General features: G+C 62.0%; 44 protein-coding genes and 2 pseudogenes (1 of these 46 only partly in view). 18 read left to right on the top strand and 28 right to left on the bottom strand.

Annotated elements, in window-relative coordinates; translation table 11 throughout:
- A partial coding sequence (locus AC4ELH_RS28585; RefSeq protein ID WP_498888164.1) for a class I SAM-dependent methyltransferase occupies positions 1-689 on the top strand: 689 nt, incomplete at its 5' end.
- Positions 690-1,169: 480 nt separating this feature from the next.
- Here AC4ELH_RS28585 and AC4ELH_RS28580 read toward each other — a convergent pair.
- The 4 genes from AC4ELH_RS28580 to AC4ELH_RS28565 all read right to left on the bottom strand — a co-directional run bounded on the left by AC4ELH_RS28580 (position 1,170) and on the right by AC4ELH_RS28565 (position 4,700).
- Positions 1,170-1,577 carry a carboxymuconolactone decarboxylase family protein gene (locus tag AC4ELH_RS28580; protein WP_498888175.1) on the bottom strand — a complete coding sequence of 136 codons (408 nt, stop codon included), beginning with the start codon at positions 1,575-1,577 and terminating at the stop codon, positions 1,170-1,172.
- A 78-nt stretch (positions 1,578-1,655) separates the two neighbouring features.
- Entirely contained in the window at positions 1,656-2,378 is a 723-nt protein-coding gene (locus AC4ELH_RS28575) for an MBL fold metallo-hydrolase (RefSeq protein ID WP_498888163.1), read from the bottom strand.
- Positions 2,379-2,406: 28 nt separating this feature from the next.
- Positions 2,407-3,360 carry a fumarylacetoacetate hydrolase family protein gene (locus tag AC4ELH_RS28570; RefSeq protein ID WP_498888161.1) on the bottom strand — a complete coding sequence of 318 codons (954 nt, stop codon included), beginning with the start codon at positions 3,358-3,360 and terminating at the stop codon, positions 2,407-2,409.
- Entirely contained in the window at positions 3,357-4,700 is a 1,344-nt protein-coding gene (locus AC4ELH_RS28565; protein WP_498888159.1) for an alpha/beta hydrolase family protein, read from the bottom strand. The genes AC4ELH_RS28570 and AC4ELH_RS28565 overlap by 4 nt, the downstream gene beginning before the upstream one ends.
- Positions 4,701-4,798: 98 nt before the next feature.
- On the opposite strand from AC4ELH_RS28565, the gene AC4ELH_RS28560 reads away from it, so the two are divergent.
- Positions 4,799-5,416, top strand: coding sequence for a TetR/AcrR family transcriptional regulator (locus AC4ELH_RS28560; RefSeq protein WP_498888157.1), 618 nt, complete (start codon positions 4,799-4,801; stop codon positions 5,414-5,416).
- Positions 5,416-5,895 carry a hypothetical protein gene (locus AC4ELH_RS28555; RefSeq protein WP_498888155.1) on the top strand — a complete coding sequence of 160 codons (480 nt, stop codon included), beginning with the start codon at positions 5,416-5,418 and terminating at the stop codon, positions 5,893-5,895. The genes AC4ELH_RS28560 and AC4ELH_RS28555 overlap by 1 nt, the downstream gene beginning before the upstream one ends.
- Before the next feature lie 669 nt (positions 5,896-6,564).
- Here AC4ELH_RS28555 and AC4ELH_RS28550 read toward each other — a convergent pair.
- Positions 6,565-7,119, bottom strand: coding sequence for a hypothetical protein (locus AC4ELH_RS28550; RefSeq protein WP_498888153.1), 555 nt, complete (start codon positions 7,117-7,119; stop codon positions 6,565-6,567).
- Between the two features lie 608 nt (positions 7,120-7,727).
- On the opposite strand from AC4ELH_RS28550, the gene AC4ELH_RS28545 reads away from it, so the two are divergent.
- On the top strand, positions 7,728-10,712 hold the full coding sequence (locus AC4ELH_RS28545) for a protein kinase domain-containing protein (RefSeq protein WP_498888151.1): 2,985 nt from the start codon (positions 7,728-7,730) through the stop codon (positions 10,710-10,712).
- 395 nt (positions 10,713-11,107) lie between these two features.
- On the opposite strand, the gene AC4ELH_RS28540 is transcribed toward AC4ELH_RS28545, so the two are convergent.
- The 8 genes and pseudogenes from AC4ELH_RS28540 to AC4ELH_RS28505 all read right to left on the bottom strand — a co-directional run bounded on the left by AC4ELH_RS28540 (position 11,108) and on the right by AC4ELH_RS28505 (position 17,756).
- Positions 11,108-11,851: a hypothetical protein gene (locus AC4ELH_RS28540; protein ID WP_498888149.1), complete on the bottom strand. Its 744-nt coding sequence runs from the start codon at positions 11,849-11,851 to the stop codon at positions 11,108-11,110.
- Between the two features lie 371 nt (positions 11,852-12,222).
- Entirely contained in the window at positions 12,223-12,618 is a 396-nt protein-coding gene (locus AC4ELH_RS28535) for a hypothetical protein (RefSeq protein WP_498888147.1), read from the bottom strand.
- A 39-nt stretch (positions 12,619-12,657) separates the two neighbouring features.
- Positions 12,658-13,731, bottom strand: coding sequence for an ABC transporter ATP-binding protein (locus AC4ELH_RS28530; RefSeq protein WP_498888145.1), 1,074 nt, complete (start codon positions 13,729-13,731; stop codon positions 12,658-12,660).
- 316 nt (positions 13,732-14,047) lie between these two features.
- Positions 14,048-14,872 carry an alpha/beta hydrolase-fold protein gene (locus tag AC4ELH_RS28525; protein WP_498888143.1) on the bottom strand — a complete coding sequence of 275 codons (825 nt, stop codon included), beginning with the start codon at positions 14,870-14,872 and terminating at the stop codon, positions 14,048-14,050.
- A gap of 124 nt (positions 14,873-14,996) precedes the next feature.
- Positions 14,997-15,113, bottom strand: a pseudogene (locus AC4ELH_RS28520) (CAP domain-containing protein); the annotation flags it as partial.
- Positions 15,114-15,189: 76 nt separating this feature from the next.
- Positions 15,190-15,996, bottom strand: coding sequence for a DUF4386 family protein (locus tag AC4ELH_RS28515; RefSeq protein ID WP_498888141.1), 807 nt, complete (start codon positions 15,994-15,996; stop codon positions 15,190-15,192).
- A gap of 59 nt (positions 15,997-16,055) precedes the next feature.
- Positions 16,056-17,099 (bottom strand): LLM class F420-dependent oxidoreductase, encoded by a 1,044-nt coding sequence (locus AC4ELH_RS28510; RefSeq protein ID WP_498888139.1) that lies wholly within the window; start codon positions 17,097-17,099, stop codon positions 16,056-16,058.
- 81 nt (positions 17,100-17,180) lie between these two features.
- Positions 17,181-17,756 carry a TetR/AcrR family transcriptional regulator gene (locus tag AC4ELH_RS28505; protein ID WP_498888138.1) on the bottom strand — a complete coding sequence of 192 codons (576 nt, stop codon included), beginning with the start codon at positions 17,754-17,756 and terminating at the stop codon, positions 17,181-17,183.
- A gap of 30 nt (positions 17,757-17,786) precedes the next feature.
- On the opposite strand from AC4ELH_RS28505, the gene AC4ELH_RS28500 reads away from it, so the two are divergent.
- Positions 17,787-18,971, top strand: a complete 1,185-nt coding sequence (locus AC4ELH_RS28500) for a phosphotransferase family protein (RefSeq protein WP_498888136.1) — start codon at positions 17,787-17,789, stop codon at positions 18,969-18,971.
- Between the two features lie 7 nt (positions 18,972-18,978).
- On the opposite strand, the gene AC4ELH_RS28495 is transcribed toward AC4ELH_RS28500, so the two are convergent.
- Positions 18,979-19,641: a TetR/AcrR family transcriptional regulator gene (locus AC4ELH_RS28495; protein ID WP_498888134.1), complete on the bottom strand. Its 663-nt coding sequence runs from the start codon at positions 19,639-19,641 to the stop codon at positions 18,979-18,981.
- Between the two features lie 263 nt (positions 19,642-19,904).
- Between AC4ELH_RS28495 and AC4ELH_RS28490 the strand changes: the two genes are divergently transcribed.
- The 3 genes and pseudogenes from AC4ELH_RS28490 (at position 19,905) to AC4ELH_RS28480 (ending at position 21,886) form a co-directional block, all read left to right on the top strand.
- Positions 19,905-20,336 carry a DUF732 domain-containing protein gene (locus AC4ELH_RS28490; RefSeq protein ID WP_498888173.1) on the top strand — a complete coding sequence of 144 codons (432 nt, stop codon included), beginning with the start codon at positions 19,905-19,907 and terminating at the stop codon, positions 20,334-20,336.
- A 94-nt stretch (positions 20,337-20,430) separates the two neighbouring features.
- Positions 20,431-20,865, top strand: a pseudogene (locus tag AC4ELH_RS28485) (CAP domain-containing protein); the annotation flags it as partial.
- A gap of 214 nt (positions 20,866-21,079) precedes the next feature.
- Positions 21,080-21,886 (top strand): maleylpyruvate isomerase family mycothiol-dependent enzyme, encoded by an 807-nt coding sequence (locus AC4ELH_RS28480; RefSeq protein WP_498888132.1) that lies wholly within the window; start codon positions 21,080-21,082, stop codon positions 21,884-21,886.
- A 69-nt stretch (positions 21,887-21,955) separates the two neighbouring features.
- Here the strand turns inward: AC4ELH_RS28480 and AC4ELH_RS28475 are convergent, their stop codons facing one another.
- Positions 21,956-23,482 (bottom strand): GMC family oxidoreductase, encoded by a 1,527-nt coding sequence (locus tag AC4ELH_RS28475; protein WP_498888130.1) that lies wholly within the window; start codon positions 23,480-23,482, stop codon positions 21,956-21,958.
- Positions 23,483-23,566: 84 nt separating this feature from the next.
- On the bottom strand, positions 23,567-24,424 hold the full coding sequence (locus AC4ELH_RS28470; RefSeq protein WP_498888128.1) for a PaaI family thioesterase: 858 nt from the start codon (positions 24,422-24,424) through the stop codon (positions 23,567-23,569).
- Between the two features lie 308 nt (positions 24,425-24,732).
- Between AC4ELH_RS28470 and AC4ELH_RS28465 the strand changes: the two genes are divergently transcribed.
- The gene (locus tag AC4ELH_RS28465; protein WP_498888126.1) at positions 24,733-25,233 is read left to right on the top strand and encodes a pyridoxamine 5'-phosphate oxidase family protein; all 501 of its coding nucleotides are present in this window, start codon (positions 24,733-24,735) and stop codon (positions 25,231-25,233) included.
- Positions 25,234-25,243: 10 nt separating this feature from the next.
- On the opposite strand, the gene AC4ELH_RS28460 is transcribed toward AC4ELH_RS28465, so the two are convergent.
- From AC4ELH_RS28460 to AC4ELH_RS28450, 3 genes are read right to left on the bottom strand one after another with little or no spacing between them, the layout of a single operon-like run.
- Positions 25,244-26,554, bottom strand: a complete 1,311-nt coding sequence (locus AC4ELH_RS28460; RefSeq protein ID WP_498888124.1) for a protoporphyrinogen/coproporphyrinogen oxidase — start codon at positions 26,552-26,554, stop codon at positions 25,244-25,246.
- Between the two features lie 25 nt (positions 26,555-26,579).
- The gene (locus AC4ELH_RS28455; protein WP_498888122.1) at positions 26,580-26,852 is read right to left on the bottom strand and encodes a cytochrome C oxidase subunit IV family protein; all 273 of its coding nucleotides are present in this window, start codon (positions 26,850-26,852) and stop codon (positions 26,580-26,582) included.
- Positions 26,849-27,457: a cytochrome c oxidase subunit 3 gene (locus AC4ELH_RS28450; protein WP_498888120.1), complete on the bottom strand. Its 609-nt coding sequence runs from the start codon at positions 27,455-27,457 to the stop codon at positions 26,849-26,851. Before AC4ELH_RS28450 ends, AC4ELH_RS28455 begins: the two co-directional genes overlap by 4 nt.
- A 158-nt stretch (positions 27,458-27,615) precedes the next feature.
- Between AC4ELH_RS28450 and AC4ELH_RS28445 the strand changes: the two genes are divergently transcribed.
- The 6 genes from AC4ELH_RS28445 (at position 27,616) to AC4ELH_RS28420 (ending at position 34,775) form a co-directional block, all read left to right on the top strand.
- Positions 27,616-28,770, top strand: a complete 1,155-nt coding sequence (locus AC4ELH_RS28445) for an acyl-CoA dehydrogenase family protein (RefSeq protein WP_498888118.1) — start codon at positions 27,616-27,618, stop codon at positions 28,768-28,770.
- A 5-nt stretch (positions 28,771-28,775) separates the two neighbouring features.
- Entirely contained in the window at positions 28,776-30,194 is a 1,419-nt protein-coding gene (locus tag AC4ELH_RS28440) for a phosphotransferase (RefSeq protein WP_498888116.1), read from the top strand.
- A gap of 55 nt (positions 30,195-30,249) precedes the next feature.
- The gene (locus AC4ELH_RS28435) at positions 30,250-30,900 is read left to right on the top strand and encodes a TetR/AcrR family transcriptional regulator (RefSeq protein ID WP_498888114.1); all 651 of its coding nucleotides are present in this window, start codon (positions 30,250-30,252) and stop codon (positions 30,898-30,900) included.
- A gap of 77 nt (positions 30,901-30,977) precedes the next feature.
- Positions 30,978-32,129: an acetyl-CoA C-acetyltransferase gene (locus AC4ELH_RS28430; protein ID WP_498888112.1), complete on the top strand. Its 1,152-nt coding sequence runs from the start codon at positions 30,978-30,980 to the stop codon at positions 32,127-32,129.
- Between the two features lies 1 nt (position 32,130).
- Positions 32,131-33,282: an acyl-CoA dehydrogenase family protein gene (locus tag AC4ELH_RS28425; RefSeq protein WP_498888110.1), complete on the top strand. Its 1,152-nt coding sequence runs from the start codon at positions 32,131-32,133 to the stop codon at positions 33,280-33,282.
- A 176-nt stretch (positions 33,283-33,458) separates the two neighbouring features.
- Complete coding sequence (locus AC4ELH_RS28420; protein WP_498888108.1) at positions 33,459-34,775, top strand: cytochrome P450; 1,317 nt, start codon at positions 33,459-33,461, stop codon at positions 34,773-34,775.
- Between the two features lie 82 nt (positions 34,776-34,857).
- On the opposite strand, the gene AC4ELH_RS28415 is transcribed toward AC4ELH_RS28420, so the two are convergent.
- The 9 genes from AC4ELH_RS28415 to AC4ELH_RS28375 all read right to left on the bottom strand — a co-directional run bounded on the left by AC4ELH_RS28415 (position 34,858) and on the right by AC4ELH_RS28375 (position 44,122).
- Complete coding sequence (locus tag AC4ELH_RS28415; protein WP_498888106.1) at positions 34,858-36,036, bottom strand: acetyl-CoA hydrolase/transferase C-terminal domain-containing protein; 1,179 nt, start codon at positions 36,034-36,036, stop codon at positions 34,858-34,860.
- Positions 36,037-36,053: 17 nt separating this feature from the next.
- Positions 36,054-37,646: an FAD-dependent oxidoreductase gene (locus tag AC4ELH_RS28410; RefSeq protein ID WP_498888104.1), complete on the bottom strand. Its 1,593-nt coding sequence runs from the start codon at positions 37,644-37,646 to the stop codon at positions 36,054-36,056.
- A gap of 56 nt (positions 37,647-37,702) precedes the next feature.
- Positions 37,703-37,888, bottom strand: coding sequence for a ferredoxin (locus tag AC4ELH_RS28405; protein WP_498888102.1), 186 nt, complete (start codon positions 37,886-37,888; stop codon positions 37,703-37,705).
- Complete coding sequence (locus AC4ELH_RS28400; RefSeq protein ID WP_498888100.1) at positions 37,888-39,288, bottom strand: aldehyde dehydrogenase family protein; 1,401 nt, start codon at positions 39,286-39,288, stop codon at positions 37,888-37,890. The genes AC4ELH_RS28405 and AC4ELH_RS28400 overlap by 1 nt, the downstream gene beginning before the upstream one ends.
- Before the next feature lie 9 nt (positions 39,289-39,297).
- Positions 39,298-40,089: a coniferyl-alcohol dehydrogenase gene (locus AC4ELH_RS28395; protein ID WP_498888098.1), complete on the bottom strand. Its 792-nt coding sequence runs from the start codon at positions 40,087-40,089 to the stop codon at positions 39,298-39,300.
- Between the two features lie 13 nt (positions 40,090-40,102).
- Complete coding sequence (locus AC4ELH_RS28390; protein WP_498888096.1) at positions 40,103-41,362, bottom strand: cytochrome P450; 1,260 nt, start codon at positions 41,360-41,362, stop codon at positions 40,103-40,105.
- Positions 41,362-42,897: an acyl-CoA synthetase gene (locus AC4ELH_RS28385; protein WP_498888094.1), complete on the bottom strand. Its 1,536-nt coding sequence runs from the start codon at positions 42,895-42,897 to the stop codon at positions 41,362-41,364. Before AC4ELH_RS28385 ends, AC4ELH_RS28390 begins: the two co-directional genes overlap by 1 nt.
- Positions 42,898-42,899: 2 nt before the next feature.
- Positions 42,900-43,304, bottom strand: a complete 405-nt coding sequence (locus tag AC4ELH_RS28380) for an SCP2 sterol-binding domain-containing protein (protein WP_498888092.1) — start codon at positions 43,302-43,304, stop codon at positions 42,900-42,902.
- Between the two features lie 263 nt (positions 43,305-43,567).
- On the bottom strand, positions 43,568-44,122 hold the full coding sequence (locus tag AC4ELH_RS28375) for a hypothetical protein (RefSeq protein WP_498888090.1): 555 nt from the start codon (positions 44,120-44,122) through the stop codon (positions 43,568-43,570).
- A gap of 545 nt (positions 44,123-44,667) precedes the next feature.
- Here AC4ELH_RS28375 and AC4ELH_RS28370 point away from each other — a divergent pair.
- The 3 genes in view from AC4ELH_RS28370 to AC4ELH_RS28360 are tightly spaced (at most 14 nt apart) and all read left to right on the top strand, a layout consistent with a single transcriptional unit that may run on beyond the window.
- The gene (locus AC4ELH_RS28370; RefSeq protein WP_498888088.1) at positions 44,668-46,041 is read left to right on the top strand and encodes a flavin-containing monooxygenase; all 1,374 of its coding nucleotides are present in this window, start codon (positions 44,668-44,670) and stop codon (positions 46,039-46,041) included.
- A gap of 4 nt (positions 46,042-46,045) precedes the next feature.
- On the top strand, positions 46,046-46,657 hold the full coding sequence (locus AC4ELH_RS28365; RefSeq protein ID WP_498888086.1) for a TetR/AcrR family transcriptional regulator: 612 nt from the start codon (positions 46,046-46,048) through the stop codon (positions 46,655-46,657).
- A gap of 14 nt (positions 46,658-46,671) precedes the next feature.
- Positions 46,672-46,776, top strand: partial view of an alpha/beta hydrolase gene (locus tag AC4ELH_RS28360; protein ID WP_498888084.1) — the beginning only. It continues 810 nt past the right edge of the window; the window shows 105 of its 915 coding nt (coding positions 1-105); the start codon lies at positions 46,672-46,674; its stop codon lies off the right edge, out of view.

Raw genomic sequence — 46,776 nt, 5'->3', positions numbered from 1 at the left:
CCTACAGTGGGCCACGACCCACCAACCCCAAGTCGCATAGCGACTGGACCACCAAACGGGTCCCCCTCAAGATGGTGCCCGCCCTGGCCGACATTCACCGCCTGGTCGGCGTCCTCATCGAGGAACGCGCTCCGTCTGACGCGAGGCTGCTGGTGCTGGGGGCCGGCGGAGGACTGGAGACGAAGGCACTCGCGGAGACTCACCCAGGGTGGACCTTCGATGCGGTCGACCCATCGGCTGCGATGCTGGATCTCGCGGTACAGACCCTCGGATCAAACGCGTCGCGGGTGACGATGCACAACGGATACATCGACGACGCACCGCTTGGACTCTTCGACGCCGCAACCAGTCTGCTGACACTGCACTTCCTTACACCCGACGAACGACTGCGTACAGCGACCGAGGTACGACGCCGGCTGATGCCCGGGGCCCCGTTCGTCGTGATGCATCTCAGCATTGCGCACCGCGACGAGGCTGAACGACAGACCTGGATAGACCGGCATGTGGCATACCTCGTCGCAACGGGCATCGATCCCGCGGATGCGCAGAAGGCTCGTGTTGCAATCGAATCCGGCGTCCCCGTCGTGTCACCAGAGGAAGACCGCACCATCCTCGAGGAGGCCGGCTTCACCAACGTCGCAGACTTCTTCCTGGCGTTCAACTTCCGGGGATGGGTCGGCTACGCGTAAGTCCACCCGGAGATCTAGCTAGCTTCATCTAGCTTTCCGGCCGGCTGTCAGTGTGATCGACCAGGGTGTGAACCCGGCTTTCCGCGATGCGCATGGTTTCGCGAAAGTTGGCTGGGTCTCGCTCCACCAGCATCAACAACTCCTCAGCTAGACGCTGTTGCATTCGCCCCCAGAACCCAAGATGGAATTGCCAGCGGAGAACTGAAAACGACAACCGAGCGGGGTGTAGGTTGCCATTGTGGACGGCGGACGACAGCTCTCCTACCTGTGACTTTGCCAAAGTGGCCACGGAGCTGGCGGGCGCATCTTTGCCATTCCGATTGCGGATCCGAGAACGGGACGGTTGTCCACGAACTGGGAGCCGGTTCGACTAGATCGCCGTACCCGACCGCACATGCGTGGATGCTCGATCGCTGTCTAGCGGAGTAGACCGATCGAACAGAGTCGTGGTCGATACCCAACAGGAAGCCTCGCCAGTGGTCAGAGTTTGTCGAACTCTTCCTGGGCTACGCGCATGGCGGCCAATGCAGCTGGCGCGCCGCAGTATCCGCTGGTGTGGATGATCGATTCGGTGATCTCTGCGCGAGTGAGTCCGTTGTTGAGAGAGCCGCGCACGTGGCCGCGAAGCTCATCGTGCGCTCGCAGTGCTGTGAGGATTCCCAGGTTGAGCAGGCTGCGGTCGCGGCGATCCAGGCCTGGGCGGTTCCAGATCCCGTCCCACACATGCTCGGTGATGAAGTGTTGAAGCTGTTCGGATTCGCTACCTGAAGTGCGGGTTAGTGCCTGGGTGACGAAATCGGTGCCCATCACTTCCTGACGAGTGCGCAGGCCGCTGGTGTAGGCCGGAGTTTTCATAGGTTCGGAGTTCGAGGGTTCGTTGTTAGTCATTGGCTGCCTGTCTGTCGCCGGAAAGGGGTATCCGTATCGTTCGTCGGCCACGATGCACATCACGGCGTGCCGGCCAGTTCAGGGGTGGTCGATGATGGGCAGCGGCGTGGACTCGTTGTGGACGATAGGTGCGCCGTGACCGGGAACCAGGGTATAGGCAGGTTGGCCGGCGAGCTGTTGTGCGCTGAGCCGGGACAGTGCTTCGTCGTGATTGAAGAACGATGGCAGCAGTTGCGGGCCGTCGTCGTCCAACAGGGGGTGCCCGGTGACGAGGGCGTCACCGGAGAACAGAACTTTCTCCGAAGGCATGAAATAGGCGGTGTGACCGGAGGTGTGTCCCGGCGACGGCACGGCGATCAGTCGACCCGGCAGTTGGGCAAGCACCTCGGCCGCGGCGGCAGTCGCTGTGGGCACTGTTGTCTTGATTCCCCCTCGCGCGGCTCTGATCGTTTGAGTGACCCACCTTCGACCACGCCGACTTCCGAGCTGTTTGAGCATCTCGCCAGGCGTAATTTGTTGTAGGTATTCGCGTTTGGCGTGCCGAACTTCTTCGGATCCGGTGTAGACCGGCATCCCGATGCGCTCGACGAGCGTGAGGATCGCGCCAATGTGGTCGAGGTGAGCGTGGGTCAACAGCACGGCGGCCACCTCATCGAGGTGGTGTCCGATTTGACGAATCGAGTCGAGCAGATTGTGGGTGTCGGCCGGATACCCGGCGTCGACGATGGTGACCGCGGATCCGTTGCTGATCAGTGCCCAGTTCACGTTTGTGCCGGCGACCACGTAAACGGAGTCCGACACCTGATCTATCCTCACCGAGATATCACCTCTAGCCTTGGATTCGGTGTTCGATGACACCGATCGCATCGATTTCCAGCCGCAGTTCGTCACCCGGCGCCAGCCATCGGCCCAGTTCCATCCCGCTGCCACCGGGCAGTGTGCCCGTGCTCAGCAGCTCGCCTGGAAAGAGCTGTTCGTCGCGCGATGCGTGGGCGACGGCCTCGGCCATGGAATACCGCATACCTGCAGTTGTGGTGCGCGAGACCGCTTTCCCGTTGATGGTCACGCTGGCGGCCAACCCGTCTAGACGGGCCGCAAGTGCTGAGCCGGCGACTGCGGTAGCCGACATCGAGCTGATGAAGTGCTTGGCTTTCTGCGGGCCGAAACCGGAACGCATTTCGGCCAGTTGCACGTCCCGCGCGGAGAAATCATTGACGACGACGACTGCGGCGATGGCGGCTGCAGCCTGCTCGACGGTGGCGTCGCGCAGTGGGGTTCCGAGCACGACACCGAGCTCGAGCTCGAAATCGAGGGCGCGACTATAGGACGGCGTGCGAATGGGCACTCCCGACGGTACAAACGTCAACGCGTTGGACATGTAGTAGATCGGCTCGCGATACCAGAGCGCCTTGGGCCGAAACGAGGGAAACGTTCGGCGAGTGACGGTTTCGTAGAGCCGAGCCACCCTATAGCCGCTCGGCACGAACCGCTTCGCCAGGCCACGGGCCGCATCAACGGCATGCTTCTCGTACACCATGAAATCGCGGAACGACGCCGGACAGACAGGCAGTACGGTGGCTCCGTCGGCGAGGCCCAACTGTTCATAGCGGGCGATCTCGAACGCCGGCGTGAACGCCGTCGGAGGCGTGCGCAGATCGTCGACCCCGATGGCGTCCTCGACAGCCAACCAGCCTGCCTCGCTCGAGATTTGGGTGTCAATGCGGTGGTTGGCGGCGTTTAGGACGCGCCGCATCCGTGGCAAGCCCTCGATCTCCTCGGTCACCGGACCGACTCCGCGATCGGAGCGCTCAAATGGTCGCGCCGAAATCTCGCCGCCAACTGCGTCCAATGCTCGGCGTTGCCCATGGCGCAGTGATCATCACCGGCATACAGCGCCAGCAATGCATTGGGCGCTTCGGCGGCGATGTCGATCGAGTCCTGCGTATCGGCCAAGGTGTCGCGGGCTCCGTTGATCACCAACAGCGGGGCGGAAATCTTGCTGCACAGGTCGGTCAGTGCGAAATCTGCCAACTTGCGCGACAAGTCGAGCGGGCTCGTGGCACCGAGAGTGTTGAGGAGGGTCCATACCAGGATTTCCGGCATGCCGACGGAGTTGAGCGTGCCGAAACTCCGGTCCGCGAGGGGCCCGTTGGACACCACCGCCTTCAACCGGTCGTCGACGGCGGCCATTCGGGTCGACCAGTACCCGCCGAAACTCGCGCCGAACATGCCGAGCCGGTCGGTGTCGACGCGGGGCTCAGCGACCAGGTAGTCGACGACTTTGGTGTATGCGGTTTGGGCGCCTTCCACCGTCAGTGGCGCGCTATAGCCATAGGTGCCCGGCATCTCCATGACGAACAGGCCCAGATTCCCGTCTCGCTGGGCCAGCATCGGGAACAGCACCTCGGCGATGCTGCCCTCCAGTCCGTTGGTGACCAGCACCGTTGGCACGTGGGTTGCGTCTTGGGGCAGCAGCAAGTACCCGCGGACCACGTCATCGCCACCGGAGGGGATTTCCACCACATCCACTGTCCACCCCATGGCCGGGGCGAGTGCGGTCATCAGAACCTCGGTCAGCCGATCCATTCGCTTGTAGGCGCAGAGCCGGCGCGGACTGAATCCTGGCCAAGCAGCGGCGAATTCGTAGACCAGCGCCTTGATCAACGCGTCCAGGGCCTCGGCGGCATCGGCGGATTCCGGGTGCTGGCTGCTGAACTTGACCACCGCGTCCGGATCGGCCACGGCTCCCCGATCGGCCAGGATCGTCACCGCAGGGCCCAACAACTCGCCGAGCACGGCGACGTCGACATCGCCCTGAGGGTCAGCGAGTTGTTCAGCGGACGGGCCGCCCAGGCGCTGGAGCGCCTTATCCGCCCGCGCCAATTGGTCATCGGCGAAGCCCTGCCAGTGCGACGCCCACTGTGCATCCTCGAATGTTCGACATGCGCACAGCTGGTTGCGGAACTGCGCATCGGTGAAACCGCCCAAATGCGTGAATCGATCCACAAATAGTTTGGGCAGAAATTCCGCCACTCCCAGCCGTCGCGCCGCCCAACCTGTGGTGTGCGTCAGCGCGCATGCCGTGACGGCCACCCGCTTCGCAGCTTGCAGCACCGATGCCATGACCAGCCTCCTCAGCGGACACAGTTGCAGAATGTTCTGCGTTAAAAATAGAGGGCAAGGCTGGGTAAAAGCAAGAAACTCTGCTTTAGTATGGGCGCATGGTCGAAGTCGCTGATCCCCCACCGTCTCGATCGCGGCCCGGCGGCCGCGCCGCCCGCGTGAAACAGGCAGTCCACCAAGCGGTGATCGACGCGGTGAGCGAGCACGGTGCCGACAAGGTCAGCATTCCCGACGTGAGCCGGCGTGCCGGCGTCCGCGACAGCTCCATCTACAGACGCTGGGGAACCCGGGAGAATCTGGTCCTTGACGCCCTACTGACTTCCAGCGCACGGGAACTGCCGATCCCCGACACCGGGTCGCTGCACACAGATCTGACCGCGTTCGGCTCCGCACTCGGTGAATACCTGGACACCCCGCTGGGCCGCGGCCTGGTGCGATCACTGTCTGCGGTCAGCGATTCCGACGACGTGGCAGCTGCCCGAGAAGCGTTCTGGGAACGGCGCTATCAGATGACCTTGCCGATGATCACGCGTGCGATCACCCGTGGCGAACTTCCGGGTGACGTCGATGCCCGGCAGGTGATCGAACTGCTCATCGCACCTATCCACTTCCGAAGCGCCCTCACCCGCCATCCGGTCGATGCGACCTACGTCTCCGAACTGGTAGGACGGGTCATTCAGGCAGCCCAGAAGCCCCACTCTGCCGTGAATCCCTGATGGCCAGGAATCACAGAACGCGGCCTTCCCGCGAAGCATCGGAACACAGGGAAACCTTCTCGGACTGGGTTGGGACCATCGGGCTGCAGCAAGACATTCGCCTTGGCCCAAGGCTCGAATCCGACCTCGGCTTGGACCGAGGGGACTGGTTCATCGTCGCGATAAACGTTGACCTGTCCTGCGTGAAAGGGACTCCTGACCGAATCACGATCGACGCAGTCGATCTCAGCGCATTTCATGACCACGCCGGATCTGGAAGCTTCTTCGACATCCTCGCACTGGCCGACGCTCGCGGAGCATTGCCCGTCACGCGCATCGAACTTTCCAACGAAAAAGCCCGGAACATCTTGCGCTACATGACCAAAGGCTGGATTCAGCTTCACATGTCCGGGCTCGACGCCTCCATCAAAGTCGTGGCGCACCGAACGCAGCCTGGCACCGATGCGGAATCCTGTGCACTACAACATATTCAGCATTGACGACGTCGTCGTGTCGTAGAGAGAGTGTAGGTTCTCAAACTGCGAGGCGGATGGCGAAGCGTCTACCTGCAGGTCTGCGGAGTTCTCATCAAAATGGCGGAATGGAGTTTCTCGTTTTCGTGGCGGATCCTAGAACCGTACGGTCGTGCCAGGAATTCGCCGGACAGATTAGGGTTGAATCCTCGCCGCGGTGAGTGTTGCAGCATCGAACTGAAAGGCTCCCCCTGATGCAAGCGTCAGTTGGCCGCAGCATGGCGCGCGAGTGGCCATCCTTCGATCTTGAAGATCATCGGCGGCGGTGTCGTCGGCGCCTCGCTCGCGTACGCGTTGTCCTGGTGGCGTGAGCGGAGACGAATCGGGCGCCCCAGCGGGAGGCCATCCGCCGCTGACAGACCGGTCAAACTGATAAGTTCCGGTGACGCCCTGGGAGGCCGGCATGACTTGCCCTCTGGTGCAGCCTATTTCAAGGATCCACGGTGCCGATAACCATGACGGATATGTCGTTGAACATCGGCTGGCGCGCAACCACGCAAGGCGTGCTTCGGGACAGCGCTGGGGCCGTCGCATTCAATTCGTCACCACGACCAGCTACATACTAAATATGCTGTTCCGCAATATGTTTGCGGATGCATGACATGCAACAATGGCCATTTTCTATGATGGCAATCATCAGCGAAGGGGCATCTGGCGGACGACGGTCAATGATCCCGCCCAATCCGAGCCGAAATCAACCACGGTTGCGTAACCATTTTCGCCGACGGTCACCGCGTCACCGACGCGCAGCGCCTGCGCACCAGCCCACGCGTATCCGTACTCAGTCTTCGAGTCGGCGAAGACGACCCTCACCAGCTGGCGGTCCTCATCATCGGTCAGGCGGAGATTCGGAAGCTGCAACGGTTCACCGCACGCGCAGCGCTGTCGGAGGCGCTGCGCGAGGCGCGGCTGGGGATGCTGTTCTAACGCAAGTACTTCCACACCGAACGCAGTCAAATCATTTAGACCCGCTTCGCGGTCCGGACCGGCAAAGCAGCCGTGCCTCATCACACACTGAATATGCCAACACGTGTCCTGCCTCAACGCCGGGCACGTGCAGCGCATGGTGCCGTGGACGATGTCGTCGGCGTAGACGGTGTAGATGTCAGCCCGCCTTCCGATCACTCTGAACGCTTGCCACCATTGGGGACAGCGCGGCGCGTAGGAGGCCACCAGCCCGTCGGCGGTCACGCCGCCGTCTGATCGTGATCGACTGCCCATTATGCAACCCCGTCGATTGGGTGTCAGATGCGCTGAGGGTAGCTGGGCCGCAGGCGTAGCGTGCCGATTCCCGGGCCTCAGCGCCGCGCACAGCAACGAACGTCTCCGTGTCGGTGTTTGCGGGACAGCCTCTGTCGAGCCACGGTGGGCCTCGGCTGCGGAAACTTCGCAGGTCAACCGCGCTGCGCCGATAGTTGGTTTGAACCAATTTCCTCTACGCCGCAACACCCCACGATGGATAACCGCGCTACCCGTCAAGTCACGGACGTATGTGCGCGCGCCGCTGCGGCGAACCGCATGGGTGCTGATAACTGGCGCCGTACGTGGGCTCGCGAAATGCCGCTCCAGTTGCTCTGCCGTTCGCCCACAGATCACTGAAAGAAAGATGATCATACGTAAGGGCACTGTCAGCAGTCCGGCGGTAGCGCCCACTGAGTCAGAGAAGCCCGCACTGCACATCGCCGTACCGAAGCCCCTGAACGCCAGAACACCCGCCACTGCAGTCCCAGCAAAGAGACGGTACCGCACAAACGCCGTCCTGGGTCCCGGTCGAGCCTATGCTCGGAACCGGGAGCAGGATGAACAGTGATCCTTTCCAGACACAACGGGACGCAGCGTCAGCCGTCGTCGAGCAGCTGAGCGCGGCCGGATTCACTGATGCCGAGATCATCGGCCGCGGGGGTTTCGGCCTCGTGTTCCGCTGCCACCAGGAAACACTGGACCGCACCGTCGCAGTCAAGGTACTGACCGCCGACCTCGACGAGGACCGCGACCGGTTTCTGCGAGAGCAACGGGCGATGGGCCGTCTTACCGGGCATCCCAACATCGTGGGTGTGTTGCAAATAGGGCAAACCGAAGGTGGTCTCCCCTACCTGGTGATGCAGTACCACCAACAGGGCTCACTTGAGGACCGGCTGAAACGTGTTGGTCGGTTACCCCCAAATGAAACCCTGCGGCTGGGGGTGAAGATGGCTGGCGCGTTGCAGGCCGCGCATCGGCTCGACATCCTGCACCGTGACGTCAAGCCGGCCAACATCCTGATCACCGATTTCGGGGAGCCCGCGTTGTGCGATTTCGGGATCGCCCATCTCACTGGGGCATTCGAGACCGCGGCGGGGACTTTCACGGGGTCACCGGCCTACACAGCCCCCGAGATTCTGTCCGGCGCACCCCCCACCCGGGCGTCGGATATCTACGGGCTCGGCGCCACTTTGTTCGCGGCCCTGACTGGCCATGCAGCTTTTGAACGTCGCTCCGGCGAGCAGATGGTCGCCCAGTTCCTGCGCATCGCCAACGAACCTGTACCTGATCTGCGCGACACCGGCATCCCCGATGACGTCGCTGCCGTAGTGGAAGCGGCCATGGCACCCGACCCCGAGGATCGCCCGGAGACCACAACCTTGGCCGAACACCTAAGGCAACTCCAGACCCACCGCGGACTAACCCCGGACATCATGGCTGTCAAAACCGACCAGCCCGGTCCAGGCGAACACAGTGCGGGGCGGGCCGCACTCGGAAACATCCCGCTGGAACTCACCAGCTTCATCGGCAGGCGCGCCGAGCTGGCCAATATCGGCGACAAGCTCGCCACATCACGCCTGGTCACCGTGATCGGATTCGGAGGCGTCGGTAAGACCCGGCTGGCCCTACGTGCCGCAGCCAACGCCCGACAGCACTACCCCGACGGCGTTTGGTTGGTTGAGCTGGGCGAATTGCGTGACCCGTTGCTGGTGCCCGACGTGGTCTCCGCGACGATCGGTTTACGTGACGAAAACGGCCGGTCCCTGCTCGACGTGCTCGTCGACTATCTACGAACCCGCACCGTGCTGCTTGTACTGGACAACTGTGAACAGGTCCTCGATGAAGCCGCAAAACTGGTCGATGTCGTACTGCGGCACTGTCCCGAGGTGCACATACTGGCCACCAGCCGCGAACGCCTGGGCGTCGGCGCCGAAACGGTCTTGCCGCTCGCCCCGCTGCCGCTGCCGGCCCCTGAACACCCGCCGTCCGTACGAGGGCTTCCCGACAATGACGCAGTCGCACTGTTCGCCGAGCGGGCTGCCGCCGCTGTACCGGGCTTCTCCCTGACTACCGAGAACACCCCCGCGATCGCCAGTATCTGTGCCCGCCTCGACGGACTACCGCTGGCGATCGAGCTGGCTGCCGCCCGGCTGCGTGCGATGTCTGTCGACCAGATCCTCGAACGGCTCACCGACCGCTACCAACTGTTGACACACGGCCAGCGCGACAGCCCTCAACGTCACCAGACCTTGTTGTGGAGTGTCGACTGGAGCTTCGACCTATGCACGCCCACCGAACAGCGGCTGTGGATCCGGTTGTCAGTGTTCTCCGGAAGCTTCGACCTTGCCGCCGCAGAACACATCTGCAACGACGACTTGGCTCCCGACCTCGTCATCGATCTAGTGAGCTCCTTGGTGGACAAATCGATCGTGGTCCGTATTGACACCCGCGCCGGAGTGCGGTTCCGGATGCTGGGCACGCTGCGCGATTACGCACGAACAAAACTCGACCACAGCACAGCGATAGATCTCCGCCGCCGACACCTGCACTGGTACCAGACGCTGATCAGCGACGCCGCAGCTGACTGGTTCAGTGCACGCCAACTCGACTGGATTCACCGCATCGACGTAGAGACACCGAATCTACGGTCCGCAGGAGAGTTCGCCCTCACCAATTCACCACAATCAGCGCTGGTCATCTCGGCGGCGCTATTTCAGTACGCAGTCGCGCGTGGCTTCCTCAGCGAAATGAGCCATTGGCTGCAACGCGCACTGAATGCGACCCCAGCCGACTACTGCACCGACCGGATCGCAGCCTTGTACGGTGCCGCAATCATCAGCTGTCTTCAAGGAGACGTGGCAACCGCCACCCAGCGAGTTACCCAGGCACGCACACTACTCACTCGAATCGACGATCCCCTTTCGCACGCACTGGTCGCGATCGCCGGCGGATTCTGTGCCATCGTCGCCGACCAGTGGGACAGTGCCCTCACTTCAGTCGATCACGCGCTTGCCGCTACCGAGGATCCGATCGCCCAAGTCCCGGCGATGGTGCTCAAGGGTCGGGTTCTCGAACACCAGGGTGAGATCGGACCAGCACTGATATGGCAGGAGAAAGCCCTAGCCGTCACCGAAGCGGCAGGCGAGGTGATGTATCGCTCTTACGTGTTGTGGTCACTCGGGGTGGGCTGGTTAGTGAACGACAAACCGCTACGCGCTCAACAGCTCCTACGCGAATGTCTCGACTTGTCACATCAGATCCCCGATCCCCGCAACGGTTCCGCCTGCCTGGAAGCGTTGGCCTGGATCGCACAAACTCGCCACGATGGGCAGCGGGCTGCGGTGCTGATGGGTGCTGCACAGAACCTGGGCAACCGGATCGGCGTAACGCCAGCTGTGCTTCCCGACTTGTCCAAGTTCCACGATCGATGCGTCCGAGATGCGCTGGTAATCCTTGGCGAACCAGCCTTCAACGCCGCCTATCAGCGGGGGCTCGGGATGGATTTCGACCAGGCGTTAGCCTACGAATTCAGCGTTGAGTAGCTGGCAGTGCCAGTGCCTGAACTCAAAGCCTTTGAACACCAAGGAACCCTCCGCCGACTGCCAACAACGGTCAGCAAAAGACGACGACTACGGGCCACCTGCGTGGCGCACCAACGAACCCGACCGCAATCCAGGATTCGAGTCTCGGTGATCGCTCTGTCCTTCCGGTATCCACCGACTGTCATTGCCACCCGTAAACAGATGTTCGGCGAAGTCGCTTCGCCACGTTATTCATCTGGGACTCCCTTGCACCCGGCAAGTCTCAACTGTCCAAGTTGATGGCATCAGTAGCTCCGGGCGGGATGCTACGCGAGTGCAGAATAGCTGTTGTTAGGCAGTCCGATTCGGCGCCCGATGTCGCGAAGCACGGTCGCATTATCGCCACCCAAAACCGATTACGCTGACAGCATGTCAGCCGGCAACTCTGCTGCACTTCCGCCTCGGATCAACGCCGCATTCGCCCGTCGGGTTACGACCGACATCACCACAAGGAACGCTGCGTAGGCCGTCAACGCCAGCCAGAACACAAAAATCCCGTTCCAAGCGAATGGACCCGAGAAGAAGAAGTAAGCCAAAATGTCTGGCACAAATGCAAATGCCACCCACAAGTTCAGATAACCAACCCAACGGGGGAACGACTTTCCTCGATCGGTCAGCACGGCGATACCAATCGCCACATTCTGAATAATGAAGGGCATGATCGGAGTGAAGAAGATGAGCCAGGTGAGGTCGTTGAGCATCATGATCGACTCAGGCGCCCGGAGCTCCGGACGAAACGTCAAGACTGCGAACAGCATCGACGCGAGCAGGTTGATGAGAATAGTTACAGACCCCGAGCCCAACTGAATCAGGGAGAGCAGTGGCAATCGCCGCTCCATCCGGAGCATGTGAATACTAATGACACCGACCATTGGCATCGCGAAACACACACCAAGTGTTGCAAGGACGAATCCGACCATCCGGCGAGTGCTATCGCTGGAATAGAACGCCACAACGTCGCTCAGGGTGTTTGAGGGCCCCAGCGGCAGAGGCAGCAAGCCCGCCACCAACCATCCGATGAGGGTGATTACAAGCGCCGCGAGTCCGCCCCACGAGCACAGGTTGAAGATCCGCAGTTTTGTTCGGTCGTCGGCAGACATTGGAACCCTTGTTACGTCGAGATGGATAGGATGTGCATCCGCACGGCGTTGACGCACGCATGGCGAGATAATTTAATCAATAATAAATATTCTTCACAACCCCGTGCAGGCCCTTTTATTTCAGAATTCCAGATCGAGCAACCACGGTCGCTCGCGTGGAGCGGGACCAGGCTGCGGCGAACTCAGGCACAACCCGAGCGACGACGCTGATGCAGCGCCGGTAGACATGTCCCCCAGTCCTTCCAGGCCCACACGTTATTCCGCCCGAGATGCGACTTGACGATGCAGAGGTCGAGTTCGCGATCAGCGATCCCGGACGTTACTGAGGAAACTGATTCTGACAGAACAGATCTAACCGATCGGGCGGCATGTCAGGACGCGCTGGGTATCGTCGATCCGTCCTCTACGGGAGACAGAGGCGATCGCCCAGCGTTGCGTTCATTGCGGCACGGCATCAGGAATTTCGGGCGCGACACCAATTCGGAATAGCTGCTGTTAGACAGTCTGATTCGGCGCCCGATGTCGCGAAGCACCGTCTCATCATCGCTTCCCACGAATCCCCTTATCCACGCCCACAACGCGCCGGACAGGGTGGAAGGCAGCGATGCACCACTGGCTGCAAATCCTTCGAGAAGTTGCCGGATGGCTCTTTCCTGTTCGCCCGCACCGATCCTGACGCAAAGCCAGGTGCGGGCACCCTCACCGAGGAAAGCATCTGCCGAGTCCATGAGCGCCCAGGCGAACGCAGACTCTTCAGCTCTGTTCATCGCGATCCTCACAGTTGTGCGTTTCAGCGGCCACAACGATCACAACGCGATGGCTCCGGTCGGGGCATCGTCCTCGACCGCACGGTGGTGGCGCGTGGTCGGCTCGTCACCGAACTCGTGCACCGCGTGCTTATGGGTGCCCTCGAGGTCGTCGAGGATCGCGGCCTGCGCGGCCGGCGGCAGGGTGTGCAGGATCTCGCGCACCCGGGCCTGGCGCCGGGCCACAGCCTTGCGCTCGGGCATACCCGGAGTGGCCATCAACTGCGGCGGCACACCCTCGATCTCCTCCACACCGCCATCGTGCTGACCGGCCTCGATCATGGCCTGCTCAGCGGCCGCAGTCGCCTCGTCCTTCTCCTCCGACATACCGATCGGCCCGATACGGCGACCGTTGAGGAACTGCTTGACGACGGGCTCTTCGCTGGTCAGCAGCACCTCGCGGGGACCGAACATGACCAGCTGCTTGCGGAACAGCATCCCGATGTTGTCGGGCACGGTCCGGGCGATGTTGATGTTGTGCGTCACGATCAGCACCGTGGCGTCGATCTGCGCGTTGATGTCGATGAGCAGCTGGGACAGGTAGGCGGTACGGACGGGGTCCAGACCGGAGTCCGGCTCGTCACACAGGATGATCTGCGGGTCGAGCACCAGGGCGCGGGCCAGGCCGGCACGCTTGCGCATACCGCCGGAGATCTCGCCGGGGAACTTGTGGCCGTCGTTCGGCATACCGACGAGCTCGAGCTTCTCCATCACGATGTTGCGGATTTCGCTCTCGCTCTTCTTCGTGTGCTCGCGCAACGGGAAGGCGGTGTTGTCGTAGATGTTCATCGAGCCGAACAGCGCGCCGTCCTGGAACAGCACACCGAACAGGGTGCGGATCTCGTAGAGCTCCTTGGCCGAGCACTCGAGGATGTTGGTGCCGTCGATGACGATCGAGCCACGCTCGGGGCGCAGCAGGCCGATCAGGGACTTCAGGAACACTGACTTACCGGTACCCGACGGGCCCAGCAACACGCTGACCTCGCCCTCGGGAATCGACATAGTGACGTCTTCCCAAATCTTTGACGATCCGAAAGATTTGCTCAGTCCCGTCACATCGATCTGGACGCCCATACGAAATCCTTTCTGGTCCTTAGATATTCAAGGTGCAGCCTTAGATGCAGCCGCTCGCGCAGGGATCCACAGGCAGTGCACCCATCGGCCCCGACATCGGAGGAGATCCTGTCGGCTGGTCAGAGGTGAGATCAACGTCGCCGTCAAGATCGGGCGCCATCGGGATGAAATGGCAAATCAACGAGACCGCGGCAGCGCACGGCGAATCCCCAGGCTGGGCGCCGGCAGGAGCCGCAAACGCCAGGGCGATCAACCACGCTGACGCAGCCAAAGACAGAGCTAGAACGCGGGCCATGGTTACTCCTCCGGTCGACAACTATCTGATGGCGGCCGCGAGGTCACCCGACATCGCGCCCAATTGCGGGCCCCAGCTGTTCCAGTCGTGCTGGCCGCCGGTCGGAAAGTCGAAGTGCCCGTTGCGCCCACCGACTGCGCGATAGTGGGTATAGAAGCTCCGGTTGCTGCCCTGCGCCTGATCGCAGTAACCAATCATCGCAGGCGGGTCACTGCAGGTCAGGGTCTGTGGGCTGAACACCCACAGCCGGGTGTTGTTGTCCACCAACAGCTGCACGTGGGCGTCCGGGTCATGCCACTTCCACCGACCGAACTGCGCAGGCCCCCACATGCCCTGGGTGTCGACCCCGCCGAATTGCGCCATACCTGCCGTAATCGCGCCGTTGAGGAAGGTGTTGCCGACAGTCAAGAAACCGGACATAGACCCGGCATACCGGAACCGGTCAGGGTGAAATTCCGCCAGCGTCAGCGCCGCAGTGCCACCCTGTGCGGCGCCGACGACGCCGTGCCCGGTCGGAGCCAGGCCCTTGTTGGACGCCAGCCAGTCCGGCAACTCCTGGGACAAGAAGGTCTCCCACTGCTTGCTGCCGTCCTGTTCCCAGTTGGTGTACATGCTGAACGCGCCGCCGGCCGGAGCAGCCACCGAGATGCCCTTACCCGCCAGCATGCTGAATGCGCCCGCACCCACCCACCTGCTCACATCCGGACCCGCGTTGAACGCATCCAGCAGGTACACCGCATGCGGACCGCCAGCTTGGAATGCCACCGGGATGTCCCGGCCCATCGCCGCAGACGGCACCGTCAGCATCTCGACGGTGTCGGCTTTCGCCTGAGCGGCCGACCACATGCAAAGACCCAACGCGGTCACGAGGAACATACGCAGCAATCGCACGGCAACACTAATTGGCTAATCTCCTTCTAGAACAGCACACCTGACGCTCGTCGGGCACCTGCAATGACTCCGATGTCAACTAGATCGGCGGATATGCCGGCGGCGGATACGTACCGCGAAGCGCCCACGGCAACCAATTGAAGAAGTATTCGAGTTCGTCACTTGCGTCGTAGTCAGGGCTGGGATCCACAAGCACTCTCCGATCAACTTATCTGAATTATCTTGCTGAGCAAGGTAATCTGCTCACCTCAAGGGAAATCTTGTTCAGGGCGCTACTCCACCTCTAGACGACGCAAGGCGCGGAAAGCGAACGGCGTCAAGACTGCGATGAGGACAAAGAACATCACGAACACGGCCCAGAAGTTGAGTACGCCATGCCAGGCGAACGGGCCGGTGTGCGCAAACGGCACGAAGACGAGAGGGATGTAGACCGCCGCGGTCAGGAAACAGACGTAGCCCACCCAGCGAGGAAACAGCGGTTCGGTGCGTCGGTCTTTCAAGATCGCAATTCCCAATGCCACGCTCTGCAAGAACGAGAACATCCATGTCAGATCGAAGAACAACCACCCCAAGTCGTACAACGTCTGGATGCTCTCCGCCGAGCGTGCTTCGGACCGAAATGCGGCGGTCTGCCAGACAATTGCCGGAACGACGGTAACCACACCGGTCATCAGGCCACCGATCAACTCCGTCATGGACAGGGGGCCCATCGGCCCCTCCATGCGGCTGACGATCTTCGACAGCGCGACGCTCCAGGTGTAATAGCACGGAGCACCCACCGCCATCAGCACCATGCCGATTCGGATCGACGTCTCGTGCTCACGGAAGTATGCGGCAATACCCGCCGCATCGAGGTCCTCGCCGGGCGGTGGCCAGAAACCCGCGAACACGGCGAATCCCAACAGTCCTAGCCCGGCATAGATGACAACTGTCCACAACGCAACACGAAGAAGTCGATAGTCGGCGCGGTCAGTGGCGATGCGATCGCTCGCGCTTGGGTTGACGGTGACTGTCACGTTTCTCCTCCGGTCCGACTTCGGGTCCACCGACACTTGGGCCGGCCCGAGCGCCGTACCCACAGGAAGACTTTAATCAAAATTAAGATAAAAAACTGCGAAATAGCGCTTTTGCTGCAGCGTCAAATTATGAACCCCTTCACCGTAGCCATCGCATCGATCCGCTCAGCGTGTGAGGACGCAACGGGATCGGCCAGCACGCAGGTGACGCCCGCATCCTTGAGGGCAGCCAGCCGATCCCCTAGCTCGGCACGACTACCGATCAGCGAGATCGCCCGTGCGAATTCCTCCGGAACAGCCTCGGCTGCAGCTGATTTCGCACCACCAAGGAAGAGTTCTTGAATCTTGAGCGCTTGCCGCGGGTAACCGTACCGAGCGAAGAGGGCGTTGTAGTAGTTCTTACCAGCGGCACCCATGCCGCCCACATACAGCGCCACGTTCGCGCGGACGGCGTTCAATGCACTTGTCACGCGATCGGAGTCGTCCGAGATCAGTAGCGGGCATTGCACGCTGATGCCTAGAGCATCGAGTTCACCGTCGCGGCGAGCTTTTCCCGCCCGCAACGCGTCACCGAACGCGCGATCGGCTCGTTCGGGATGAAACAGAATGGGTTGCCACTCATCGAAGATCTCAGCGGCCAACTCAACGTTCTTGGGCCCTATCGCGGCCAGCGCCATCGGAATCCGGGCCCGCACAGGTGTCCCGATGATTTTCAGCGGCTTCCCCAGCCCGGATCCGCCAGAATCGACGCCCAGCGGCAACGTGTAGTGCTTCCCGCGGTACTCGCTGGCCTCCCGCCGCCAGATCTTGCGGCAGATGTCCACGTGTTCGCGCGCACGTTCGACAGGGGCGTCGTATTTGACCCCGTGGAAACCTTCGATGACTTGCGGGCCCGACGCACCGATACCAAGGATGCACCGACCACCACTCACGTAGTCGATTCCGGCGGCCGTCATGGCCAGGTTTGTGGGCGTCCGGGAAAACATCGGCAACACGCCGAAGGCCAGCTCGGCGCGGCGCGTCTTGGCAGCCACATATCCCATCTGGCTGACCGCATCCACACTGTAAGCCTCGGCAATCATGACCCGATCAAGACCCACCTGTTCGAACTCGGGGAGTCGGTCAACGACTGCGGCAAACTCACTTCCGTAGTAGCGCAAGGGCATACCTAGTTTCACAGCTGCATCTCCTTCATCGGTTTTCGCCGCGTCGGCCGCGACGTTCCCTGGCCGTGGCCAGGTAGTGCTTCACTGCGGTTGGCCTTCCAGAACGGAGAGGAGATCCCGGAAGATCGCTTCCAGCCCCTTAAGATCAGGCGCAAGGGCGGCCTGCTCGTAGCCGATAAGCAGGTACAGCGCCGCATCGGCGAATCGGTTGGCACGCGGCTCGTCGTTAGCGATCTGGAGCGCGGAGTCAAATACCACCTGTCGGCGCAGCTCATCTACTTCCGCCTGCACCGCATGCACGTCAGGATCGACCCGGCTCCAGGCACGGATCGCACCCTCAGCCGTGTGATCCAGACTCAGCGCCACTTCGACGAGTCGCTCGATGCGTCGGTACGGATCGAGTTCGCCGCGCAGTAGACGCAGTTGCGTCAAGGTCGCCTCGTTCTTCCAATATTCGATCACCTGCCTCCGGTACTGCGCCCAACTGCCGAAGAAGTGATAGAACGACCCGGACGTGACCATTAGGCGGCTACACACTTCGGCGAGCTTGAGGCCAAGATGCCCCTGGTCAGCCAAGGTCTGCAGACCGACAACCATGTAGTCTTCACGCGTTGCAGACTTGTTTGCACGCACCCGCGCGGACCCCGTTGTTGCCATGCACGTATTCTAATGCAGAATAAATAATGCATGGTCACCGCGGGCGATCCGTCGCCTGGACCGTGGCAGACCACCGCGGGTCCTTGGCTTGTGCCGTTGGACGCGCTCCGCGATCTTCAGTGGAACAGAGCGACAGAAGGGTCGATGGCAATGGACCTGCGGAAATCCACCGGTGCTGACATCTCGCCAACCTCAGCTACTGGCGGCATGTGGACACAACCTGAATCCGTTGCACAGTGGCTGGAACGGCACCAGGCAGATGTCACGCCCCCGGTAATGATCAAGCGGGTCGGAATCGGCCAGTCGAATATCACCACAGTCGTCACCGATCACGCTAGCCGCGAATGGGTGATGCGTGAGCCACCGCCAGGCGACTCCGCCAGCAACGCACACGACGTGCTACGCGAAGCCCAGATACTCGGGGCACTTGCGGAAACCGACGTACCGGTGCCCAGAGTCCTTGGAACAGGAGTGAGTCCCTCCGGTTCACCTTTTCTGGTCATGGAGCGAGCACCCGGCGCACCCCTGGAAAGCGAACACGACGCCCGAGAATTGAACCCCAACCAGCGCCGGGCCCTCGGCGTTTCTGTCGCAGAGACACTGGGCCGTCTGCACCGTCTCGACGCTTCCATTCTGGGTATCGACACGTCTACCACTCCATATCTTATTCGCCAGTTGCGTCGAGTATCAGCAGCTTGGGAGCGGGTGCGCCACGCCAGCCGACATGACCGCGATTGGGAGGCGGTGTGCTCCGGTTTGTCACAGCGGCTCCCGCGACCGTCACCCGCGGTCATCATGCACGGCGACTATCGGCTGTCCAATCTTTTGGTTTCCGCGGGGCGCATCACCGCAGTGCTCGACTGGGAGCTGTGCACCATCGGCGATCCATTCGCCGACCTCGCGTGGTTACTCGACGACTGGCGTCCTGCTGAGGAGTCGGCCATCGTGATGCCGTCACCTACCCGCGCCGGGGGCTTTCCCGATCGCGACGAAATGATCGAGGTATACCGCGACGTGACGGGCTTTCAAGTCGGGGGGCTCGACTACTACAGGGCATTCTCGCAATGGCGTGCCGCCAGCCTTCTCGAGGGCGTACGAGCGCGCCGACTGGCCGGCACGATGGGTTCACACGCAGCAATCGACCCCGAGGAGCTCGAAAACTCCATCGGTGTGCTGCTGACCTCGGCCGCCGGGCATCTCGCGAAGGTGGCCTGAGGCGCCTTTACTTTGCGGAAATGTCAGTGAGCCCATGCCGGATCACTGACTGGGCGTTTGCGACCACCGTTTCAATCGCGCCGCGCCGCGGATTCCACCATTCCACCGCCCAATTCAGTGCACCGAGCACCAACATCTGAGCGATGTAGAGGTCCAGCTCTGGCCGGAGCACGCCTTCACGGGCAACATCGTTGATCAATCTGCGCCAGATCTCTCCATAGCGCTCTTCCTCCAGGACCTGACGCTTGCGGATGTCCTGAGGAACCTGCCCGGCGTTGCGAATCGCAGCAGTCGTGTAGTGCGAGATTTCGAGCGCATGCCGCAGGTGCGCCTCGACAGCGATCAGCAGTTTGTCAATTGGGGCACTTCCGTCAGGAACCTCCTCCAGGACCGCGGCAACATGTGATCGCATATCGGCGATACCCGACCACATGACCTCTTCGATGAGCTCGTCGCGGGATGGGAAGTAGTAGTAAATGGCCGGCGCCTGTAGCTCTGCCTCGGCCGCCACGTCAGTGAGCCGCAAGCCGGCGTAGCCATGTTCCGACAGCACGCGTGCAGCTGCATCCAAGATTCTCGAGCGTGTCAACGCCGACTTAGATTCTGAAATCGACTCACCGAGAATCGACTCGTCGATGTCGGCTCGCGGCCGGGAGCGTTGCCTGGGCATCCGCCCATGATACGGCCGAAACAATCGACCGATCGACGTTGCCGTAGCTCCGACTGGCTGGCGTTTTCCCCCATCCGCGGCCTTACATGACACTCAGCGGCCGCCACCGTTGCTCGATACCTCTCACGCAGAAACCCCGCATCCAGACCTGCTGCGGCATTGCCTCGCCCAAGCCGAGGCTTCACTGCATCACACACCAGTTGCTTAATTTGCAATAAAAAATGCTTGACCTGAGCGCATCCATTGCGCACAGTTGACACGTGATCTCCGTAACAGGATCCCACCCCGGCGGACCGGCTCATGCCCCTGGCGCATCGCGCAGAGCATCTCAGGGACGGACGTGGGTCCGCACCGCATTAGCATTTGTTGGCACCACCGCCACCGCAGCACTGACGTTGAGCTCAGCGGGCGTCGCGCAAGCCGATACGGTCGCCTACCTGGTCAACGTTACGGTGCGGCCGGGGTACGGATTTCCCAACGCCCAAGCAGCCGTGGACTACGGCAACGGACTGTGCGACAAGATTCGATCCGGCCGTCCCTACGCATCGCTCATGGCCGATGTGAAGCACGACTTCGGAACTTCCGACGAGTACCAAGCGTCGTATCTCATTACGCAGGCCACCAACGAACTATGCCCCGCCGCCATTTGGCAGTTGAGAGAATCGGCTGCCGGCTACCGCCTGGGATCGGAGTAGATCTGTGCCACACACCCAATTTTCTTTCGATCAGCGCCATCGGCGCAGATCAGTCACGAGACTCCTGATAGCCGGGCGCACAGCAGTTTTGGCGATGACGATCGCGACCGCCATCGCAGCACCGGCACACGCCGACAACCGCCGCTTCAACAACAGCGTCGTTGCCAACGTGTACACCGTGCAGCATCAAGCGGGATGCCAGAACAACGTGGCGGCGAACCCGCAACTGACCCTGGCTGCGCAATGGCACGCAATTGACGTGCTCAACAACCGCGAGCTGGGCGGCGATCTCGGATCGGATAGCTCCACACCCCAGTCACGCGCGGAGGCGGCCGGCTACCACGGAGTTGTGCAGCAGACGGTCGGTATCAACCCGGCACTCGCGATCAGTGGCATTGAGTTGATCAACCAGTGGTACTACGACCCCGCGTCGCTTGCCATCATGCAGAACTGCGCCAACACCCAGATGGGCGTCTGGTCGGAGAACAGCTTGGACCGAACCGTAGTGGTCGCGGTCTACGGCCACCCGGCCTGATTGATGCGCCACTCCGAGGCATCACATCCGGGTAGCGGACAGTCGAATTTCGGTGCACCATTGGTTATTTCGAGAACCGAACGCGATGTTTTAATCTCACATAGAAACTTGTTGACTTGTCACCTTGCGCTGCGCACAGTTGTTGTGTGAATTCTCAACCGATCACCGATCTGCCTGATCCCTCGCACGTGGGATGGCAGTAAAAACCATGACCCTTGCCCCCTTGAAGCGCCCAGCTCACAGGGACGGCGTCGTTGCCCTACGTGCTGAGCGCGCCGAGCTTCTCGACCTGTGCCATACCCTCAGCGACTCGCAATGGCGGTTGCCCAGCATGGCACCCGGCTGGACTGTTCAGGATGTGGTCAGTCACATCGGAGCCGGGTGCCATGCGATCTTCACCACCGAGTCTCTGAAACTGTTACTGAGCAAAGATATCGAGCAGTCCAACGACGAGATGGTCTGGGCGCGGCGGGTGAGGCGGCCCGATGAGACCGTGGCGGAATACGAGCGGTGGAGTGCGCGAATCATCCAGCTCGCCACGCTGGTCACCAAATCGCCCCTGACTAGATTGCCAGTACCGCTAGCCGAGCTCGGTCGCTTTTCCGTGGGGCTATTGCTCACGGGCGCCATGGTTTTCGATCATCACACACATATGCGCCACGATCTTGCGCCTGCACTGGGTCTGTCACCTTCCCCTCCTGCTCCCCGCCGGATGACCGTCGTGATCGACTGGATGCTGGCGGTGCTGGGGAACCAACTCCGATCAGGACGCCCGGAGTGGCTGAGTCGCCCTGTGGGCCTGCGTCTTACCGGGCCGGGCGGAGACGCGTGGACGATCCAACGAGACGGTCGCATACTTTCAGGAATCGAACGGCCGGCTGTGGAGATCGTCGGGGACAGCTCCGACTTTCCCTCGTGGGCAACAAAGCGTTCGGATTGGCGCGACTACGACATCAACATAGTCGGAGACACCGGCTACGGGGCGGTATTCCTCGACGAGTTGAACGTGGTCTGAGAATGACCGCCCCTACTGCACGTCTGGGGAGCGGGATCTTGACAACTGCCGAAAATCAGACCATCGATTTCACAGGTGATCAGACAGAATGAGATCGCTCGCACGGTGCGCGATCATCATGGTTGGAGCGTTCGTGTTGCCTGATGTCAGCGTCGGCATGACCGAGGCATCCGCCACTCTCAGCCGTTCGATGCCATTCACCCGCAGCGTGGTGTCCACCACCGAAGCATCGTCCGTGCCCATTCGGCAGGTTCCGACTGCGTGGTAGATGCTGCTCTCCGCCTTCGCCAGCCACGCCTTGTCGTTCGGCGCGCCACCGTCGAGACGTTCTCCGGCGAGCCCACGCATCGCGGCCTGCGATCCAATCAGGTCACGGGTCAGCGCAACCCCATCGGTCAACTTGCGCACATCGTCAGCGCAACTGAGCCTGGCGAATTCGATGGCCGGTCGTCCGGCACGCAAGCCCACGCGGCCCCGCGCTTCAGGACGCAACAACACCGTGTACACGGTGAACGCGTCAGACCGCTTCAATGACGCGCGCCCACGAATCGGGTCAAGTTCGTATCGGACTGGGGTGATGGCAATTTGGAGATCCTCGGTGAACAGCTGCGCCTCAAACGGGGTTGTCGTCAGCGGACCTGTTCCACTCCGGGCAAGGGAATTGAATCCCTTCACGATATCTATCGGCCCCAGAGTGTTGATCGTGGGCACCTTCGACTCCCAGTGCTGAGCCACGACGAGGTGATCCTGAAAGTTTTCACCTACACCAGCCAGATTCAGCACTGAGCCTTCTGGACCGATACCAGACCGTAGTAACAGTGCCGCACTGCCGATGGCTCCAGCGCTCAAAATGACTTCCTTGTGGGCCCATAGGGTGCGCCCGTCCTCACATTCGACCCCGATAGCGCGACCCGACTTGACCAACACCCTGGCAACCCTGATATTCGTGATCAGGCGTGGCCGCGAACCTCGTTCCTGCCCCCGAAGATAGCCGTGGGCTGACGAAGAACGAAGACCCCTTTTCTGATTGACCTGACACCGCGCAACGCCGAGTTGCCCGCGTCCGTTCTGATCAAGGTTGCGACTGTGCCCCGCTTCGACAGCCGCTTCGATGAACGCATCGTCAAGAACATGACGATGGCCGCACCAGGAGACGTTCACCGGCCCCGAGTCACCGCGATATTCGTCGGCCCCACCGACCCAGTTTTCGATCGCCCTGAAATACGGCAGCACATCGGCACTGGCCCAACCACTTGCGCCACTAGACGCCCAAGAGTCGAAGTCCGAGGCGCGCCCACGGTTGAACACCATGGCGTTGATGGAACCGCTACCACCAACGATGCGCCCGCCGGCAAAGGCACTCGCCAAACCGCTCTTGCTGGTGTCGGCCACCACGGGATAGCGCCAGTTCGCCGTGGCAAAGAGCGACATGATGCCGAAAGGCACGCGTACATCCGGCCGTCGATCCGTCCCACCGGCCTCGACGAGCAGGACGTTGGCCCCTGCGGAGGCCAGGCGGGATGCGACAATCGATCCTGCCGATCCGGCCCCAACCACAATATATTCGGCGTCTCGGTTATCTAGTTCACGCTTCATCAATGGCTCTTCCACAGATCTGACGGACGGCAACCGGATTGGGCCGCAGCTCACGGGGACATCAGGCTTCGCGGCTTCACCTGGTCACTTCGTCGCAGGTTGAAGCCGGCTCGTTGCAGTCACCGTGGCTACTGTGCACAGCTCGCCCCGACCGCCGCGGCCGAGCACTTCCACGACCGCCGAGGACCTGCCGACGTGATGGAGGCGGGCGGTCGCGACGAACGGCGCATCGGCTACGACCGGACGCAAGTAGCTGGTGTGCACATGCGCAGTGGACAGGGTGGGATTGCGCGCGCGGACCGCCTCTGCTGCTGCCAGCTCGGAGACACATGCCGACACACCGCCGTGCAGAATGCCGAATCCGTTCACCCAGTTTCCAGGATCCATCAGGGCGATCTCGACACCGTCACTGAGGTCGCGATGTTGGAGTCCGAGCACGGCGCTGGCGTCGAAGTCATCGTGGACGGCGGATGGCGCTGCCGCGGCGTCGGCCACCGGATCCTCGCCGGTGGCCGCCACATAGGCCGTCCTCGCGTTGCCTACCGCGACCAGTCTTCCTGCGGCCGTGGTGATCCGGCATTGCAAGAACGCGTCCGTGCCCCCGGTCACATCGACCGCTTCAGCGAACAAGACATCGGTCGACGGGAGGTCCCCGATGACGTCCAGGGTCAACTCGGCGGTCAGCGACCATGTTTTCGGTGGGCGCCGCATATACGGGAGCTCTCCGAGAATGTGATCGGCCAGCGCCGCCAAGGCGCCGACCCGTGGCCTCCCCTGCGGGTCACGCGCCCACGCCGGGGCAACGAACGCGCACCGATTGCCTCCGGCATCGGTAGGAGAGCAGTCACGAAGCCCGAACCGTGACTCAACCGTCCTCGAGTCCTCAATCATGCACCACGCGGCGTCGGCGGCTGCCTGACGCGCATCCTCAGTGATCGACATCGTCAGCCCCGTGCCAGAGGTCCAGTGGCGCTGCCGTGTCCGGACGCGAGTCCTTGCAACCTCTCGTCGGGATGCCGCGCAAAAAGGCCGCTCTGCCACAGATCCCGAGCGACGCGTACGTCATTTGCGGTGATCCCGATAGTCGATCATGACGTCCTCACTGAGAGTTGATGAGCGCCGGTATACACCATGTTGGCGCCTTGATAGAATTTATCGCAGATTCAAATCTTATGCCAGGGAGAGTTGGGTGCGTCGGCAACGCCTACCGCCTGTGGCAGGCGCAGAAGTCCCGGGACACGGGAGAACACATGCGAACACAGCACAAGGAGGTCGCGATGCACATGCAACGACGACGACGTTCTATTGCCATGCACCCCAACGAGATCGATGATTTTCTAGTCGTCCAGCGAACCTGCAGAGTCGGCACAGTCACCACCTCCGGCCACCCTCATGTGACGCCTTTGTGGTTCGCCTGGGACGGATCCGCGCTGTGGCTGTATTCCATCGTGGACAGTCAGCGCTGGACCGACCTTGCGCGTAATCAGCGGATCGCGGCCGTCGTCGACACCGGCGAGGCCTACGGCGAGCTTCGAGGCGTTGAGATCACCGGCACCACCAACGTGGTCGGCGAGGTTCCACGTATCGGCGAACCCCATCAAGCACTCGTTGAACCAGAACGTCTGTTCGCCGAAAAGTACTTTTCGGGTGCGGATTTCGTCAATGACGGACGGCACGGCTGGCTCCGTATCACGCCTACGAAGATCACGAGCTGGGACTTCCGCAAACTTGGCGACCGCGCCGCTCGATAGCCTGGGGGCGCTACCCGCTCAACAGCCGCCGAGCTGCACGATCGCCACTGACCACCGCAGTCTCCACCCCGAGGTGAGCAAGATAGTCACCTGCGATAGCCACGCGCGCCGGCATGGTGTCTCTGAGCTGCTTCATCGCGTGGTAGTGGCCCGGAGGGCAGATGGCAAGGGCCCGGTCAGAGGTGAACACCTCCGCCTCAGGCTCGGGGAAGTCCTTGCCCAACGTTTCAGCGACATGTCGCAGCGCCGTATCGATGAGTTCATCGTTGGTGAGATCCTGCGTTGCCCTGCTCGAGAAATACGAGTTGGTCATACAGGCTCCAGGCGGTACCAAACGCGACGACGCAGACGACTTCACAATCGTGCCCAACAACGGGCGCGGACCAGTGCCGATCGGCAGGATCATTTCAAATTTGTTTCCTGGCCAGGGGTTACGGCGCCAACGTAGGTTGACATGGGCCATCGATGTGTACGGGGCTGAATTGAGAGCCTGTACGGTGGCCGGTTCCAGAACAGTTTCGAGCAGCTGGGCGGCGCGGCGGGCGTCGGTTGCGACGACCACTCCCTCGACATGCAGCGCCGACGCGTCTGCGGTCACGATTTTTACGCCGCCGCGCCCACTCTCGATGCCGGTGACCTCGGCGCCGAGCCGGACGTCGATGCCGCGCGTCAATGCGGAACAGACGCTGCCCATCCCCTCCCGCGGCAGGAAGAACTTGGCCCGGTGTGCGCGCTTCATCACGCCCTGCAGATACGGCACCGACAGCTCTCGACAATCGGTGCCGAAGGACGGCTCGATCAGCGGCCGAACAAGGCATTCGAACAGCGGATCGCCGAGTCGGCGACGCGCCCAGGCCTCCATGTTCTCGCCTTTGTCGAACTGCGCCAGGCTGTCGGTTTCAAACGGCTCAGGGGCCGGGCTCAGGATCGACTGTGCCGCCCGCACCGTCAACCGGACTTTGTCACGCAGCGTCAGCATCGGCATCTTGAAAAACGAAGGCATGTAGTCGTATTGGACCGGGTGAAGACTGCGTCCATCCCAGAGTCCGGCGAGGGGTGACCACGGCTCCAGCAGATTCTGCGCGCCACTGTCGTTCAGTAGTTCGATGCATTTCGCGTAGGAGTTGAGCATGTAGATCGCCCCGACCTCGACTCCGAAGCCGTCCCGTTGGACAGTCCTGGTGCGACCACCAAGGCTGTCCGATGCCTCGAACAGGACGACGTCGTGGCCCGCGCTCTTAAGCACGAAAGCAGCTGCGCTACCCGCGGCTCCCCCACCTACCACTGCGAACATGGATTCTCCATTCTCGTCCTGAATCACGTTGGCCCATATGCGCGCACCGCTGTTATGCGTAGAGATAGAGCCCAATCAAGAGAGCGGCGACCACCACGTTCCAAACGCCGAACACTGCCTTCAAAGCCGGCGGCGCGTCCCGTATCTCCATGAAGTACCTTCCGACGAAATGCACTTTGACGAAGGCGATCACGATGATGCTGACGGCCGCGTAGCGCTGAGGAAATTCATGCCCGACGCCGAGCGTCCACGACGCCAGCGTCGCAGCGATGAGAACAATCCAGACGGTGGTAATGCGGTCACGCAGAAGAGTTGTCAGCATCATTTCACCAAGTAGAGGAGCGGGAAGATGACAATCCACAACAGATCGACCATGTGCCAGAAGCACGCGGCACCTTCCAGATAGCCCTGATCACGCCCGTCCAAGGCCGGTTTGCGGGTCAGCTTGACAACCAACCCCAACAGCACCAGACCGATGGCAACGTGAAACAGGTGCAGCCCGGTCATCACGTAGAAGTACATGAAGAACTGGTTGGTCGCTGGCACCACCCCGTGCGAAATCTTCAGACCGTATTCGATGGCTTTGTTGATCACAAAGATCACGCCGCACGCCATGGCCCCGTAGGTGAGCCAGCGTGCCAGTTGGTGGGCGTTCTGCCTCATGGCGCGAACTGCGGTGACCACCAACAGCGAACTGGTCAACAACACCAGTGTGTTGACCACCCCGAAAGTCTGGTTCAGCTTGAGCTGAGATGTGTTGAAGAGGGCTGGATCCTGGCCGCGGTAGTACAGGTACACGCTGAACAGCAACGCGAATACGGTCATGTCGCCGAAGAGGAATACCCAGACACCTTCCTCGGCAGGAAGCCGCACCTCGGGCTGCGTCTTCTCCCGGGTGGCAGCGGCCGGTTGTGTTCGCGCCGACGTCATCGTGCCCCCGTAGCCGACACGAGGGTCCAGGGAAGCTCGTCGGCTTCGTCGCCGATCGTCGCGGTACAGGTCTTCAAGGCCAGGACACCCCTTCGCCGTCGATGTAGGTCAACCGAAAATAATTTAACATAAAATAAAAACAGCGGTAGGGTGCTTTCATGCACAATCAGCTCAGCGATGAAGAGATCCTGCTTGTCGAGACCGTACGGTCCTTCGTCGACCGCGAGGTCAAACCAACTGTGCGCGACGCGGAGCACGCCAACGAATACCCTGAGCGCTGGATCGAACAGATGAAGCAGATCGGGATCTATGGGCTGGCGGTACCAGAGGCCTACGGCGGCAGCCCGGTGTCGATGCCCTGCTACGCGCAGGTGACTCAGGAACTGGCGCGGGGCTGGATGAGTCTGGCCGGGGCGATGGGCGGGCACACCGTGGTGGCCAAACTGCTCACACTGTTCGGCACCGAGGAACAGAAGCAGCAATACCTGCCCAAGATGGCCACCGGTGAGATCCGCGCCACCATGGCGCTCACCGAGCCCGGGGGCGGGTCGGATCTGCAAGCCATGACCACCGTCGCGAAAACCGACGGGACGGATCTGGTGATCACCGGCGCGAAAACCTGGATTTCCAATGCCCGCCGCTCGGATCTGATCGCCCTGCTGTGCAAGACCGACCCGACCGCAGTGCCCAAACACAAAGGTATCTCCATCGTGCTGGTCGAGCACGGGCCGGGCCTGACCGTCTCACGTGACCTGCCCAAACTGGGCTACAAGGGCGTCGAGTCCTGCGAGCTGGCGTTCGACGACTACCGCATCGGCGCGTCAGCGATCCTGGGCACCGAACCGGGTAGGGGATTCGCGCAGATGATGAAGGGCCTGGAGACTGGCCGCATCCAGGTTGCCTCCCGGGCACTCGGGGTGGCCACCGCCGCACTGGATGACTCACTGGCCTACGCCCAGCAGCGCGAGAGCTTCGGTCAGCCGATCTGGAAACACCAGTCGATCGGTAATTATCTGGCGGATATGGCCACCAAGCTGACCGCGGCGCGGCAGCTCACCTGGTATGCCGCCGAACGCTACGACAGCGGGGAACGCTGCGACATGGAAGCCGGGATGGCCAAACTGTTCGCTTCCGAGGTGGCGATGGAGCTCGCACTGAACGCCGTGCGCATCCACGGTGGCTACGGTTACTCCACCGAGTACGACGTCGAACGCTACTTTCGCGACGCCCCGCTGATGATCGTGGGCGAAGGCACCAATGAGATCCAGCGCAACGTCATCGCGTCGCAGCTGGTCTCCCGCGGCGGGATCTGAACGCCGTGACCGACAGCGCGCTCGATCGCCCTGCCACCGACACCCGCTGGGACGGCCTGGAGAATCCCTGGCCGCAGCTGTTCGACTGGGTGGAAAGCGAAACCGGGGGTCGCATTCTCGAGTGGAAGCGACAAGCCCGGTGGCGACCGTCCTGGTTCCTCACCGTGGAGATCGACGGCGAGGCTCACCACCTCTACGCCCGCTGCCAGCGCGAAGAATCAATGCCCTGGACCCGAACACTCTCGTTACGGCGCGAGTACGACATCATGCGGGTATTGCACGACGAAGGTGTTGCCGTGCCCACTCCCCTGGGGTTCTGCGAGAAACCCGAGGCGATACTCATGGCGTCGGTCGACGGGCGGGACCGTTTCGACGAACGTGACGATGTGCGGGCTCGCGGCGCGGTGATCGCCGACTACGTCGAGAGGCTCGCTGCCGCCCATCGAGTAGGAACCGGCGCTTTCGAGGCGATCGGTCTGTCCAAACCGGCAACACCACAGGACGTCGGGTACATGGGATTCAGGCTGTCCGAGCAGTGGTATCGCGAAGTCAAACCGGGTCCGGATCCGGTCATCGAATTCATCATTGGCTGGCTACACCGACACGTCCCGGTTCACCGGGACGTGGTGTCTTGGATCCATTTCGACGCTGGGCAGTTCTTGCACGCCGACGGACGCGTTACCGCGTTGATGGACGTCGAATTCAGCTGCCTGGGCGATCCGCTGGCCGATCTCGGCGCGATGCGGATGCGCGACACGGCGCAGCCGATAGGAGATCTGACCCATGCCTTCACGGTCTACGCGAAGGCAAGCGGTCAGCCAATCGACAGGCAGGTCGTCAATTTCCACGCCGTCCGATTCGCGCTGCTCACCGCGATGCTCTCGGCGGGTACCCGCGCGGATCCTCCGGCCGAGTTCGATCTCGCCCAGTGGCAGGCATGGTCGCTCATGTCACTGACGATCTGCTTGGAAATCATCGCCGAAGAGAGCGAGTTTCAACTCGATCCGCCTGCAGCGCTCACATATCCGAGAATCCGCAATGCCGGCGCACACCTTGCCGTGCAGCGCATCGTGAACGACATCCTCGCCAACGAGAACATCGACGACTACCTCGCGTTCCGCCTCCGTGTCGTGCGCGACTTACTACCAGGATTGCAGCGCAGCGCGCAGGCGATGCCGCACGTCGACGCGTTGGACCAGGCCGAGGCGGACGAACTGCTCGGCTTCGCTCCCCGGGACTGGATTCAGACCGATCAGGACCTGGAGGACTTCGTTTCGCATCACGGCGCCACCCGTGAGGCCGAGGTTGCCCGCCTGCTAACCCGGCGCGTACGCCGGCAGATCGACCTCATCACGCCGGGCATGCGCGACGTCCGTGACTTTCGCGTGCAGCCGATCAACTGGGCGGCGATACCGACGACATGAAGACGTTCCGACCACGCGCTCGATCATGACTGGGTGGCGCTCATATCATCTACCGATGCCCTCCAAGCTGTCAGAGTCCGGTACCAACGACACAAAAGCCAAAAGGACGCGCACGCGCATCCTCAACGCTGCCGCCCAGGTTCTCAGCGTCAAGGGCTACGCCGGTACCCGACTGACCGATATCGCTGACGAAGCCGAGCTCCAAGCGCCGGCGATCTACTACTACTTCAAATCCCGTGAAGACCTCATCGAAGAGGTCATGTTCTGCGGGATCAGCGATTTGCGGAAGTATCTGCAGGAGGCGCTCGATGCCCTGCCGCCGGAAACGGCTCCGATGGACCGCATCATGACTGCGGTGGAGTCGCACCTGCGACACGAGCTCGAGTTGTCCGACTATGCGCGGGCATCGATCCGCAATTCGGGGCAGATCCCCGAACATCTAAAAACTCGGCAAAAGAAGGAAGAGGCCGCCTACGACCGGATCTGGCGCGGATTGATGAAGGACGCTGCGGCCGAAGGTCAGATCCGCGACGATCTGAATCCGCCGCTGGCCCAGGCACTGGTGCTCGGCGCCCTCAACTGGTCGGCCGAATGGTGGCATCCACGGCGAGGCTCCGTCGAGACCATGGTGTCCAACGCGCAGGTATTCGTTAAGCATAGCCTTAGTCCGTCCCCCAAGCCGCAGCGTTCCCGACGACGTCGCTGAGCACCCGGAGCTTATCCCTGTGATCCAGTGCGGGGACTCCACTAACAGCATTTTTGATTCTATGTTAAATTATTTTCATGACTCAGGCTTATATCGTTGACGCCACCCGCACCGCCGTGGGCAGGCGCAAAGGTGGTTTTGCAGACGCACATCCGGCCGATATGGCCGCGCACGTGATCAAGACGGTGGTGGAACGCCATGACATCGATCCGGCGGCCATAGACGACGTCATCCTGGGATGTCTCGACAACATCGGCTCCCAGGCCGGAGATATCGCACGAACCGCTGCATTGGCGGCCGGCCTTCCCGAGTCCGTCCCCGGCGTGACGATCGACCGCCAGTGCGGATCTGCCCAGCAGGCAGTACATTTCGCCGCACAGGCAGTGATGAGTGGCACGTCGGACCTTATCGTGGCCGGCGGTGTGCAGAAGATGAGCCAGTTCCCGATCCTGAGTGCGTTCACCGCTGGCGAACCGTTCGGATCGACCGACCCCTGGACCGGATGCGAAGGCTGGCGAGCACGTTATGGTGACCAGGAAATCTCGCAGTTCCGCGGGGCCGAGATGATCGCGGATCAGTGGAAGCTCAGCCGCGAAGACAACGAACGCTTCGCGCTGTCCAGCCATCAGCGTGCGCTCACCGCGATAGCCGAAGGCCGCTTCACCCGCGAGATCGCCGAGTACGCCGGAGTCAGCGTCGACGAGGGCCCGCGCGCGGACACCTCACTAGAGAAGATGGCAACGCTTCCGACACTTGTCGAAGGCGGTGTGTTGACCGCCGCAGTCGCCAGTCAGATCTCCGACGGTGCCGCTGCGTTGCTCGTCGCCTCCAAGTCCGCCGTCGATCGGTTCGGCCTGACCCCCCGCGCACGCATTCACCACATCTCGGTCCGCGGCGCGGACCCGGTCATGATGCTGACGGCGCCGATTCCGGCCACCCAGCATGCGCTCAAGCGCACCGGCCTGTCGATCGACGACATCGACACCGTGGAGATCAACGAGGCCTTCGCGCCCGTCGTGCTGGCGTGGCTGGCCGAACTGGGCGCAGATCCCGCGAAGGTCAACCCCAACGGCGGCGCCATCGCGCTGGGGCATCCGATCGGTTGCACCGGTGCGCGGTTGATGACCTCCATGCTGCACGAATTGGAACGCACGGGTGGCCGATTCGGTCTGCAGACCATGTGCGAAGGCGGCGGACAGGCCAACGTCACGATCATCGAGCGGCTGTAGCATGCAGCGCTCACTATACGGAGCCGACCACGAAGCCTACCGGGAAACCGTGCGAGAGTTCCTTACCCGCGAAGTTGTTCCCCATCAACATGATTGGGATCGTGACCGCTGGATTGACCGGTCGGTGTTCGCCCGCGCGGCGAAGTCCGGTATCTATGCCCTACAGATCCCGGAAGCGTACGGCGGGGCCAGCGAACCCGACTACCGGTTCCGGATGGTGGTCTGCGAGGAGATCGCCCGGATCAACGCTTTGTCCTTCGGTCTCACCATCAGCCTGCAGGACGATCTTGTCCTGCACTATCTGCTGGATCTGACGAACGACGAGCAGAAGTCGCGGTGGCTCCCCGGATTCGCCGCCGGCGAGGTGATCGGTGCGCTGGCGATGACGGAGCCCGGCGCGGGAAGCGACCTTCGCGGCATGCGCACCACCGCACGTCGCGAAGGCGATCATTGGATCCTCAACGGGCAGAAGACATTTATCTCCAGCGGAATAATGTCCGACGTTGTGGTGGTCGCCGCGAGGACCGACCCCGAGGGCGGATCGCGAGCGTTCAGCCTGTTCGTCGTCGAGCGCGACACGCCTGGGTTCGAGCGCGGGCGCAAGCTCGACAAAGTTGGCCTGCCCGCCCAGGACACCTCGGAGCTCTACTTCCGCGATGCGGTCGTTCCCGCGCAGAATCTTCTGGGGGAGGCCGGTCGTGGATTGCAGTATCTGATGAGCCACCTCCCGAGGGAGCGGCTCGGCGTGACCGCCAAGTCCATGGCCACCACACGGGCGATCTACAACATGACCGTCGAATACTGCCAGAGTCGCCAAGCTTTCGGTGGCCCGCTCACCGACAAGCAGCATGTCCGGTTCGAATTGGCCGAGATGGCCACCGAAATCGATATCGCCGAGGCCTACACGGATCGAAGTGTGCTCGCCTACAACGCAGGTGAACTCACTCCGGTCGACGCCGCAAAGGGTAAGTGGTACCTCAGCGAACTGCAGAAGCGGGTGATCGACCGGTGCCTGCAGTTGCACGGCGGGTACGGATACATGCTCGAATACCCGGTGGCACGCGCCTACTTGGATACCCGCATCCAGACGATTTACGGCGGCACGACCGAAATCATGAAAGAGATCATCGGCCGCGAAATCGCCACCTCTTAGTTTCTGTCACCGCTGCGCGGGCCGAGTTGACACTCGGCCCGCGCAGTGCATTTCTGACTGCAAGGAGCGCACGTAGCCAGGCCTGTCGGCACAATGACTTTGGCGTCGCACTGTCCACATGATTTTCCTGAACCTAGACTAGAAATTATTCAGCCGTTCGACGTGAGGAGTCGCCGATGTCCAGCAGCCCAACGGATTCCGTACCAGAGCAGTCAACCGAAACACCGCGCACCGGTGGTGCACACCGGTCATTCGATCCCGTGGACATCTCACCGAAGTCGTTCTGGGCGCTCTCGGCTGAAGATCGCGACACCTCGTTCGCCGAACTCCGGAAACGGGCTCCGGTGAGCTGGCAGCGCCCTGCAGAAAGCGATCTGGCACCTCCGGGCATCTCGGGATTCTGGGCGGTCACCACGCACGAATTGATTCGCGAGGTGAGTACTCACCCAGAGCTGTTCTGCTCCGGCCAAGGAATCCAGCTGGAGGACGTACCCGATGAGTTCCTTGAAGCCGCATCCTCTTTTCTAGCTATGGATGGACAGCGCCATCTCACCTACCGCCGGCTGATGAGTGCGTCGTTCACGCCCAAGCAGGTCAAGCGCATCGAAGAGCAGATCCGTGAACGCGCCGCCGGCATCGTCGATGAGTTCTTGGCCAAGGGCGACGGCGACTGGGTCGAAAATGTCGCCAAACAGATGCCGATGAACACCTTCTACGACATGGTCGGACTGCCACAGGAGCAACGTGATGAGGCGGCACGCTTCGCCGATGAGCTCGCCGGCTGGAACGACCCAGACATCGCCGCCGGCCGAACTGCTGCCGAAGTGATGAACGACGCGCTGGTCGGCAATCTGAGCATTGGTTTGGATTTCGCCGAAGCCACCCGTGCCTGCCCTCGCGACGACATCTGGTCCAACCTTGTCTCGGCACAAGTCGACGACCATGAGCTGACCGACGATGAACTAGCATCGATGTTCGTCCTCGTGTCCTTTGCAGGCAACGACACCACGCGGACAACACTGTCGCTCGGGGTGAAAGCATTCGTCGATCATCCCGACCAGGTGTCATACCTGCTCGAAGACTTCGACGGCCGGATCGACGCCGCCATCGATGAAGTACTGCGCTGGGTGACCCCGGTGATGACGTTCCGTCGCACCGCCACCCAGGACACCGTCCTGGGTGGTCAACAGATCCGCAAAGGTGACTGGGTGGTGATGATCTATTCGTCGGGCAACCGCGATGAGACGGCCTTCACGGACCCGTGGGCCTTCGACATCTCGCGTAAGCCCAACCAGCACGTGGCTTTCGGGGGCGGTGGCCCGCACTATTGCCTGGGAGCATTCCTGGCCAGAATGCAGATCCGGCACATGCTGGAACAGATCCTGCGCAGGGTGCCCGATTTACATCTGGGTGCACCCGACATGCTGGTGAGCAATTTTGCGGCGGCCGTCAAGCACATGCACGCGGACGCACGCTGCCCTGTCCAGCACTGACCAATACGGCCGGCGCCTTCTATCGAAAGAATGCGCCGGCCGTGTTATGCAGCAGCAGCATATTTGCCGAAGCGTCCTAAGGTCACGCAGCCAGCTGAAATAGACCTTCGATCAGCCGGCATCGTTCTGGCCAGCCAGCCGAACGCAGATCGACATACCCCGCCTCGGTGACAATGATCTCCACGTCGTGTGCGGGTGTGGAGGCCGGGCGACTCAGATTCTCAACAAGTGTTGAGCGACCATTGAATTGCGCCGGTACAGCGATGATTGACAAGCCCGTTCGATTCAATCGGGCCGCGGTGCAGTAATCCGGATGACCGCCGATACCGCCTACGATCTTGCTGCCAACGCCTTCTACGTTGATCTGCCCGAACGGATCGATCTCGATGGCCGTGTTCACCGCGACGAACGGTGCGCCCCTGGACAGTCGGGTGAGGTCATGACTGTGTTCGATGCCGCGCAGTATCGGCCGACCGTCGGCCCACCGATAGAGCTCCGCACTGCCGAACAGGTAGGTAGCCGACGGTTCGCCGATCAGCAGCCCCCGCCGCTCCAGGTCCATCACCGCGTCGGTAAGCAGTCCGGTGTCGATGGCCAGCGCCTTGGTGGAACGTTGAAGGAGCGCGGTTCCCAGCTGACCTGGCCCATATTGCAGCCGGGCGCCCTCCGGGATGAGATCGAGTACCCGGTCGGCCAGGGCGTCGTGCAACGCCTCCGTTGGACGCGACGGCACATCGGCCGGAGCGTCTCCGGCACGCCCAATGATCGTCACACGATCCGGTGATATCGGGGTTCCGGCGTACGCCGACGGTGCGTCCTCGTCGAGGACCGCCCAGACTGGGACACCGAGGTCGACCAGAGCCTGTTGCCACGATACTTCGGTGCAGAACCGCAGGCCGTCTCCGCGCCGGGTCATCCGGGTGATGAGCGCATCGGGGCGCAAGTGAGAGCCCAGCAGCGCAGGTATGGCAGCCATACTGGTCGGCACGGCACTCGTGGTCGGACTCGGCAGCAGCGCCCGCACGCCCCAACCTGGCATGAGGGTGACGACACCGGCGAATGCCTCCGGCGTAATCCCCTGCGGAGCAACCGGACTCCACCCAAGCACCAGCGTGACACGCGAGCCAGGGGGCGTTCCGGAACTCAGCGCCTCGCCGATCGACCGACCGTCATCGAGGATATTCACCGCTCCCACCCCATCGCCGAGCGCGATGACGAGATCCCGATCGGCGGTCTGGCGCAGCAGGGCAGACAGGTCCATTAGAGGCAACCCAATCCCTAGCTTCCCAGACCCGCGGCAGTGAGAAGTGCCGCCCGGTCGACAACCTTCACTCGCGGGCGTGACGCAGCGACGCCTTGCTCGCGTTCGGCGGCATCGATGAGATGCCATCCCGCCAGGTCCACCACGTTCACACCGCGCGCTGACAGCTCCGCGGCGTTGAATCGTTCATGCGATGTCGGGGTCGGCAGGGTGCCGGCCCGCGCATCGGCGAGTAGGTTGGTGACGGTCTCTCGCGCACACAACCGGTTGGTGCCGATGACACCTCGAGGCCCGCGTTTGATCCAGCCGGTGACGTACACCCCTGGTTCGGGTGCACCGTCGCGGATCACGCGACCGCCGTCGTTGGGGATCACCCCAGCAGCGTCGTCGAACGGCAAACCATCGATAGGCGTGCCGCGATAGCCGATCGACTTCAGCACCAGCGACGTGTCGATCGAGGTGATTCCCCCACCGTCCTCGACTTCCAGGGTGGCGACCCGATCAGCACCGGCGATGCGCATCGGACGGGTACCGAAACGCAACACAATGCGCTTGTTGCCCGTGGTCGTCGGCCGCTGCGCGTAGTCGCAGACGATATCGAACTTGAGGGCGCGCTCGTGATCGTCGGGCCGCTCTCCCAGTTGACCCTCGGCCACTACGTCCACACCCGGCAGCGAACCGAGCGCCAACAGCTCACCGACCGAGAATGCGCCGTCGGCTGCGCCGCGACGGCCCAAGACCACAACTTCGCGCACATCGCCGGCAGCCAGCTGACCCAAGGCGTGTTCGGCAATATCGGTGGTGCTCAGCTCATCTCGGTCCATCACCAGCACTCGGGCGGCATCCAGGGCCACATTGCCGTTGCCAACGATCACCACCCGCGGTCCGGTCAGGTCGAATTTCCGGTCCGCGTAGTCAGGATGGCCGTTGTACCAGTTCACAAACTCCGCGGCGCCGATGGTGCCGGGCAGTTCTTCACCTGGGATGCCGAGATCGCGGGTTCGGGAGGCGCCTACGGCGTAGATCACCGCGTCATGCGTGGCCATGAGTTGGTCATGGGTAACGTCCTCGCCGATGCCGACATTGAAATGGCACGTGACGTTGGGGCTGGCCAGCGCCGTCTCGAATACCTGTACCACGTCTTTGGTGCGTTGGTGGTCGGGCGCGACACCGAATCGAACCAGGCCGAACGGTGTGGGGAGCCTGTCAAAAACATCTACCTGGACCCCGGTTGTGCGGGCCAGATCGGCTACGGCATAACACGCTGCAGGTCCGGCGCCCACCACAGCCACCCGTAGTACGTCACGTCCCACCGCGGTCGGTGTCCACTTGGCCGGAATGGGGCGGATGGCCAACGGCTCGGTGGCGAAATAGTCGGCGTTGATCGTCTTGAATCGCTGCTGCGATGACGGGAGGTCGTCTTCGTGATGGATCGCGCTGACCGGGCAAACAGCAACGCATGCACCACAATCCACGCAGGTTGCCGGGTCGATGTAAAGCATCGGGGCGGCTGCGCCGGTTGGCCCCGGCACAGGGCGGATGCAATCGACGGGGCACACCGGGACGCAGCTGGCGTCGGTGCAGCAGTTCTGGGTGATAACGAAGGCCATTGTTGTCTTGTGCTGCCTCTCCTGAGATGTCTGGAAACTGTTGCGCCCCAGCCTGATCAGTTGTCGATGAAGATGGCGCCGGTCGGGCAGTTCGACGCGGCTTCTTGGGCCACTGCGAGATCGCCATCTGCGCTACCGATCACCTGCGACTGCCCATCGTCTCCGATCTCGAAGACTGTCGGCGCTGTCATCTCGCAGAGTCCGATTCCAGAGCATTTGGTCGCATCTACATGGATCTTCATCAGAACAGCCTTCTCATGATTTTCAGGGCTCTGTCGGTGTAAGGCGGGTAGGTCAGCTTGAGGTCCGGCCGAGCAGATTTGGCCAGCACGGCGCGGCGGTGGCTCAACGCCTCGAAGCCCCAGCGGCCGTGGTACTGGCCCATCCCGCTGGCGCCGACACCGCCGAAGGGAAGCTGCGGAACCAGGCAGTGCATTGCGATGTGATTGATCACGGCACCCCCGGAGGGAATCTGATCGATCAGTTCCCTTCCTACGCGCTGCGATCCGGTGAAGACATAGAGCGCCAAGGGCTTTGGCCGTGAGTTCACGAACTCTACTGAGGCCTGCGCCGATTCCACACTCAGAATGGGCAGTACGGGTCCAAATATTTCGTCAGCCATCACCGAGTCCGTCGGTGCCGGATCCCGGATCACCGTTGGCTCGATACTTAGCGTTTCGGAATCACCCTGGCCACCGGCGACGATCGTGCCACTGGTGGCATCGATCAACGCGGTGAGCCGATCGAACTGCCTCCGATTGACGATGCGCTGCCCGCTGCCGCCCTCCTGAGATCGGAACGCTGCGATGGACGCAACGACCTTGTCAGTGAAGGCATCGGCAACGGTGCGATCCACCAGCACATAGTCGGGCGCGATGCAGGTTTGCCCGGAGTTCATGAGCTTTACCCATGCGACGCGGCGCGCGGCGACGTCCAGGTCAGCATCCGCGGTGACAAGCACCGGGCTTTTTCCGCCGAGTTCGAGCGTGACTGGGGTCAGGGTCGGTGCTGCAGCTGCCATGATCTTGCGGCCGATCTCGGTTCCGCCGGTGAACAGCACGTGATCGAATCCCTGCGCGATCAGGTTCTGAGTGGTTCCGCCATCACCTTCGATGACCCGAATTGCTTCGTTGTCAAGGTATTTGGGCACGACTTCGGTTAGCAGCCGCGAGGTGGCCGGGGCCAGCTCAGAAGGCTTGAGCACGGCGCAGTTGCCTGCCGATATCGCCGCCACCAGCGGGGCGATGCTCAGATAGAACGGGTAGTTCCACGGACCGATGACCAGCACCACGCCCAACGGGTCGTACTGCACCCAGCCCCGACCAGGCAACTGCGCCAGCGGCAGTGGGGTACGACTCCGCCGTACCCACTTTTTGAGGTGTCTACGTGCGTAGGTCGCCTCGCCCTTGGTCGAGGCGATGTCCGCGAGCCAGGCTTCCACCGGTGGGCGGCCCAGGTCCTGGGCCAACGCCCGGGCGATCGCCGACTCCTGCTCATCGCACATCGCTTCGATGGCCGCCAACTGCTCCAGTCGCCATCGCAACGGTTTGGTGCGGCCGGTTGCGAACACGCGTCGTAAATCAGGCAGGGCGTTGGTCTCCGCGGCGTTCGCCAGCGCATCGGTTGCTGCATTTACCGTCATCAGGGATCCTCAGAACTCGGGCTTGGGAACCACGCCGGTACTTACTGCACCGGTGATGCCACCATCGACTGCGAAGGCCTGGCCGTTCACCCACCGGGCAGCGTCCGAGGCCAGGAACAGGACCACCGAGGCGACGTCGCCGGGATCGGCGTGACGGCCCAGGAGTTCCTTGACTCCGTCGAGTGTGTCTTTACCCATCGACTGTTCGAAGTCGGCCAGAATGGGAGTCTCTACCGGGCCCGGCAGGACGGCGTTGATCCGCAATCCCATCTGCGCCAACGCCAGTCCCATCGACTGGGCGTAGACGGTGGTCACTTCTTTCGAAAAGTTGTAGGCATTACCCGACTGCGGGTTGGCCTTGAACCAGGCCGCGCCCTCCTCGAAGGTATCGGTGGCCAGCACATCGACAATCGTGTCGAGGCGCTCGGGCCACCCGAATCCCGCGGTAGAGGACACGATGGTGATCGATCCACCCGGAGACAGTCGCTCGAAGAATGCCTCGCTGAGGTGCCGCACGGCGAGGCTGTTGACGGCGAAGACCAGATCGACCGGCGCCGTTCCCGGGATTCCGGCGACGTTCATCAACCCGTCGTAGGGTCCGTCGAGGCTCTCCAACGCTGCGTCGATACTGCGGGGGTTCGCCAGGTCTACCTCGATGTGGCGGGTGACCTGCGCCCGCGGCTGGTTTCGGTCGAGGCTGGTCACTTCGGCTCCCGCGGCCAACAGCTGCTCGGCTACGGCGTGGCCGATGCCGGAGGCGGCCCCGGTGACTACATAGCGTTTGCCTGAAAACTCGGTCATCGTGTTCCTCCGGTCAGTCGAGGGTGTAGGGCAGAGATTTGACGGCGTGCACGAAGTTCCCGGTCAGGAATTCCGGCTCACCGACGCGCAGAGTCGGCGCACGCTGAATCAGCTCCCGGAAGATCGCTTCGAGCTGCATCTTGGCGAGGAAAGCGCCCATGCAGAAGTGTGGCCCGCCACCACCGAATCCGATGTGCCCATTGGGTTCCCGGGTGATGTCGAACTCATAGGGGTTGGCGAAGACGCGCTCATCCCGGTTGCCCGAGGAGTACATGAGAAGCACCCACTCCCCTTCCCGGATCAGTTGGCCGCACAGTTCGGTGTCCTGGGTGGCGGTTCTGCGGAAAGTCATGACCGGGCTTGCCCAACGCACGAATTCCTCAATGCCACGTTTGATGTGGGTATCGAAGTCTTGTTCCAGCAGCGCTCGTTGGTGCGGGAACTGTTGCAGCGCCATCGTGGTCAACGTGACGGTGTTGCGGGTGGTGTCGTTGCCTGCCACCGACAACAGCACGAAGAATGCGCCGAGTTCCTCGTCAGTGAGACGGCGGCCGTCGATCTCGGCTTGGACGAGCAACGACATCAGATCCGAGGTCGGGTGAGCGCGCCGCTGCTCGGCGAGTTCGAGTCCCGCCGAAAGCAAGCCGACCAGGGAATCATTGAGGACCTCACCCGATTCGCGTCCGGCGGCGACATCGGCATCGGCCCAGGACACCATTCCATCCGCGTGGTGGGCTGCCTCGTCCCGGTATTGCTCAGGAAGACCGATCATCTCGTAGATGGTCCACATGGGTAGCCGTTTGGAGACCTGCTCCACGAAGTCACCGCTGCGGGTGGTGAGCAGATCGGTCACGATCGTCGCTGCCTGGACTTTGATCTGGTCCTGGATTTTGGCGATTTGGCGCGGAGTGAAGACCGAACTGATCAGCCGGCGAAGAGTGGAGTGCTGCCCGCCGTCCATCGCCAGGAAGGATTGCGCGGCATCCAGAATGTCCTCCGGCACCGCCTCGATCATGACACCCTGTCCGGAGCAGAACAGCTGTGGGTTCTTGCTGATGTAAGCGATGTCCTCATGGCGTGTCACTGCCCAGAGGCCGTCAATTTCGGCCTCCATCAGCGCACCTTCGATCGGCGCGTGCCAACTGAGGGGTCGTTCGTCTCGCAGGATCTTGAAGGACTGTTCGCGGTCCTCCGCTGTCGTGGACCAAAAGCTAAGCGGTGAGATGCTGACCGAATCGTATGGTCTTACCGGCGTGAGTATTTGACTGCTCATTAGTGTGCCTCCGCGTAACGGTCTTTGAGCTTGCGTTTGGCCAGCTTTCCGGTGGCCAGCCGTGGCAGCGCGTCGATGAAGTCGACACTGCGCGGCGCCTTGTAGTGCGCGATACGTTCGCGTACATAACTGATGAGCTCGGCGGCGAGGTCGTCGGTACCTGACCAGCCGTCGAGTAGTTCGACGACAGCTTTGACCTGTTCCCCCATCTCCGGGTCTGGAACGCCGATGACCGCGACATCGGAGACCTTGGGGTGCAGCGCCAGCACGTTTTCGATCTCCTGGGGGTAGATGTTCACCCCACCGGAGATGATCATGAACGCCTTGCGGTCGGTCAGGAACAGGTAGCCATCCTCGTCCAGGTACCCCATGTCGCCCACGGTTGACCAGTTCTCGTGCTCGGGATGGCGTGCGTTGGCTGTCTTTTCGGGATCGTTGTGGTATTCGAACGGAGCCTGGTCACGCTCGAAGTAGACGGTCCCAACTAGGCCGGTTCCGACTTCGACACCTTCGTCGTCACATACATGCAGAGTGCCCAGCGCCGCGCGGCCGACCGAACCTCGCTTGGTCAGCCATTCGGCGGTGGTCACAACGGTGACGCCGTGGCCCTCGGTGGCGCCGTAGTACTCGACCAGAGTTGGTCCCCACCAGTCGATCATGGCTTGCTTGACGTCGGGTGGGCACGGCGCCGCGGCGTGCACCGCCAGCCGCAACGATGACGTATCGAATGAGTGCCTCACATCGTCGGGCAGCTGCAGCATTCGGATAAACATGGTGGGGACCATCTGCGTCGCCGTGATGCGGTGGCGCTGGATGGCGGCCAGGGCTGCGGTCGCGTCGAACTTCTCCATCAATACGACCGTGCCGCCAAGAGCGTGTACACCTCCGCACCATTTCAGAGGTGCGGCGTGGTACACCGGTGCCGGCGATAGGTAACGATCCTCGGCGGTGATGCCGAAAGCGTGGGCCAGCATGCCGACGAGCGGTTCACCGGGCTCATCCACCTGGATGTCGAGGAGAACGGGCTTGATCCCTTTCGGGCGACCAGTCGTCCCCGACGAGTAGAGCATTTCCGTGCCGCGGGGCTGATCCTGCAGAGGCTGGAAGCCATCATCGATCAGCACGTCATAAGGCTGGTGACCAGCGATGTCGCCGCCGAAGGAATATCGGTGAGCTACACCCGGTGTCAGCGTCACGATCTCTTCAGCCAGATCGCACACCCCGGCTGAGGCGAACAGCACCTGCGCCCCGCAATCAGAGATGATATAGGCCGCCTCATCTGCCGCGAGGTGCCAGTTGACGGCGGTGATGTAGAGGCCAGACCGAATAGCCGCCCAGTACACCTCGAACGCCTCGGGGGTGTTGTCGGACAGCAGCGCGATCACATCCCCGCGGCGCAGGCCTAGGCTGTGTAAAGCGCTGGCGATCGACGTCGAGTTTCGCTCCAGTTCGCCGTAGGTCAGAACGCGACCAGACTCAGCCATGATGACGGCCGGCCGTTGCGGAGCTGCGGAAGCGTGGATGCCCGGGAACATCGTCAGGCCAGCAGATCGTCGCGGCCGTCGGCCTTCAGACGCTCAATGTAGGGCGGATAGAGTTTCTTGCCGAGCGGGGCCAACTTGAGCAGACTGGCAACATTTCCGTCGACCTTGATCTTCTTCTTGGCCATCGCCAGCGGCAAGTTCACCTTGCCCTGCCAGTAGGCGTTGCCCGTGTCGGCGGTCATCGCCATGGTGGCCATGGGTTGTGCGCCCCCTTCGAGTCCTTCCTGCACGGACTTGTTTGCCATGTCGATCAGCACGATCGCCTCGGGGTCTGTGAAATCAAACGCGACCACAAGTCCGGTGGCTTCGAGCTTGGGACCGATCTCGGGATCATCAAATGCGGCCTCGAAAATGCCGCCGATGTACTTCGTGACCTCGGCCGAACTGGCGAACCCCATCGTTCTCCTTAATTTATATTTGATTCAAAACTGCAGATAGGCCACACTGGCCCGCTTCTGAGACCATGGTCACACCCATCCCGCCATAAGTCAACTTATGGCGGGAGGTCAGTGGCACTTCTCATTACATCGGCCCGCCGCGGTCATGGCTCTTCCGAGCACGCTCATCCATTGCAGGACAACATATCTGACGATATGCGGCACGACCATGCCAACCTTCCGCCCTAGATGCCCCGCAGCAGTACCGCAAGTCCGGCTCCCCATCAGACCGCCGCGGCCGGACGCAGCGGCTCCATCGTGTCGACGTCCTTCAGTGCCACAGACCGCAACACCAACCCCATACCAACGAGGAAGACACTGTAAGTGGTGAGCGCGAGCCAGAAGACGAACACACCTCGCCAGGAGAACGGCCCGCCGTGGAAGAAGAAGGCCAAGGGGTCAGGGAGGAACGACGCGGCAATCCAGAAGTTCATGTAGCCGACCCACCGCGGCAGGGTCGCTTTCGGGTCACGAAGGATTGCTGTGCCGATGGCGATGTTTTGGATGATGAACGGCGCGATCGGCGTGATGAACACCAGCCAAGCGATGTCATTGAGGGTGACTGTCAGTTCCGGATTGCGATCGGGCCGGAAGGCGATGACGGCCATCAACAACATCGGCAAGAACAACAGCAGGCCAGTGGCCGCCCCTGTCACCAGCTGAACGAAGGTGAGGATCGGGTGCCGCCCCTCGATCCGTAGCATCCGGTAGCCGATCAACCCGATCAGCGGAAAAGCCAGGCAGATGCCGAGCTGCGCGATCACGAGGCCGAACAGCACCCGAGTGTCGTTGCTGTAGAAGTTCACGACCTCTTCAGTCGCACTGGACGATCCCAACGGAATGGGAAGAATTCCGGCGATCAGCCACCCGCACAACGTGATGATCACCGTGCCGGGCCCACACCATGCGCAGATGAGTTGGATACGACGTGACATGACTAGCCCACTCCTTCGAATATTACTTAAATTCTGCTCGAAGATAGGACTCGGAAGTGCAGGATGGCAAGGGGAAGGCAGGACCAATCCTGCGATCACACCCGGCGTACCCGAGCTGCCGATGCTGCCCTACCGACCTCAAAGAGTCGAGCATATTTCCTCAATTATGCCTCCTCATCAGGGTTTTCCGACCAACTTCAATCGCCGCCGGGCGGCCTCGCTGCGACGGACCGAAGGCGAGGATGCGCACCCGCGCGCCACGCGCAGCCGGATGTAGCAAAGAATCAATTTTTCGATAAAAAAATTCTTCGCGAATCTTGACTTGTGTCAGGATTCCGGCCTACCGTCGGTGCTGCGCGTGATCCGCGACACATCATCCGAGGAGTGAAATGCACAGCACACCCCGCACCGCAATCATCGGTGCCGGCATCAGCGGACTGACCACCGCGAAGAACCTCCGCGACGCGGGGGTCGCGTTCGACTGCTTCGAATCCTCAGACCGGGTCGGAGGGAACTGGGCCTTTCGCAACCCCAACGGACACTCCAGCTCCTATCGCTCGCTGCACATCGACACATCACGTGACCTGTTGTGTTTCAAAGACTTCCCGATGGATTCGAGCCTGCCGGATTACCCGCACCACTCCCAGATCAAGGACTACCTGGACGACTACACCGACGCGTTCGGCCTGCGCGAACACATCCACTTCAACACCGCCGTGCAGCGGGCGCACCGCTTTCCCGGCGGCGGCTGGCAGCTCGAAACCAACGATGGACAAACCCGTCTCTACGACGCCCTGGTGGTGGCAAACGGCCATCACTGGGATCCCCGTTTCCCGGACTTCCCAGGCGAGTTCAGCGGCGAGGTGATCCACTCACATGCCTATATCGATCCCACCGAGCCCTTGAATCTCAAGGGAAAGCGCATCGTCGTTGTCGGGATCGGCAACTCGTCGGCCGACATCGTCTCCGAACTCTCGCAGAAGTCCTGGCAGAACACCGTCTATCTGTCCACGCGATCGGGGGCGTGGGTGGTTCCCAAGTACATCTTCGGCATGACCTCAGACAAGATCGCCCGGACGCTGCCGCTGATTCCACTGTCCTGGCAACGCCGGGTGATGCGTCCCGTACCGCGGTTACTCTTCGGCAATCCGGAGCATTACGGACTGCCCACGCCGAATCACAACTTCCTGGAGGCACATCCGACGCAGTCGGCCGAACTACTGATGCGCCTCGGTGCCGGAGACGCAAAAGTCAAGGCCAACATCGAGCGCCTCGATGGCGACACCGTGCACTTCGTGGACGGAACCTCGGTTCAGGCCGATGTGATCATCTACGCCACGGGCTACAACATCACGTTCCCATTCTTTGACCCAAGCTTTCTCAGCGCACCCGACAATCGGCTGCCGCTGTACAAACGCATGCTCAAACCTGGACTCGATGACCTCGTCTTCGTCGGGTTCGCGCAAGCGCTGCCCACCCTGTTCCCGTTCGTCGAATGCCAGGCCCGCATGGCAGCGGCCTACTTGGCCGGAACGTACCGGCCGCCGACGATCGCCGAGATGCACAAGACCATCACCGCCGACGAGCGCAAATACATCGGGCACTTCGCCGACCGCCCGCGGCACACCCAACAGGTCGATTACTTCGACTACGAGCGTGACATGCGCAAACGGGAGCTGCCCGCGGGCGCACGTCGTGTCCAGAATCTGGGCCCGGTACAGCTCACCGGGCGCGTTCCGGAGGCCACCACCAATGTCGGCTGACGTCGTGACTTTGGCAGCCCGGCGCAACCCGAATCGGCCACAGAATCGGGGTGAGGTCCGCCGTACACGGCTGCTGGCCGCACTCGCCGACCACCTGGAAGACCAGTCCCTCGCCGACGTCTCGGTGGCTGCGGTGGCCGAGCAGGCGGGACTGGCGAGGTCGGCCTTCTACTTCTACTTCAGTAGCAAGAACGAGGCGGTGACCCACCTACTCTCGGACGTGTTCGACGAGCAGATAGCGACGGCAAGCAGAGTACTCAACCGCAAGGGTGATCCACGGGACAACCTCTCCCACGTGCTGTGGCTGACGGCAGAGTCGTGGACCTCGCAGCAGAGAAAGTTCCTCGCCATGCTCGACGCACGAGACGCCGACCCGGAGACGCGAGAGATCTGGAATACCTGGCTGCGCCGCTACGAGAGCTTCGTCTCGGCGTATATCGACGAGCACCGTCAGCACGGTAAGGCCGCATCAGGCGATCTGGCGCACTCACTGATCTCGTTGAACGAGCGCGTACTGGAGAGGCACCTGCGCGGACACGGCCTGCACAGCCCAGGAGCGGTTCACGCAGCCCTCGAACAGATCTGGACGGCGGCGATCTTCGGGATCACTCGGTGACCGCGGTGCAGCGCGTGACCATCACGGCCGCCGACGGCGGTCGCCTGGCCGCCGAATACCATCGGGCCGGCTCCGATGGGCTGGCGAGTCCTGCGGGCCGGTCGTGCGTCGTGATGGCC

This window comes from Mycobacterium shunyiense (genome assembly GCF_058270075.1).
This window is presented reverse-complemented; position numbering and strand designations above follow the sequence as displayed.

Bases quoted from the DNA above. Each gene is read 5' to 3' on its own strand.
- AC4ELH_RS28580 (WP_498888175.1), bottom strand. From the start codon at position 1,577: ATGACTAACAACGAACCCTCGAACTCCGAACCTATGAAAACTCCGGCC.
- AC4ELH_RS28565 (WP_498888159.1), bottom strand. From the start codon at position 4,700: ATGGCATCGGTGCTGCAAGCTGCGAAGCGGGTGGCCGTCACGGCATGC.
- AC4ELH_RS28560 (WP_498888157.1), top strand. From the start codon at position 4,799: ATGGTCGAAGTCGCTGATCCCCCACCGTCTCGATCGCGGCCCGGCGGC.
- AC4ELH_RS28555 (WP_498888155.1), top strand. From the start codon at position 5,416: ATGGCCAGGAATCACAGAACGCGGCCTTCCCGCGAAGCATCGGAACAC.
- AC4ELH_RS28545 (WP_498888151.1), top strand. From the start codon at position 7,728: ATGAACAGTGATCCTTTCCAGACACAACGGGACGCAGCGTCAGCCGTC.
- AC4ELH_RS28540 (WP_498888149.1), bottom strand. From the start codon at position 11,851: ATGTCTGCCGACGACCGAACAAAACTGCGGATCTTCAACCTGTGCTCG.
- AC4ELH_RS28535 (WP_498888147.1), bottom strand. From the start codon at position 12,618: ATGAACAGAGCTGAAGAGTCTGCGTTCGCCTGGGCGCTCATGGACTCG.
- AC4ELH_RS28530 (WP_498888145.1), bottom strand. From the start codon at position 13,731: ATGGGCGTCCAGATCGATGTGACGGGACTGAGCAAATCTTTCGGATCG.
- AC4ELH_RS28525 (WP_498888143.1), bottom strand. From the start codon at position 14,872: ATGTGGTCGGCCGCTCAGGCGAAAGCCGACACCGTCGAGATGCTGACG.
- AC4ELH_RS28510 (WP_498888139.1), bottom strand. From the start codon at position 17,099: ATGCCCTTGCGCTACTACGGAAGTGAGTTTGCCGCAGTCGTTGACCGA.
- AC4ELH_RS28505 (WP_498888138.1), bottom strand. From the start codon at position 17,756: ATGGCAACAACGGGGTCCGCGCGGGTGCGTGCAAACAAGTCTGCAACG.
- AC4ELH_RS28500 (WP_498888136.1), top strand. From the start codon at position 17,787: ATGGTCACCGCGGGCGATCCGTCGCCTGGACCGTGGCAGACCACCGCG.
- AC4ELH_RS28495 (WP_498888134.1), bottom strand. From the start codon at position 19,641: ATGCCCAGGCAACGCTCCCGGCCGCGAGCCGACATCGACGAGTCGATT.
- AC4ELH_RS28480 (WP_498888132.1), top strand. From the start codon at position 21,080: ATGACCCTTGCCCCCTTGAAGCGCCCAGCTCACAGGGACGGCGTCGTT.
- AC4ELH_RS28475 (WP_498888130.1), bottom strand. From the start codon at position 23,482: ATGAAGCGTGAACTAGATAACCGAGACGCCGAATATATTGTGGTTGGG.
- AC4ELH_RS28470 (WP_498888128.1), bottom strand. From the start codon at position 24,424: ATGTCGATCACTGAGGATGCGCGTCAGGCAGCCGCCGACGCCGCGTGG.
- AC4ELH_RS28465 (WP_498888126.1), top strand. From the start codon at position 24,733: ATGCGAACACAGCACAAGGAGGTCGCGATGCACATGCAACGACGACGA.
- AC4ELH_RS28455 (WP_498888122.1), bottom strand. From the start codon at position 26,852: ATGATGCTGACAACTCTTCTGCGTGACCGCATTACCACCGTCTGGATT.
- AC4ELH_RS28450 (WP_498888120.1), bottom strand. From the start codon at position 27,457: ATGACGTCGGCGCGAACACAACCGGCCGCTGCCACCCGGGAGAAGACG.
- AC4ELH_RS28445 (WP_498888118.1), top strand. From the start codon at position 27,616: ATGCACAATCAGCTCAGCGATGAAGAGATCCTGCTTGTCGAGACCGTA.
- AC4ELH_RS28435 (WP_498888114.1), top strand. From the start codon at position 30,250: ATGCCCTCCAAGCTGTCAGAGTCCGGTACCAACGACACAAAAGCCAAA.
- AC4ELH_RS28430 (WP_498888112.1), top strand. From the start codon at position 30,978: ATGACTCAGGCTTATATCGTTGACGCCACCCGCACCGCCGTGGGCAGG.
- AC4ELH_RS28425 (WP_498888110.1), top strand. From the start codon at position 32,131: ATGCAGCGCTCACTATACGGAGCCGACCACGAAGCCTACCGGGAAACC.
- AC4ELH_RS28420 (WP_498888108.1), top strand. From the start codon at position 33,459: ATGTCCAGCAGCCCAACGGATTCCGTACCAGAGCAGTCAACCGAAACA.
- AC4ELH_RS28415 (WP_498888106.1), bottom strand. From the start codon at position 36,036: ATGGACCTGTCTGCCCTGCTGCGCCAGACCGCCGATCGGGATCTCGTC.
- AC4ELH_RS28410 (WP_498888104.1), bottom strand. From the start codon at position 37,646: ATGGCCTTCGTTATCACCCAGAACTGCTGCACCGACGCCAGCTGCGTC.
- AC4ELH_RS28405 (WP_498888102.1), bottom strand. From the start codon at position 37,888: ATGAAGATCCATGTAGATGCGACCAAATGCTCTGGAATCGGACTCTGC.
- AC4ELH_RS28400 (WP_498888100.1), bottom strand. From the start codon at position 39,288: ATGACGGTAAATGCAGCAACCGATGCGCTGGCGAACGCCGCGGAGACC.
- AC4ELH_RS28395 (WP_498888098.1), bottom strand. From the start codon at position 40,089: ATGACCGAGTTTTCAGGCAAACGCTATGTAGTCACCGGGGCCGCCTCC.
- AC4ELH_RS28390 (WP_498888096.1), bottom strand. From the start codon at position 41,362: ATGAGCAGTCAAATACTCACGCCGGTAAGACCATACGATTCGGTCAGC.
- AC4ELH_RS28385 (WP_498888094.1), bottom strand. From the start codon at position 42,897: ATGTTCCCGGGCATCCACGCTTCCGCAGCTCCGCAACGGCCGGCCGTC.
- AC4ELH_RS28380 (WP_498888092.1), bottom strand. From the start codon at position 43,304: ATGGGGTTCGCCAGTTCGGCCGAGGTCACGAAGTACATCGGCGGCATT.
- AC4ELH_RS28370 (WP_498888088.1), top strand. From the start codon at position 44,668: ATGCACAGCACACCCCGCACCGCAATCATCGGTGCCGGCATCAGCGGA.